36 protein-coding genes are annotated in these 46,612 nt (G+C 47.3%); 17 read left to right on the top strand and 19 right to left on the bottom strand.

Going from position 1 to position 46,612, the window contains the following annotated elements; genetic code table 11:
• The 7 genes from VIM72_RS29925 to VIM72_RS29895 form a co-directional block, all read left to right on the top strand.
• A partial coding sequence (locus tag VIM72_RS29925; RefSeq protein WP_332006471.1) for an IMP dehydrogenase occupies nucleotides 1-545 on the top strand: 545 nt, incomplete at its 5' end.
• A gap of 99 nt (nucleotides 546-644) precedes the next feature.
• Nucleotides 645-2,258: an apolipoprotein N-acyltransferase gene (lnt, locus tag VIM72_RS29920; RefSeq protein ID WP_332006470.1), complete on the top strand. Its 1,614-nt coding sequence runs from the start codon at nucleotides 645-647 to the stop codon at nucleotides 2,256-2,258.
• Nucleotides 2,239-3,030, top strand: coding sequence for an alpha/beta hydrolase (locus VIM72_RS29915; RefSeq protein WP_332006469.1), 792 nt, complete (start codon nucleotides 2,239-2,241; stop codon nucleotides 3,028-3,030). The genes lnt and VIM72_RS29915 overlap by 20 nt, the downstream gene beginning before the upstream one ends.
• 18 nt (nucleotides 3,031-3,048) lie before the next feature.
• A complete protein-coding gene (locus VIM72_RS29910) occupies nucleotides 3,049-5,667 on the top strand; it encodes a PKD domain-containing protein (RefSeq protein WP_332006468.1) in 2,619 nt (872 codons plus the stop codon).
• 166 nt (nucleotides 5,668-5,833) lie between these two features.
• A complete protein-coding gene (locus VIM72_RS29905) occupies nucleotides 5,834-7,660 on the top strand; it encodes a gliding motility-associated C-terminal domain-containing protein (protein WP_332006467.1) in 1,827 nt (608 codons plus the stop codon).
• Between the two features lie 32 nt (nucleotides 7,661-7,692).
• Nucleotides 7,693-8,448 (top strand): SDR family NAD(P)-dependent oxidoreductase, encoded by a 756-nt coding sequence (locus tag VIM72_RS29900; RefSeq protein ID WP_325642962.1) that lies wholly within the window; start codon nucleotides 7,693-7,695, stop codon nucleotides 8,446-8,448.
• Between the two features lie 122 nt (nucleotides 8,449-8,570).
• Nucleotides 8,571-8,735 carry a hypothetical protein gene (locus VIM72_RS29895; protein WP_185937097.1) on the top strand — a complete coding sequence of 55 codons (165 nt, stop codon included), beginning with the start codon at nucleotides 8,571-8,573 and terminating at the stop codon, nucleotides 8,733-8,735.
• Nucleotides 8,736-8,813: 78 nt separating this feature from the next.
• Here VIM72_RS29895 and VIM72_RS29890 read toward each other — a convergent pair whose 3' ends face one another.
• The 5 genes from VIM72_RS29890 to ruvA all read right to left on the bottom strand — a co-directional run bounded on the left by VIM72_RS29890 (nucleotide 8,814) and on the right by ruvA (nucleotide 20,769).
• Nucleotides 8,814-10,031, bottom strand: a complete 1,218-nt coding sequence (locus VIM72_RS29890) for a sialidase family protein (protein ID WP_332006466.1) — start codon at nucleotides 10,029-10,031, stop codon at nucleotides 8,814-8,816.
• Between the two features lie 4 nt (nucleotides 10,032-10,035).
• Entirely contained in the window at nucleotides 10,036-12,318 is a 2,283-nt protein-coding gene (locus VIM72_RS29885; protein ID WP_332006465.1) for a TonB-dependent receptor, read from the bottom strand.
• Between the two features lie 67 nt (nucleotides 12,319-12,385).
• The gene (locus VIM72_RS29880; RefSeq protein WP_332006464.1) at nucleotides 12,386-12,694 is read right to left on the bottom strand and encodes a hypothetical protein; all 309 of its coding nucleotides are present in this window, start codon (nucleotides 12,692-12,694) and stop codon (nucleotides 12,386-12,388) included.
• Between the two features lie 185 nt (nucleotides 12,695-12,879).
• Nucleotides 12,880-20,142, bottom strand: coding sequence for a cell surface protein SprA (sprA, locus tag VIM72_RS29875; protein ID WP_332006463.1), 7,263 nt, complete (start codon nucleotides 20,140-20,142; stop codon nucleotides 12,880-12,882).
• A 39-nt stretch (nucleotides 20,143-20,181) separates the two neighbouring features.
• Entirely contained in the window at nucleotides 20,182-20,769 is a 588-nt protein-coding gene (gene ruvA / locus VIM72_RS29870; protein ID WP_332006462.1) for a Holliday junction branch migration protein RuvA, read from the bottom strand.
• A 193-nt stretch (nucleotides 20,770-20,962) separates the two neighbouring features.
• Between ruvA and VIM72_RS29865 the strand changes: the two genes are divergently transcribed.
• Nucleotides 20,963-21,973 (top strand): beta-ketoacyl-ACP synthase III, encoded by a 1,011-nt coding sequence (locus VIM72_RS29865; RefSeq protein WP_332006461.1) that lies wholly within the window; start codon nucleotides 20,963-20,965, stop codon nucleotides 21,971-21,973.
• A gap of 39 nt (nucleotides 21,974-22,012) precedes the next feature.
• Here VIM72_RS29865 and VIM72_RS29860 read toward each other — a convergent pair whose 3' ends face one another.
• The 4 genes from VIM72_RS29860 to VIM72_RS29845 all read right to left on the bottom strand — a co-directional run bounded on the left by VIM72_RS29860 (nucleotide 22,013) and on the right by VIM72_RS29845 (nucleotide 27,177).
• A complete protein-coding gene (locus tag VIM72_RS29860; protein WP_332006460.1) occupies nucleotides 22,013-23,959 on the bottom strand; it encodes a hypothetical protein in 1,947 nt (648 codons plus the stop codon).
• 12 nt (nucleotides 23,960-23,971) lie between these two features.
• Nucleotides 23,972-25,867 (bottom strand): HAMP domain-containing sensor histidine kinase, encoded by a 1,896-nt coding sequence (locus tag VIM72_RS29855; protein ID WP_332006459.1) that lies wholly within the window; start codon nucleotides 25,865-25,867, stop codon nucleotides 23,972-23,974.
• A gap of 74 nt (nucleotides 25,868-25,941) precedes the next feature.
• Nucleotides 25,942-26,637, bottom strand: a complete 696-nt coding sequence (locus VIM72_RS29850) for an NUDIX hydrolase (RefSeq protein WP_332006458.1) — start codon at nucleotides 26,635-26,637, stop codon at nucleotides 25,942-25,944.
• 48 nt (nucleotides 26,638-26,685) lie between these two features.
• On the bottom strand, nucleotides 26,686-27,177 hold the full coding sequence (locus tag VIM72_RS29845; protein WP_332006457.1) for a DinB family protein: 492 nt from the start codon (nucleotides 27,175-27,177) through the stop codon (nucleotides 26,686-26,688).
• Between the two features lie 151 nt (nucleotides 27,178-27,328).
• Here VIM72_RS29845 and VIM72_RS29840 point away from each other — a divergent pair, with 151 nt between their 5' ends.
• The gene (locus VIM72_RS29840; RefSeq protein WP_332006456.1) at nucleotides 27,329-27,796 is read left to right on the top strand and encodes a GNAT family N-acetyltransferase; all 468 of its coding nucleotides are present in this window, start codon (nucleotides 27,329-27,331) and stop codon (nucleotides 27,794-27,796) included.
• A gap of 73 nt (nucleotides 27,797-27,869) precedes the next feature.
• Nucleotides 27,870-28,724 (top strand): GNAT family N-acetyltransferase, encoded by an 855-nt coding sequence (locus VIM72_RS29835; RefSeq protein ID WP_332006455.1) that lies wholly within the window; start codon nucleotides 27,870-27,872, stop codon nucleotides 28,722-28,724.
• A 50-nt stretch (nucleotides 28,725-28,774) separates the two neighbouring features.
• On the opposite strand, the gene fabD is transcribed toward VIM72_RS29835, so the two are convergent.
• The 3 genes from fabD to VIM72_RS29820 all read right to left on the bottom strand — a co-directional run bounded on the left by fabD (nucleotide 28,775) and on the right by VIM72_RS29820 (nucleotide 30,828).
• Nucleotides 28,775-29,665 (bottom strand): ACP S-malonyltransferase, encoded by an 891-nt coding sequence (gene fabD / locus VIM72_RS29830; RefSeq protein WP_332006454.1) that lies wholly within the window; start codon nucleotides 29,663-29,665, stop codon nucleotides 28,775-28,777.
• A 119-nt stretch (nucleotides 29,666-29,784) separates the two neighbouring features.
• Nucleotides 29,785-30,372: a GTP cyclohydrolase I FolE gene (gene folE / locus VIM72_RS29825; protein WP_142683728.1), complete on the bottom strand. Its 588-nt coding sequence runs from the start codon at nucleotides 30,370-30,372 to the stop codon at nucleotides 29,785-29,787.
• Nucleotides 30,373-30,414: 42 nt separating this feature from the next.
• Nucleotides 30,415-30,828: a 6-pyruvoyl trahydropterin synthase family protein gene (locus VIM72_RS29820; RefSeq protein WP_079469374.1), complete on the bottom strand. Its 414-nt coding sequence runs from the start codon at nucleotides 30,826-30,828 to the stop codon at nucleotides 30,415-30,417.
• Between the two features lie 114 nt (nucleotides 30,829-30,942).
• Here VIM72_RS29820 and mqnB point away from each other — a divergent pair, with 114 nt between their 5' ends.
• The 7 genes from mqnB (at nucleotide 30,943) to VIM72_RS29785 (ending at nucleotide 40,385) form a co-directional block, all read left to right on the top strand.
• The gene (gene mqnB, locus VIM72_RS29815) at nucleotides 30,943-31,611 is read left to right on the top strand and encodes a futalosine hydrolase (protein WP_332006453.1); all 669 of its coding nucleotides are present in this window, start codon (nucleotides 30,943-30,945) and stop codon (nucleotides 31,609-31,611) included.
• A gap of 25 nt (nucleotides 31,612-31,636) precedes the next feature.
• Nucleotides 31,637-32,434, top strand: coding sequence for a 1,4-dihydroxy-6-naphthoate synthase (locus VIM72_RS29810; protein WP_332006452.1), 798 nt, complete (start codon nucleotides 31,637-31,639; stop codon nucleotides 32,432-32,434).
• 31 nt (nucleotides 32,435-32,465) lie between these two features.
• Nucleotides 32,466-33,071, top strand: coding sequence for a sigma-70 family RNA polymerase sigma factor (locus VIM72_RS29805; protein WP_332006451.1), 606 nt, complete (start codon nucleotides 32,466-32,468; stop codon nucleotides 33,069-33,071).
• 126 nt (nucleotides 33,072-33,197) lie between these two features.
• On the top strand, nucleotides 33,198-34,208 hold the full coding sequence (locus VIM72_RS29800; RefSeq protein WP_332006450.1) for a FecR family protein: 1,011 nt from the start codon (nucleotides 33,198-33,200) through the stop codon (nucleotides 34,206-34,208).
• Nucleotides 34,209-34,310: 102 nt separating this feature from the next.
• Nucleotides 34,311-37,757 carry a SusC/RagA family TonB-linked outer membrane protein gene (locus VIM72_RS29795; RefSeq protein WP_332006449.1) on the top strand — a complete coding sequence of 1,149 codons (3,447 nt, stop codon included), beginning with the start codon at nucleotides 34,311-34,313 and terminating at the stop codon, nucleotides 37,755-37,757.
• Between the two features lie 12 nt (nucleotides 37,758-37,769).
• Nucleotides 37,770-39,230: a RagB/SusD family nutrient uptake outer membrane protein gene (locus VIM72_RS29790; protein ID WP_332006448.1), complete on the top strand. Its 1,461-nt coding sequence runs from the start codon at nucleotides 37,770-37,772 to the stop codon at nucleotides 39,228-39,230.
• Nucleotides 39,231-39,233: 3 nt separating this feature from the next.
• A complete protein-coding gene (locus tag VIM72_RS29785) occupies nucleotides 39,234-40,385 on the top strand; it encodes a TlpA disulfide reductase family protein (RefSeq protein WP_332006447.1) in 1,152 nt (383 codons plus the stop codon).
• A gap of 47 nt (nucleotides 40,386-40,432) precedes the next feature.
• Here the strand turns inward: VIM72_RS29785 and VIM72_RS29780 are convergent, their stop codons facing one another.
• The 7 genes from VIM72_RS29780 to coaBC form a co-directional block, all read right to left on the bottom strand.
• Nucleotides 40,433-41,737, bottom strand: a complete 1,305-nt coding sequence (locus tag VIM72_RS29780; protein ID WP_332006446.1) for a deoxyribodipyrimidine photo-lyase — start codon at nucleotides 41,735-41,737, stop codon at nucleotides 40,433-40,435.
• Nucleotides 41,738-41,751: 14 nt separating this feature from the next.
• Nucleotides 41,752-42,591: an aminotransferase class IV gene (locus VIM72_RS29775; RefSeq protein ID WP_332006445.1), complete on the bottom strand. Its 840-nt coding sequence runs from the start codon at nucleotides 42,589-42,591 to the stop codon at nucleotides 41,752-41,754.
• Nucleotides 42,592-42,946: 355 nt separating this feature from the next.
• The gene (locus tag VIM72_RS29770) at nucleotides 42,947-43,603 is read right to left on the bottom strand and encodes a 3-oxoacid CoA-transferase subunit B (RefSeq protein WP_332006444.1); all 657 of its coding nucleotides are present in this window, start codon (nucleotides 43,601-43,603) and stop codon (nucleotides 42,947-42,949) included.
• 35 nt (nucleotides 43,604-43,638) lie between these two features.
• Nucleotides 43,639-44,331: a CoA transferase subunit A gene (locus VIM72_RS29765; RefSeq protein ID WP_332006443.1), complete on the bottom strand. Its 693-nt coding sequence runs from the start codon at nucleotides 44,329-44,331 to the stop codon at nucleotides 43,639-43,641.
• An 18-nt stretch (nucleotides 44,332-44,349) separates the two neighbouring features.
• Nucleotides 44,350-44,832: a DUF4296 domain-containing protein gene (locus VIM72_RS29760; RefSeq protein ID WP_332006442.1), complete on the bottom strand. Its 483-nt coding sequence runs from the start codon at nucleotides 44,830-44,832 to the stop codon at nucleotides 44,350-44,352.
• A gap of 14 nt (nucleotides 44,833-44,846) precedes the next feature.
• Nucleotides 44,847-45,776: a DUF4835 family protein gene (locus VIM72_RS29755; protein WP_142683741.1), complete on the bottom strand. Its 930-nt coding sequence runs from the start codon at nucleotides 45,774-45,776 to the stop codon at nucleotides 44,847-44,849.
• A partial coding sequence (gene coaBC / locus VIM72_RS29750) for a bifunctional phosphopantothenoylcysteine decarboxylase/phosphopantothenate--cysteine ligase CoaBC (protein ID WP_332006441.1) occupies nucleotides 45,769-46,612 on the bottom strand: 844 nt, incomplete at its 5' end. The genes coaBC and VIM72_RS29755, both read right to left, overlap by 8 nt.

Below are 46,612 nucleotides of genomic sequence, written 5' to 3'. Positions count from 1 at the left end.
GTACCACCCGTATCGTTACAGGTGCAGGGTTCCCGCAACTTTCCGCTGTAATGGAAGCCGCTGATGCGTTGAAGAAACTGGGCATCCCGGTAATTGCAGATGGTGGTATCCGTTATACCGGCGATATGGTGAAAGCCCTTGCAGCAGGCGCTTCTACCATCATGGCAGGATCTATTTTTGCAGGTGTGGAAGAAAGCCCCGGGGAAACCATCATTTACGAAGGACGTAAATTCAAATCCTACCGTGGCATGGGTTCTATTGAGGCCATGCAGGAAGGCAGTAAAGACCGTTACTTCCAGGATGAAGATGATATCAAGAAACTGGTACCGGAAGGCATCGTAGGCCGTGTTCCTTACAAAGGCATGCTGTCTGAAATAGTGCAGCAGTTTGTAGGTGGTTTACGGGCTGGTATGGGTCTTACCGGCTCCAAAGATATCAAGGCTTTACAAGGTGCGCAGTTTGTAAAAATTACTGCAGCTACCGTAAAGGAAAATCACCCGCACGATGTGGTGATCACGAAGGAAGCACCCAACTACAGCAGATAAGCAACATGTCAGATACAAACGCCTGGTACCAAGTACCGGGCGTTTTTGTTTTCAGTGATTCCGCGCTTATCTTCGTCATTCATAATCCGCAATTCCTACATGAAGAAGCCTTACCTGTTGTTAAGTATACTGAGTGGTTTGATCTGCTGGCTCGCCTGGCCTACCATGCCGTTTACCCCGCTCATTTTCATTGCTTTTACGCCCTTGTTGTATATCAGCGATAAAGTGCAGCACCGCTGGAAATATTTTGGTCTTCTTTTCCTGGCTTTCCTGGTTTGGAATGTGGCGTCTACCTGGTGGGTGGGCAATACCACCCTTCCGCTGAGCGGCGTGTTTGCCAATTGCTTCAACGCATTGCTGATGAGCATTCCCTGGCTGGGATACAAAAACACCAAGCGGAAACTACCGGAAGCGGTGGCTTATTTTGCGCTGATCGTATATTGGTTAACGTTTGAATATATTCATCAAACCTGGGAATTCAGCTGGCCATGGCTGGTGCTGGGCCATGCTTTTGCATTGAGGCCGGGATGGATCCAGTGGTATGAATACACCGGTACCAGCGGCGGCACCTTTTGGGTATTGCTGGCAAATATTGTGATTTACAATGTATGGAAACGGGCGCGCCTATACGATTTTACGTGGAAGCAGCTCCTGCTGGGGGAAAGCTGGAAACCGCTGCTGGTAATAGGCTTTCCCTTGCTCATATCAGCTTTTACAGCTGCCCCGGCAGATAATGCTGCAAAGAAAACGGAGGTGGTAATTGTGCAGCCGAACATAGATCCCTATGATGAAAAGTTCAGCGCAGGATCGGCGATGGAACAGCTTGGAAAACTTTTACATCTCACAAAAGAAAAAGCAGACAGCAATACCCGTTATATCATATGGCCGGAAACAGCCCTATTTCCAACAGGCGCCTGGGAACATGAGCTGAATTACCAGCCGGAGATCATCGCCATCCGCGAAATGCTGCAAAAATACCCGAAGGCAAAACTCATCAGCGGGGCAGCTACCACGAAACGATACAACGCCACCGATGAAATACCCGCTACTGCCAGGACCATGAACGACGGCACCCGCTGGGACGCCTATAACAGCGCGATCCAGGTAGATACTTCCCGCAACATCCAGGTATATCATAAGTATGAGCTGGTGCCAGGCGCCGAGCTGGTACCCTATGTAGGCTATTTGTCGTTTATGCAAAGCGTGGCGCTGGACTTTGGCGGTATTACCGGCAGTTACGGCAGGATGCCTGGTGTAGAAATGTTTACCAATCCGCAAGACAGCATCAACGTGTTTCCCGTGATCTGCTACGAATCTGTATTCAGCAACTATATGGCCACCCATATTAAACCGGGCGCTAATTTATTAGTCATTATAACCAACGACGGATGGTGGGGAAATACCGAAGGGCACCGGCAGCATTTACAATATGCGCGTATACGGGCCATCGAAACCCGCCGCTGGATAGCCCGGTGCGCCAATACCGGTATTTCTGCCGTAATAGACCCGGCAGGGAATGTGCATCAGCCGCAACCCTATTGGAAAGAAGCTGTTTTTAAAGCAACTGTAACACCAGAGGCAGGTATTACGTTCTATGTAAAAAATGGTGATCTGGTTTCGAAAGCAGCACTAATATTTTGTATCTTGTTAGTGGTACATGCTTTTATTTCACGATTTATTCCCGGCTTAAAACATGCGGAAATCAATCAATAACGGAAACATCACCTGGCTCGACGAAGGCAAGGGTGCAACAATAGTGCTTATACACGGTTTTTCAGAAAATGCAACGCTTTGGGACCACCAGGCTAAACAGCTAAAAGAGCATTACCGGATTATTATCCCTGATTTACCCGGCACCGCGTTATCACCCCTTACCACTCCGCTTACCATTGAATCCATGGCGGAGTACGTATATGCCATCCTGTTAGCAGAAAATATCAGTGAAGCAGTTGTTATTGGTCACTCTATGGGCGGCTACATTGCACTGGCACTGGCAGAGAAATACCCAACACTGCTGAAAGGACTGGGCCTCTTTCATTCTACCGCCAAAGCAGACAGTGAAGAGAAAAAGGAAGGCAGGCGCAAATCCATCCGTATGATGGAGCAATACGGGGCAGAAACATTTTTACGGCAAACATTGCCCAATATGTTCAGTCCTGCTACGAAAAGCAAACACAATGAATTGGTAGATGCCTATGTAAAACTGGGCATGGAATGCCAGCTTCCAGCCCTGGTAGCATATTATGAAGCCATGGCGCAAAGGCCTGACAGAACCGGGGTATTGAAAACCCTCCAGGTGCCGGTATTATTTATGATCGGTAAAGATGATAATGCAGTGCCGCTGGATAACGTGCTGCCACAGATAACTTTACCGGCAACAGGCAGTATACATATTTTTGAAAATGTAGGCCACATGGGTATGTGGGAAATAGCGGAAGAGAGCAATGTGATATTGGAACAGTTTATAGCGTTTTGTCAACTATAATCTAAAAAAACACATGTTTTGAAAAAACTTCTTGTCATCCTGCTATGCATGGTGTGCGCCCTGGTGGCGCAGGCCAGCCATATCATAGGCGGACAGGTTTACTATAAGTATCTCGGGCAGAGCGGGAATATGCTTCAATATTCCATCACACTGAAATTATACCGCATTTGCGGCGATGGGGAACGTATTGCCAAAATGCCCAGCGCTGTTATCCTTTCCTCTTTCGACAGGGGCGATTACCGGACAATAGGCAGGTACCAGATTACACGTACCGATTTTGAAGTAAAAACCCTTGCCAAAATTGATCCGTGTATCGTTAACCCACCAGTCATCTGTTACCAGATAGGCACTTACACTACTACTATTTCCATCCCGGTGAATACCTCCGGTTATACCATTGCTTTCCAGAGCTGCTGCCGCGATCCCTATATGGAGAACATAGTAGCAGAACCTATACCCGGCGGGCGCCCCGGCGACCTTGGCACCGGCGCCACCTATTATGCAGATATACCCGGCAGCAACTCCGGCGCTACCAATAATTCAAGCCCGGTTTTTAATAAAGAAGAAGCGACGCTTGTTTGCGCCGATAAGAAATTCACCTATGATTTTTCTGCTACAGACCCTGATGCAGATTCGCTCAGTTATGAGTTCTGCGATGCGTATAAAGGCGGGAAAACCAGTGAAGGAGATATTCCTCCTGCAGCAGAAGCGCCACCTTACAGTTTCGCCAGTTATGTATCGCCTTTCAGCGGCAGCAGCCCGCTGGGATCTACCGTTACTATAGATCCAAAAACCGGTATTATTTCCGGCATAGCCCCCGCAGCCGGCAAATACGTGGTAACGGTCTGCGTAAACGAATACCGCAAAGGGCAAAAGATAGGTACATTGCGGAAAGACTTTCACATCAACATCACCTCCTGCGTGAAACTGGCCACTGCTTCCATGCCTGAAAAATATGCGGATTGCAGCAGCTTAACCATCACCTTCACCAACAACAGTACGCTTGGGAAGCCCTACCACTGGGACTTTGGAGATGGCACCTTCCTTGATACAAACAGTGCAGATCCTATTCAGCATACTTATGCAAGGCAAGGCACCTATACTGTAAAGCTGTATGTGGATAAGGCCAGCAATTGCGGCGACAGCGCCCTGGCCACCGTATATGCGTACCCGGTATTCAAGCCTGCATTTACCAGCACCGGCGCCTGTATAAATAAAGAAACCCGGTTCAACTCCACCGCCACCCAATCTGATGCCGGCGCCATTGAATATTACAAATGGGATTTTGGTAACGGCGATACGTCGAACCTGGCCAATCCTCAATATACCTACAAAACGCCAGGCACTTATAATGTGAAGCTGCTGGCAAGAAATGTAAAAGGCTGTGAGCAAACCATCACAAAGCCACTGGTGATCTACGATAAACCGCCGTTCACCGCTACCAACGATACATTGCTTTGTGCGAAAGACAGCCTGCAGATGTGGGCTACCAGCACACTTCCCGGCACCTATGCATGGACGCCGGATAATTATTTCATCCTGAATCCCACTACCCCCAATGCCATTGTATTCCCTCCCAGATCATCGGAATATAAGGTAACATTTACAGATGCACAGGGTTGTACCAATTTTAAGGATATAAAGGTTGATGTAAGAGATACTATCCGTGTAAAAACTATTTCCGATAGTACCGTATGTACCAGTGATGAAGTACATTTACCGGCTGTTACTGACGGGACATATACCTTCCGGTGGACAGATCTGGATCGCAACCAGGTGATATCAACACTGGCAGATGCCTATGTAACGCCCACTCCGCCCAAACAAAGTTATGAAGTGCAGGTAACACTGGGAAAATGCCGTTCTGCCGATACCGTTACACTTAAAGTAGTGGATCCGCCCAGGGCCACTGCCGCTCCGGATACCACCGTTTGCTTTGGCGTTCCGCTTACGCTGCGCGCTACCGGTGGCGCTTACTACAAATGGTCGCCTGCCTTTTATGTAGATAAAGCCTCATCGGCCGTTACGCTGGCGCATCCGCCGGACACCACGCTATTCACAGTAACTGTAACGGATACACTGGGATGCCCCAAACCGGTTACTGCCACTGCGCTGGTAAAAGTAGTGCCCAAAGTAAATGCGTTTGCCGGCAACGATACCATTATTATGCTGAACACGCCGTTCCAGTTGAACGCTACCGGTGGCGTACGGTATACCTGGAGCCCGCCGGATGGATTAAACAGCCGCAATATTTATAACCCGGTAACTACGTATAACCGTGATATTACATATACCGTTACCGCCTATACGCAGGAGGGCTGCTCCGGAACAGATAATATTTTTGTTCGCTTTATAAAAGGGCCTGATATATATATCCCTAATGCTTTCTCTCCCAATGGAGATGGTTTAAATGATATATTCCGCCCGTTGCCGGTAGGTATTGTGCAGATGGAATTCTTCCGTGTGTATGACCGCTGGGGTAAGCTGATGTTTTCAAGTACGGCTTATCTGAAGGGATGGGATGGTACCGTTAACGGCAGTATTGCTGCAGTGGGTACCTACGTTTGGGTAGTTCAGGGAAAAGATATTAACAATAATACCGTTCAACGTAAAGGGACCGTCACACTTGTAAGATAAAGTTGGCGCAATTGAACCGGATATGCTCTTTTTTTGTTAAATTCAGAGAGTAGTATCCCCCATCATGAAGAGAGCAGTTTTAATGATATTGAGCTGCTGTTTGTTCCCTGTTTTTGCGGCTGGATATCATATCATTGGTGGCGAAATTTTTTATAAAACATTAGGAATGACTGAAGATAACTCCCGCTACCGTTATCTCATCACTCTCAAGTTGTACCGCGACGCAGATTTTACCTGTGGCGAACGCCAGGGTTGTATTGACAGATTTGAGAACCCGGTTACTGCCAACGTGTTTAGTTCCAACGGCGCCAAAGTTTTATCATCTGTTTATCTCTACATTTCCTTTACCCGTCCACTGATAGATACCCTGAAAAATCCTTGCCTTGCTCCGCAGGCACAACACCTTGAAGTAGCTTTTTATACCGCCACTATTGAGTTGCCGCCAATTGCCGGTGGCTATTATGTTTCCTCCCAGCGTTGCTGCCGGGGCGAAAAGCTAAGTAACATTTATGATTCCGAGCACGAAGGCTCCACGTATTACACCGTGATTCCCGGTATAGAATCAAGGCCTGATAATAACAGCGCATACTTCGACCGGGATACGGCCATTGTGATCTGCAATGCCATGCCGTTTCAACTGGATTATGCAGCTTATGATGAAGATGGCGACAGTCTGACCTACCAGCTTTGCAGCGCATTAACCGACGGCTCCAGTGCCAATGAAAGCAATTCCACTACACCGCCTCCTTATAACACTACAGTGAGTTATATACCTCCTTATTCGGGCAGCAACCCCATGGGGGGCAGCCCCGGTATTTCCATTTCCTCCAAAGGACTGATCACCTGTACACCGGACCGGCCGGGAAAGTATGTGGTAACCGTATGCGTAAATGAATACGACCCGGTTACCAAACAATTCCTGGGCACCCACAGCAAGGATATACTGCTCACTGTATTCAACTGCCAGACAAAAATCACCGCCATTTTTCCATCTGTGCTGAATAACTGTACAGAAGACCCTTCTTTACATGTTCCTATTACCAATTCCAGTGTTGCCGGTTATACATCTACCTATTACTGGACCTTTGGTGATGGCACCGATACCCTCACCGATGCAAAAACAATGTTTTATCATCAATACCCCGACACCGGTGTTTACAAAGTAAAAATGGTGGTAAACCCCGGGCTGGCCTGTACCGATAGCAGTGAAGGCAAAGTATTTAATTACCCGGGCTTAACAGCAGGTTTTACCAGCAGCGGTTATTGCAGGGGCGATCCCATCCTGTTCAATGATACCTCCTCTTATGTGTATGGAAATATTACCAGTCATATCTGGGACCTGGGTATGCTTGACAGCATAGTGACACCAGGCGCAGAACGCGCCATGAGATACGTATTCCCTAAAGGAGACGTATATACGATTTCGCTGACCCTGTTAACAGATAAGCAATGTGTAAAAACCGTCAGCAAAAATATACGGATCTATGAAGTGAATCCCTATGCCGGCAACGACACTATTCTTGCCAGGGGGCAGCAGATGGTGATGCAGGGCAGCGGTGGTGATTTTTATTCGTGGTCGCCTTCAGACGGACTTAGCAACCCCAACATTGCGCAGCCGGTGCTGAACTATAACAGGGATATCTCTTTTGCATTGCGCGTATCCAACCAGCAGGGCTGTTTCGGGTTCGACTCCGTGCACATAAAATATTACACAGGGCCTGAAATGTATGTCCCTAATGCGTTTTCTCCCAACGGGGATGGACTGAACGATCACTTCCGGTTTATCCCCGTTGGTATCACCACCTACAAATTTTTCCGGATCTTCAACCGGTGGGGAACGGAAATTTATTCTTCCACCGACTTCCGCACCGGGTGGGACGGCACTTTCAAAGGAGCGCCCGCCCCGGTAGACACTTACATCTGGATATTGCAGGGCACCGACTTCAACGGGAAAGAGATCATGAAAAAAGGAACCGTTACCCTGGTCCGCTGATACTTTAGTAAATTGCACAAAAATAACCGCTCATGGGAATTGTTCTTATCACCGGCGCTACTGCCGGTTTTGGCCAGGCTTGCGCTACCACTTATGCCGGTAAGGGTTATGATGTGATTATCACCGGTCGCCGGAAAGAAAGGCTCGAAGCATTACAAACCCAGCTAACGCAGGAATTTGGTATCAATGTGCTGGCATTGAATTTTGATGTGAGAAAAGAAGAAGAAGTAAAAGCTGTTTTAGGCACTATTCCGGAAGATTGGCGCAAAATTGACATCCTTGTGAATAATGCGGGTCTTGCTGCCGGTTTAAACACCATTGATGAAGGCAATACAGATGACTGGGATGCCATGATAGACACCAACGTAAAAGGATTGCTGTATGTGTCGCGCACCGTTATTCCATGGATGCGTTCCCGGACTACCGGACATATTATCAATATCGGTTCCACTGCCGCCAAACTGGTATATGCCAAAGGCAATGTGTACTGTGCCACCAAAGCGGCGGTAGACGCTATTTCCCAGGGCATGCGCATTGATCTGCTCCCCTACCGGATAAAAGTAACCGCTATTCATCCCGGTGCGGCGGAAACTGAATTTTCGCTGGTAAGATTTAAAGGAGATGAAGATAAAGCCAAAGAGGTGTATAAAGGGTTCATTCCCCTTAGCGCCCAGGATGTGGCAGACGTAGTATACTACTGCACCTCACTCCCGCCGCATGTTTGTATCAACGACCTGGTATTGACGCCTTTACAACAGGCCAACGCTTATTACATAGATAAAAAATAACACATAGGTGTGATTTCATCGCCGGGAGATAGTTTTTATATTTGGAAACATTTATATATTTTCTGTGGATATTAACACAGAAGATCTATGCCGGACTATCCTGATCATGAAAACCTATCCCTATGCTTACATTTATGACTATGTATTTGCTGCGTCTGTACTATCCCCGGTGGAAAGAAGGATGGCGCTTTTATTTCGGTAATTCCCGGAAAGGCAATTATGGCCGCTGGGCATCATCGCGTAAAGACTGGGCCGGACAAAAAGGCTTTTCATTGGGTTACAGCTGAAACAAGGTTTTGAATTTTGGGATTTAGTTATTTGATTCCTTTCATACCGGGAACAAATGGCTAAATCCCAAAATTATGTTACGGCATGCTTAACAGGTTTATCACCACCTCACTTTTATCTCCCGCTCTTCTCTTATAAGCCACCAATGCCTTATCGGGCTTTACTGCACTGATCACCGGGAAATTAGCATAAGTGCTGTCAGAAGTAAGGACTCCTGCCTCTTTTGTTTTACCATCTGCTGCTTTATACTGAAAACCAACCCTGCTGTTAAAATCATTTTTCCACTTTACCGGTTCGTCCCATACTACCAGGATCTGGTCTGCTATGGTAGTCATTTGCGGGTGCTTTGCCATGGGCGATTTGCTCAATGATTCCTTTTGCGTATAGGTGTTACCGTTATCTTCCGACCGGCAATAAAAAGCGCCTTGTCCGCCGCCCATTGTAAACCATGCAAAGTGCAATCCTTTACTGTTGGCAGTCAGTGTTGGCCCTGTATGCGGACAGCCGTTCACTACCCAGTTATCGGCACTGATACGCACCGGTTTGGAAAAAGTACGGCCTCCATCGGCAGATACCTGGTGTACCATATCGCGGATAGAATCGTTGATGATATCACGGTAAGCCAAATGGATATCCCCGTTTCCTGCTACATACATTTTAGTGCGGCAGCACTGGCAGATAGTGGACGCCACGGGAACCGCGTTTTGAAAACCGCTGCGGTCATGCGTGGTGGCAAAGTAAAGGGTGGAACCTTCTGCACTGGTATCCTTCCTGTTATCCAGCCAGATGGCGGCGGCTTCCCCTCCCGGCAGCAGCGCCATATCAAAATACCGTTGGTCGTACCCGGCAGTATCCGTAACCATAGGCACAGCGGCCTGCCATGTTTTGCCGTTATCAAACGACTGTGTATACATCACTTTACCTGCGTACTTATTCCGCGGGTCATTGGCTTCTATTCCAAAGAGCGCAATCACAGTGCCACCGGGTTTAAACAACAGCTTCGGTAAATTTTCATCATGCGGGTATACACCTGAAGAAGAAGGAATGGCCAGTGGTTCAGAAAACGTATAACCATCATCGTTAGATACTGCATAATACATCAACCCGGTATCTCCACCTTTGTTTGTTTCCACCCAGCTCACTACAGGGCGACCTTCTGTATCTTTTGTGATATACGGACAGGAGGCATCCTTTCCGGCATGCGATATAACCAGCGCTTTACCTGGTTGCAACGTGCGTGGCCTGCATGCCACAAATACCATCATCATTATTATCCATACTGCTGCCTGTTTCATCTGTTTATTTTTTCCCGGTAAATGTATACGCCACGCCTAAGTTGAAAGTCTGACGCGGGCCTACCCTGTATGTTTTGCCATAGGCAGATTTTTCTGCTGTGGTGGCATACAACTGATCGCCTATATTCATGCAGTTGAGCCAGCATTCAAATCCTTTGTAAGTGTATCCTACCCTGGCGTTAAACAAATCGTACCCGTTATATAAGGAAGTGTTGGCAGGATCCATATAGTATTTGCTGATATGCTGCCATTCTGCACCTATCCTGAAACCGGTCAGGAATAAAGGCTTCCAGGTGATCTCTGTATTGGCGATCCACTTAGGGGCGCCGCTCATCTGGTTATCGTTATACACCTTACTTCCATCTGAATAAGCTTTAAAAAGATGTTCTGCGTAGGTGCCACTGGTGCGCACAAAAACACTTCGCAGCGGCGTATACTTAATATTCCACTCTACGCCGCTGTGGGTAGTAGCGCCGGTATTCCGGTTTTCATACACGCCATCGGCATTTCTCACACTGATAATTTCGTTACTGCCATTCATACGGTAAATGCTCAGATCGGCATATCCTTTTTCCTTTGCAAATGCAAACCAGCCGCCTGCTTCATAGTTCTGGTAGGTAGCAGATTTCAGTACCGGCACTTTTACACCGGAATACAATTCTGAAATATTAGGCGGCGCAAATCCAACACTATAATTTGCATACAGCCCGCGATTGTTACCGAGGTTGTAGGTGAGCCCCAGCTTAGGTGTAACGGCGTTAAAATTATTCCGTTCACTGGGCGCACCGGTATATGCAGAAGGCGTGAGATGGTTTTCAAAATTATAATCCATACGGTCGTAACGTACAGCCGCTACTACTCTCATTTCCGGTAACGGGGAAAATTCAAACTGTGTGTACACGGCACTGTTCAGCAATCCCACGCGGTAATCTGTGAGCAGGGAATCCGTATTACGATAACCGGCGTAGTAACCGGCAGCATCTTTCGTAATATCTATATAATTAGCTACATAGGTAGCGGGGCTGTAATCAGCACTAATACCGGCAATGAGCGCTGCCTGTTTCCAGTTGAACTGTTTTTTATGCTGCGCAATAATGCCATAACTGTTGAAGCCATCACTGTTGATTTGCCCGTTTGCTTTCAGTGTTCCTCTTATGTCTTTAATAGCATAGAAGGGATTTTGCCCGATGGTATTATTACGGAAGAAGGCAGTAAAGGTAGTATGGTTACTGTGATCCCATTCATGTTCCAGCGTGCTGCGCACCCGCAACGCCTTTACTTCACGATAGGTAAATGTTTGAAAATTGCGGTAATCTTTTGCAAAGAAATGGGCGCTGTCGAGCCCACCGGTCTGATCTGTTTTATAATTGATCAGTGTAGCGGCGTTGGTCCATTTGTTCTTTTCATTTACCTGGTATTCCACTTTTGCGGTGAGCGCCAGCTTATGAAAATCGCTATGATCCATATAACCATTGGTCTGGTTGGCGTAGTAACCGCTTACGGCAAAGCCTACTTTTTTCACGGTGTTGGATACACTGAAATCTGTTCTTTTGTATCCCCAGTTACTGCCTTCCAGCTGGATCCTGGCGGTAGGCACCAGTGTTGGGGAGGCCGTAATAAAATTAACGGCGCCGCCTACCGCTTCACTGCCATACAAGGAGGAAGCAGGCCCGCGGATCACCTCCACGGATTTTAGTGCGGCCATATTAATTTCAATCAGGGCATTGTGATTAAAGTCGCCGATGGTTCTGATGGGAATACCATCTTCCAGGTAAAGGAAAAGGCTTTTATACCCTATAGGCTGGCGGATGGCCATGGTATGCTGTTCGTTGCCCAGGTCCACCATGTATACGCCGCTTACTTTATTCAGTACCCTGTCCAGTGTAGTGGCTTTGGTTTCACTCAGCGTTTGGGCGGAGATAGTACTGATGGCTACCGGCGCTTCAGAGCGCTGCTGCTTGTCGCGCGAAGAAGAAACGATGATCTCATTCAGGCTGGTAGTGCTTTGCCGCAGGTAAATCACCGGTGTTTTTGCCGCTGCATCAACAGGCAATTGTATAGGAACATATCCTACGTATGATATTTCTATGGAGTCTGCTTCAGCAGCTGTTAATTCATATTTCCCCTGTGCATTGGTATTACACCCGGCGGCCGCGTGCAATAGCCTTACATTCACGCCAGGCAGTGCTTCTTTGGTTTGAGCATCTGCCACACGCCCATGTATCTGCTGCGCATAACTGTTTGCCACGGCTATGCATGCAATGAGGAGTAAACAACATTGTTTCATGTATGTACGTCATTATACCGTTCGCTGCTAGCGGACGGGGTTGGTCAGGTAGTATAAGTTTCAAAAATCAGGCTACTACCAGCTGGGGTGGGTGAAAAACGGAGAGGGCCAGTGAATGAAGGCGGGGAGCCTTATAATTAGCGTTAAAAACGGATTGATCAATGGGGGGCGTAGTGTGGAAAGAGGGTAAGGTTTCTACAAACATCACCTCATATTTATCTTTCCCGGTGCTGTTGTTTTTGTCCTGCTGCGCATCCCTGTCGAGCTCCTTTTTAAGATGACAGCGACCATTACAGTGCATTTCAGGTTTGTTCTTATTTTCACAAAGCACACTGGCGATGTAGGACTGGTTCACTTTAAACTGCACGAAAATCACGCTCCTGCTGAAGTTTTGCAACAGCAGACCCAGAAATATGCATATGATCCCAAACCCTTTCACGCCGCAAACCTAGTAAATAATTATCAATCCCCTGTTATGAAAAAACGGATTTATAGTTAGACAAACGGGACAGTTTATGCCGTTGTTCATCTAACTATAAATCCGTTATATATATTTATTCGCTATTGCGACAATACAAACCGGAAGGTAATACCTCCACTGGTGCTGGTAATCGGGTATGCGGTGGAAATTACCGGGATGGTTTGCCTGCGGTCGTAGAAGAATCTAAGATTCAACCTGTTATTTACTACGTAATCGATAGATGGCGAGATGCCCACTACCTTCTGGCCGCTGGTAGGAATAGCCAGGTCGGCATCCAGGCGGTTATTGGCTGTTTTATCGTCCCGGAAACTGAGGTCCAGCCGGAAGTTCATATCGTTCTGCAGTTTTTTGCCGCCATTCCTGCTGAAAGAGAATGGTAACTGAACGCCTCTTACGCGATAACCCGCGCCGATAATGATTTCGCTGGAACGCACTTCTGTGAGCTGGTAATCGATAAGGCTCAAACTGAGGGAGCGGCTCTTCCTGAATTCCACTCTTGCATTCAGACTGTTCACAAAAGTAAGGTCTACACCCAGTAACGGGGAGAAGGACTCTGTGAGCGTAAGGTTAGGCACCATAAAGTATGGATAGTAATTCCCGGAGATGGTATCCCTGAACGCCGGGTAGCCCGTGAGGCGCGGATCTTCAAAATACATGGATGTATTGTAAGAGCTCATGCTCAGCGTTCCCGTATAGGCGTGCCTGATAGTAAAATTAGTCAGGAAGGAGCGGAATGGCTCCAGCTTGGTTAACCCGTTATAAGTGAGGCTCCAGTTAGGTTTTGGAATATAATTGCTGAAAGGATTGCTCTTCACATTATCATTGCCCTGTTTCAGCAGCGATATCTTATCCGGGCTGGAACCTGTGTAGGCCGCCAGGAAGGCTGGTATCAGCACATCCTGCGCGTACCGGGTATAACCGTATGCATAAGTTGGATCTTTAGGATCGCCGGATGGAACGCCCGGATCCTTATTATAGGGATTCGCTGCGCCCAGCCGTTTTGAAATCGCGTTACGGTACGATTCAAAGTTGCGGAAGGTCTGTGAAATACCATCCGAGGTATTGATCTTACCAAACATGGTTTTGATAGCGATATAGGTAATTTCAAAACCACCGGCATCATATGGGCTCAGGTGCTGGAAGTTGGCCGGATCTGTAAGATTTTTGAACAGTTCCGTATGTGTTTTGGTAAACGACTTGGTCATGGTCAGATCAATGCGCAGATCATTGATCGGTTCCAGCTGGGCCTGTAAATCCCAACGTTGTGTAAATTGTTGTTGCGCCTGGACGTTAAATAGCGTATCCGGCGTAATAAGCCCTTTCTGTGCAAACTTGTCAAACCATTTCCGGTCCGGCTGATAACCGAATACGAAGTTCAGGCCCGGCGCCATGGTGGCCCAGTTCATACCAATGATCTTGGTACTGTCTATATAACCAGGTAAACGGGTACCAGCGTTTTCATTGAAGTTAAACCCGATCCTTTTCAGCATCATCAGTGGCTTCAGCAATCCTTTCACCCAGGGTGAAATTTCATCGGAAGAAGCGGTCTGGTTCTGGTTCGACTGGTTACCGTTGTTATTTTTGTTATTACTATTCTGGTTGTTGTTTTGCGGCTTCCTGGCATTTACATCGCGGAGGAATTTCGATTTATTATAAAGCTCCACGAATTTGAATTCTGCCGTCAGCGTTTTCTGCTGGGAGTTTTCGATAGCATTACCAAGATACAAAGCCAGCTGGGAGGCGCCAGTCCAGCGGTATTCTGTACTGTAGCCAAACGCGATGTTGGTCCAGCTCAGTGCCGGGAACTTCGCCGTAGGCAATGTGTACGTGAAGTTGGCGTTGTGCATGTAGTTGGTATTACGCCCGCCTTTGAAGAAGTTGCGGCGCACGGTATCTTTCTTCGCCGAGTTATCAATACGCCCGTTGGGCTCATCGATACGGGCATTATTCACCGCATTGAATTCAAAGTTGATGCTTCGTGTCAGATCCCATTTAACGGTATAGTAGCGGTCGAACGTAAAGTATTTGTTATAGGTTTCCGGGAGCTGGTATTTCACATCACCGCCTACGTTACGCACGCGGGTGGCGCCAAACTGCCGGGAAACATCTGCCCTGAAACTCAGGATAGAAGGCACATAGTTAACATTGAAATCACGTATGAGATCAAGCCAGTGCGTTTTACTTTTGATCAGTTTTTTAAACGGCTCCAGGTAATGCGGCTGACCGGCGAAATTGTACCCCAGGCCTCCCCTGTGCTTGGTGAGCACATCGCTTTGAATAATGGGGTTATGGCGCAGGATCTGTGAGAAGGAATAGCTGATGTCAAAGTTTTCTATATCCCACAGGTGCCGTTTGCCACCGCCGCCCAGGTTGAGTTTACGGACGTTAGTAAAGTTCAGGCTTTTGATGGAGGTGAAATCCTGTGCATCGCGACGGATAGAATCTTTCTCCCGCCTGCTCCTGGCGAGGGCAATTTTATCTTTCAGTTTTATATCCAGGTCATAAGGATCGTATTCCGGATTACTGGCCGATTGTGAGTAACCGGCATATACCGGAATGGAGATCCCTGCTTTCTTTGGCAGCAGTTTACCCAGGTCGAGATTGGCGGCGGCATCGTATTGCAGGAAATTATCCCTGAACCGTTCGTTTACGCGCTGGTCGATATTTCCAAAACCTGCCGTATGCATGTTACCTGAAATGGAAATAGATCCCAGGTCCGACAGCTGAACGTCTACCCTTGCCAAAGCAGCGTATCCGCCTTTTTCATCAAAATCGGTGAGGCGCAGTTCATCCAGCCATACTTCCGCGCAGCGGGGCTGTCCATCGTCTTTGGGATTCTGGATACCTATCATCATGGTGCGGGCATCCCCCAGGCTTGGGTTACCTACTACCGTCATAAAGTTTCCGTACTGATCGGCCACGGGGTTAGCGGGGTAAGGCAACAGCGGGGAACAGGAATCGCACATATTGCGTTGCTGTTTCAGGGTGCTGAGCTGCGACATCAGGAGGTCGAGGTTATTACGTTCCGGCCAGATATCGAGCGCTGTTTTAGGACCATTCCAGTCTGTAACTTTCAGCGGGATGCGATATTCGTAGTAGTTGCTTACAAAGTCGCTACCAATACGGATCACTGCCTGTATCTGCCCGTCTTTCAGCGAGGTGGCGGTACCTACTGCCTCCGCGTGGATAAACATCTGCAGTTTTTTATACTGGCGCAGATCCATATTCAACGTTTTGTACATGGCGCGCATTTCGCCATCCTTCAGGTTACAGAGCTGAACAGACAATGACTGTTCATTCAGCTGCAGGGTAGTATTGTTGGTGCTGATGGTATTTTGCCGTACTACTCCAGGTGGCAACACATATGGAATAGGTGTACGGGAAGAATTTTCCTCAATATTTACAGCAGAAGAATTAAAGGTAGTGGTATTATCCAATGGAATAGGATCGCCGGGACGCAGCTCATACAGGTAACGGCGCCACTGGTTGCGCACCAGCTCCAGTTTACCAAAACGCACCACGATGGAATCGCTGAAATTGGTAAGGAACATACGCATGAAGCGGATGGATTTGAAATCCGGTATGTTACCAATTTTGGCGTTGAACTGGTTCAGCGGTACTTTGAACTGGTACCAGGTTTCAGTTGTTTTCTGATTATTGGGCAATGTTACATCCGCTTCTATTTTATCCACAATGAAGTTGGAGCCTACCGCCATGTTGGGTTTCAGATCTACCCTGTACTGGAAATATTCTTCTGTTTCATTCATGGTGTTATCCCTGTTCAGGTCTTCTGATTCAGGAATATTGGTAGCTGCGGAAGAGAACTGTGATTTCGGATCAGACACGGGGGAGTTGCCTTCCGGGTTGCTGTAGTTCTTATAGCGTTGCAGGATGCTCAGACCATTATATACCGGGTCGCGGTAGTGTTTATAATCATCATTCGCCGGATCCTGGAGCGCGCGGTTATACACCGGGCTTCCGCCAAAGTTCTGACGCAGCGTATCCATATAACCTTTGAAGAAGGCGGCTTCATCCTGCGACTTCAAGCCATCGTATCCCACATCCTGGTAGTTGCGGATATTAGGATCATTGTCAAAGGCCTGGGTGATCTGCTGCTGGAATTTAGGTACACGGCCCCATTTGGATGAATCGATCTTATTCGGGTCCTGGCGGGGATCGGGCATACCGTTTTCAAAGAATTTTTTAGAATCTTTGAGGATATCTTCCGATACGTTACCCAGGTTGAAATACAGGGAACCGCCGGTGCTGTTAGGCTGTTTGATAAAAGGATCCTGTATCCAGAATTCGATGTATTCTATATTGGCTGTTTCAAAGTCGCTGTTATCAATGGCCCTCATAATACCACCCCACTTAGCCTGCGGACGGCTCAGGTGGCCGTTGTTGTCCATGGCCATTGGGGTATTGGTAAAGTTATATGGCCCTCTTTCTGTTGGATAGTAAGCCAGGTCGAGGGTGCTCAGCTGGCTTTGGCCGAAGTCGGTAGACCTGTTTTTAAATACTTCTTTCTGGTATACCAGCCTTACGCGGGGGTCCGACTGGTCATCTACAGAAATACCCGGAGGCAGGTTGGGTGACTTGGGTAACTGGAGGGTAGGTTCTATAATATACCAGGCCAGTTTTGCCCTGTTTTTTCCGTAATCCAGTATATTATTCAATTCTGCTTCCGGGAACATCACCCTGCCACTGGCGTCTGTAGCGCCTTTTGGCGTGGAGGCGAGCGCCCAGCTGGTAGCCGGGAACTTCAGGTCATAGCCACTTTTCACGCCTTCAAAGTCGTCGATATAAGCGGTACCGCTCCTGCTGCCGGGTTCATTCACCAGTTTACTATGGCCCGGGAACAGGCGGGCTACCTCACCGGTGAACAGGATATTGGAAGGAGATGAACTGGTGTAGTTGGGTAATTTATCCAGGAAGCGGTTGAGGCCTTTCCATTCGGAGGCATAGTTTGCATCCAGGCCCACCATGGTATTTTTGATGGGATCTTCCCCATAGTTCACTTTCTGGTAATAGGGTCTTTCGCTCATGCGCACTACCGTACCACCGAGGCTCAGCTTATCATTCACGAGGTAATCCAGGCGGGTACCAAAATAGTTCCGGACCTGTTGCCCGAAGAGGGAGTTATTTTCAAACTGTACATTGATAGGTACGCCGGAATTGAGCACACCTCCATTGATAATTTTCAGCCTGCCAAGGTTATAGTCGATGATATAATCCACATTTTCGCGGAGCTGCTGACCGCCGGCGGTTACCACTACTGATCCCGGCGGAATGGTGGTACCGGAACCGAGGTTGATCTCGGAGCTGCTGGCCGATTTATAGGATCCCCTGATCACATAGCGGTTCAGTTGGGGGAACTGCTGCGCCACTACTTTAATGGAGTCGTATAATACGTTATAGAGATATTGTTTTTCCAGGGCGGCATCGCCGTTAAAGGCTTTTTTCAATCCATCCGCGAATGGTTCCAGCACGGGGAACATGATCTTACCGGTAAGGGAGTTGATCGTATAGCCTTCCACGTAATCGAACACCCCATCGGGCTGAGGATCCAGCTGGTTGTTGAGGCGGTCGAGGTTGAGAATAGTAATGATCGGTGCACCGGCGTAATCGCCTTTGGCATCGGGGATATACCGTTTATCGCTGGGAGGGCGCCCTTCCGCGCCCGGATCTTTATAGTATACATCCATGCGGAAGTCTTCCTTATTTACCTGGAAGGCGCCCGTGGCATATATATTCTTCATCATGAGGTCCCATACCGGAAGGGTAGGACGGGCGGAAGTGGCTTTCAGCAATTTGAGGAACAAAACCGGCTGGTTGGCGCTGTTGTTCTGATCCGGGGGCACATCCTGGGAAAACTCACCCACCTGGTACACCCTTCCGTTGTAGGTGTACTGGTAAGCTACAGCCAGTACTTCATCTGGTTGTAACTGTTGGTTAAGGGAGATGAAACCCAGCTGGCGGTTGTAGATGTATTCAGTGGAATCGAGCTTACGGGCAAATGTTTTCTCGAACTCCGATACCGGCTGCAGGCCTATATTCAGGAGGCGGCTCACTACTGTTCCCGTATTACGGCTGGCCGGGTCGCTGATCAGTTTTGAATAGAGGTCGTTGGTTCCCCTGTCGGGCAGTTTGGAGCTGGTGAGTACATTGATATCCCTTTTATTGTAGGGGTCCTGTTCTGCCAGGTCCATCAAACCAACGATATCACGGGTTTGTGTGGTGGCCCCGGTTTTATTGGTGACCCATACTTCCAGCCTGGTGATATTGACCAGCGATTTAATTACCGGCAGGTTAGACATAGCGGTATTAAAGTTGTCGCGGAAGTATTGCGCCAGGAGGAAGTGCCGGTTATCTTCATATTCATCGGCCCTGAGGTTGTAGTCCTGCACCTGTGTACCACCTTTGAGCATGAGGTTCTGCTTCTGCGATTTCTGGTTGGAGAGCACACTGGTAACGGTTAAGCGGCCGAACTGCAGCTGGGTTTTCACCCCGAAGAGCGACTGGATACCAGAAATAAGGGTACTGCGCAGGGGGAAGCTCACGTTACCTGCTTCAATTTTCTTGATAATTTCATCGTTGTAGCCGGTGTACTCCAGCTTCACCTGGTTTTCAAAGTCGAACTGCGACGCGGTATTATAATTAGTGATCAGTTTCAGTTTATCCCCGATTTTACCAACCACGTTCATATTGATCCCCATATCGAAATTGAAACCGCCGTTTTTCCTGGCCTGTTCTACCAGTACGGGGTTCTTGATATTCTGGCCCTGGTATCCAAAGGTAAGATCCAGGCTACCCTGGGGGCGGATATCTACTTTGCTGCCGCCGAAAATACGGTCGAACAGGTTGTTGCCGTTATACAGGGCAGGTCCGTTGGCGCGCTGGTTCAGGTTACCGAGGGCGCTGGCTCTTTTCTGCCAGTAGTCCTGTTCACTTTGTTTGGATTGCAGCTTATAGAACTCGTCGAAGTTCATATAGGTAGGATTCCGGTAGTACTGGTTCCCTATTTTTTCTGTGACGGTATATTGTTTCGTAACCGGGTCGTATTCTACTGACTTATTGATGTTGGAAGGATCTTTAAGGTCAATAGCGTTCCCTGACCCCTGATCCGTTATTTTGGGGCCGCGTCTGTCTTGAAGGGGGTATTTCAAGGTATCTTTTTTCCCGGTAGTATCGATTTTGGTTTGAGGAGTAATGGTGGTATCCGGATGCCATCTACTTCTCGATAATTTCAGATTCCCAGAACGATCCCTAGCGGCAGTGTCAACAATGATAAAGGATACAATTGCTATCACCACAAAAGCACCATAGTATGTCTTTCTTGCCAAGAAAAATAGGTTTTATAGAGGATTTTTATTTACTTCTTCTTATAACGTTTTCAGAGCCTTCTTTATCAGTTCTTCCAAATTTTGCAATAGCGGCTCACTTTTCAGGACTTTCTGGATAGACGATTCTGCCATACTCCGGGCTATCCCCAGAGTTATCAGAGCATTTAACGCATCTTCGTGGATTGTATTGTTCACAGTTGCAGATAAATGTATACCGGTATCCTTGTGTTTCTTCAGTTTATCTTTAAGCTCCAGAATTATTCTTTTGGCTGTTTTCGCACCGATTCCCTTTACGCTTTCCAGCATTTTCTCGTTTTCCATCATGATAGCGCGTTGTATATCTTCCGGCTGAAGGGAAGACAACATCATGCGCGCAGTGCTGGCCCCCACCCCTGAAACACTGATCAGCAGCAGGAAAAGGCTTCTTTCCGCTTCTTCAAAGAAGCCATATAAGGTGTGCGCATCTTCTTTAATCTGGAGGAAGGTTAACAGTTTACAACTCTCCATACCCTGTATCCGGGAATATGTGTTAAGGCTGATCTGTACTTCATAACCGATTCCATTCACATCCATATGAACAAGAGCGGGCGACTTATATGCTAATTTTCCATTCAGATAAGCAATCATACGACGAGGTAAAGGTTCAGTAAATTTATTAAACTTTTGGAAATTGATTAATAATGTATTCGGGAAAACCGGGGCAAAGATGCTAACTTTTAACGGATTGGCAATCCCTAATATTTGTCATATGCGACTTTTTTAGGAAATATACGTTTATATCGTATTTTTACGCCTCGTTTTAAACACATATTTAGTTTATATGAATAAAATAACGGCCGCTATTACAGCGGTGGGTGGATATGTTCCCGATTACGTGCTAACCAACCAGGAATTAGAGAAATTAGTAGATACAACGAACGACTGGATAATAACCCGGACGGGCATTTCAGAGAGAAGGATATTGAAGGGAGAAGGGAAAGGCACCTCTGATCTGTGTGTTCCTGTAGCACTGGAAATCTGCAAAAAAAGAGGAATTTCCCCGGAAGAAATTGACCTGCTGATTGTGGCCACCGTAACCCCGGACATGACTTTTCCGGCTACCGCCAACGTGGTAACCGACAAAATCGGTGCAAAAAACGCCTTTGGTTTTGATATCAGCGCTGCCTGCTCCGGTTTTTTATATGCCCTGGAAACCGGTGCGCGGTTCATTGAAAGTGGCCGTTACTCCAAAGTAATGATCATTGGGGCCGATAAAATGAGCTCTATCATTGATTATACCGACAGAACCACCTGTATTATTTTTGGAGATGGCGCCGGCGGCGTACTGCTGGAACCCAATACAGAGGGCTATGGCTTAATAGACAGCATCCTGAAAAGCGATGGTCATGGCCGCGAATACCTGCACATGAAAGCCGGTGGATCTGTAAAACCGGCCACCATTGAAACAGTGAATAACCGTGAGCACTATGTATACCAGGAAGGTAAAATGGTGTTTAAATATGCTGTTTCCAACATGGCGGAGGCAGCGAAAGATGTAATGGAACGTAATAACCTTACTGCAGACGATATTGCGTGGCTGGTTCCTCACCAGGCAAATAAACGTATCATTGCTGCTACCTCCCAATACATCAATGTGCCGGATGAAAAAGTAATGATGAATATTCACCGTTATGGCAATACTACCGCAGGTACCATTCCTTTATGCCTGTGGGATTACGAGAAGCTGCTGAAAAAAGGAGATAATGTGATGATGGCTGCTTTCGGCGGCGGATTTACCTGGGGCGCCAACTACATTAAATGGGCGTACGACGGCGATAAATCCGGTAAATAAGTATACCTGGAACAATATTAGAACGGATAACAGCAACGATCATTCGCGGCTGTTATCCGTTCCTGTTTTAACCTCTTCCAGCATACCGGTAAACGCCAGGTACCTCTCTTCACTGGCGGCAACCTGCAGGCCGCCTTTCATTTTATCCATAAAGTCGCGCGTGATGGCAAAGCTAAGGGCATTCATATCCTGCCAGCCGGAAAGGCGCTCCAGAATATCACCAGCGCCAGCGCCGGCATCTGCAATGATGCGCACATACACTGTCCCTTCTTTATTCCAGGCCGACAATACCAGCAGGCTGCCTGGTTGCGCATACTGTACGGAAAGCCGCAACAGGTGGAGCTGGGCCCCTTTGAGCATCTCCTGGTCGGCCATCACCCAACACCCGGCGGGCAGCAGGTTAACCACCACCAGTCCTTTTTCCTTTATGACGGGCCTCATCTGTTTCAACGCCTGATCAACAGTATCATTCAGTAAACTGGGCTTTCCCTGGTAGGTAAACCCCGATAACTGCATACGGATCCATTTTAAGATGTTGTCAAATATGCTTAACGTATTAGCCGACACCCTGGCAATTTCCCTGACCGAAGCCGTCATTTCCGCCTGGCTTGCGCCCTGGTTCCGCAGTTGCAGCGCTGCAGCCGAAATATATTGTAATGGCTCGCGGAAGTCGTTGGTAATAATACTGATCAGCTTATTCTTGAATTCGTCATTTGCCCGCAGGGCTATATTCTTTAGGGCCACACCGGTGTAACTGTCGGATAATGCCTGCTCCTGTCTTTTCCAGGCCAGGTATTGCCGATGCCGGCTGTAAAGCAGGATGAATAAAAGGATCACAATAATAAACAGCCCTCCTATAATAAACTGGCTTTGCTTTCTGCGCAGCTGCACATGTTCCAGCTCCTGCTGCTGCCGCTGGTTGTTACGGGCCAGCTGTTGCAGCGACTGTTCCTTTAAAAAGAAAGCGATATAATTAACAGGGTCCTTTTCCTGCTGATAGCGGTGCTGCGCCGCCAGCCGCATTATTTCCCTGCTGTAGTAGCCTGTTTTTGCTGTATTCCGCTGTTGCCGGTAGTAGTCGTATAACCCTGCAAGCGTAGACAGGTTCAGCTCAATGCAACCGGCTTTTTTAGCCAGCTCATAAGACAGCTCCCGGTAGCGGGTGGAGTCTGTACGATAACCCAGTCGCTTATAATCTTCCAGGCGGTTATAAATATCCATTGCCACATAGGGCAATCCCTTCTGCAGGGCAGCCTCCGCCAGTTGATTGATCCTGGCTTCCGCCTCTTTCCCCCTTCCCTGTATTACCAATGTATCAGCAGCATAGGCGTCAATATAAAGCGGCAGCCTGCTGTAAGGATATTTCCGGCTGATACCTGCCGCAGTTTTCAGCGCCCATAGTACGGAGTCCTTACGGGTGCTGTCCCGGTAAAAACGCATGGCGTAATTTACCAGCAGGATACTGTACACGGAGTCTTGCGACGCCGGCAACCTGGCTGCCATATGGAAGGCTTCATAAAAATAATTATTGGCATCTTCCGGGCGTCCCATATTCCGGTAGTAGAGATAGAGGTTGCTGAGCGTTTTGGCGATGCGGGCGCTGTCGCCCACAGCCTTGTGAAGCTGCAACGCCCTATAGCCGTAAATACCGGCAATATTAAAATCTGTTCTCAGGGCATAACAGAAGCTCATTATGTCAAAAGCATCTGCCAGTCCTTTTTTATACTGGTATCTTTCCGCCATTTCCTGTTCCCTGATGGCATAGGTAAAGCTGCTGTCGAGGTTGATCATCATATACAACGCACCGAGCTTACCCAGGATATCAATACGGGCAATACTGTCGCGCTGAACAGACAACTCCCGCAACAACTCCGGCAGCTGGGGCTTCTGGGCAGCGGCACGCTGTGTTGTACATAGCAATACCACCGCCAGTATGCCGGCGGTGCGTATATATTTATCATACAGATATCGGATGCGGTGCGTCATATTTTTTCCTGGTCACCCCGGCAACTGGTAGTAAAAGGTGCTGCCTTCATCGGCATTATTCTCTGCATTTATTCTTCCGTTCATTTTATCAATAAAATCTTTACAGATGATAAGCGCAAGCCCTGCGCCTTTACCGGCGCGTTCTCCTTCAATAGCGTTGCGGTTCCAGGTAAAAAGATACGGGAGCATGGCGGCATCTATTCCCGAACCTTCGTCTGTGAAGGCAACGGTGATCCAGCCATTGTTGCGTGTAGCCTTCACCGTTATTAACCCATTATCCGGGGAAAATTTAATAGCGTTATGTAAAAAATTCCGGTGGATAAACTGTAACATTTCATAGTCGGCCGCAACGGTGGTGTTTGCCGGGATATCCATTATTATCCGGAGCTCTTTCCCGGTGATCAGGTGTTGCAGGGTTTTTACCGTATTGCTGATCATTTCTTCCAGCGGGAATATTTCCGGGCGGTATACAAACCCTGACAACTGGGTACGGATCCACCGCAGTATTTCCTCAAAAATAACCAGGGTGCCTGCGGCAGTATGTTCCACTTCGGAGATCATATTGGCAGCTTCACTGACAGTGAGCGATTTTTCATCTATAAACCCGGTAATATTAACGATGTTATGTAGCGGTGTTCTGAAATCATGCGCTATCATGGAAATCAGTTTATTTTTAAAATCGTCGCTATCCCGGAGGGCATTATTACCCAGCCGGATCTCCTCCTGCAGGGCGGCCATACTGGCGGTATTTTTCCGGGAGAGGCGGTAGGCGCGCACAAAATATATTACGAGGATAACCAGCAAAACAGCGATGGCGGCGATGATCAGCAGCTGGTAATACCAGAAATGATTGGCCGCTTTATTCATTGCCAGCTGTTGTTTCTGTGATTGGTTTTGCTGTTGCAGGGAGTCCAGCCATTCATCGCCAAAAGCATAGGACAAATAATCTGCTTCCCCGGCCTGCATATCCTCCTGTTGCTGCATCATTACGCTGAGGGCCAGGCGGCTGTAGCCGGAGTCGCCCGATTGCCGGTACCTGTTATACAGGCTTGTGATCACGGGCAGTATTAAGCCGGTATAACCACCGGCCACCGCATAATTCACCGATTGGCGCTGGTATTGAAAGGAATCCGCCTGTTGCTGCCAGATGCGGTAGCCTGTTAACTGGAGACAGGCATACATGGCTATATAATTAAGACCGGCGCTATCGGCCGCAGCTATTACACTTTTCAGGTTTTCTTCTGCTTTTTTTACTTCTCCTGCGCGCAGCTGTTCATTAGCGGTGAATAATCGGGTGTACAGGATCCCCAGTTCATCGTGATACCTGTAAGCGAGGGAGATGGCCTGCTGCAGTCCCTTCTGAGCCGTGGGCAGTGCCAGGGAGTCTGATTCATTAATAACATAATAACTGGCGAGCACCCACGCCCGCAGGGAATCCAGGCCCATATCCCAGGTCACTTTCAGCGCCCGGTTAATATAACGCTGTGCTTCCGCGTGCTGCTGCTGGTACTGGTAAAAGGTGCCGATATTCATCAGTGAAACCGCAACCCCTGCGGAGTCGCCCGCAGCGCGGCAGGCAGCCAGGGCGTTGTCATAGAAAAGAAAGGAGAGATACCGGTGCGGGCGCAGGGCATAATACCGGCCCATACCGCGCAGGGCGTCGCATTGCCCTTTGTTGTAGCCGATACGCTCCGACAGCTCCTTGGCGCGTTTGGCGTATACGCCACTGCTATCGAGCTGCCGGGGCAGATAGAGCGTTGATAGCCTGTTCAATGCGTCTGCATAGTTCGCACTGTCCGTTATCCGTGGTAACGCATTCTTAATAGCTATAATATCATTATGCTGGGCGAACAAAGCCTGCGGAATAAAAAGCAGGACATACAGGCCCATACGGCGTAAACATGACATAATGGGGAATCAACGGTCTGTAAAATAATTTTATTTACAGTCCCTGCTTTCATCCATTTTGTTCATTTTCCCGGTTAGATTTCGAAGACCAGTCCCTTGCGTTTCAGGGCTTCATATTTTTCCGGATCAAACCGGTAGAGGTGAGCTCCTTTTTTAGAAGAGGTTTTGTCTTTTTCCTCCAGTTTTTCCATTACATCCAGCGACAGGATCTTCTTACGGAAGTTACGTTTATCAAGGGTTTTGCGGTATATTTCCTCATAGAGGCTTCTCAGTTGGGAGAGAGTGAATTTCTCCGGCAGCAGTTCAAAACCTATGGGGTGGAACTGTGCGTTGTTCCGGAGTGCCGCCAGCGCGTCTTCAATCATTTTACCATGATCGAAGATCAGTTCAGGGATTTCGTGCAGTTCCAGCCAGTGGGCTCCATGTTCGCGGGCCAGTGGCTTATCATGATTTTTAATACGGATCAGGGCATAGTAGGCAACGGATATCACCCTGGCGCCGGTATCGCGGCCTACATTGCCATAGCAATGCAGCTGGTTCATGTAAATATTGTCCAGCCCGGTGGTATATGCCAGTACACGGGCTGCCGCTTCATCAGTGCTTTCCTCTTCCTGCACAAAGCCGCCTACCAGCGACCATTCACCGGCCATAGGCGCTACCTTCCGTTGCATGATCAATAATTTCAGGCGGCCTTCATCAAATCCAAAGATGATACAATCCACTGCCACCAGGTGTTTCGGGGCCTTCGCATAAAAAGAAGCAGCATTCATATAGGAATTTTAAACGGCGGAAAATCTATCAAAAATAATAAAACCGGATTATTTTTTTGGCTTAAAACGACTGTATTCCGTGGCCGGTATTTTACCCACTCCTAATATCCCTAACATATATACCAGTTGTCCACGGTAAAAGGTACTATTACTACATACCTCTATTACCGCATCCTGTACAGCTATTTTATAATGTTCGCTTTTTTTGAGGGTATATGCAATCGTATGGTTCAGCCTTACCTGGCTGGCTTTTTCCACCCATTGTTCCAGCAAGGCCGACTGTGAAAGCCAGGCAGCGCAGGCATCCGCAAAACTGCCGCTGAAACCTGCAGTGGGATCTGTTGTCTTTTCGGTGAGCTGCAAACGCTGATACCAGAGACTTTCCATATGCCAGATGTGATAAACGGTATTACGCAGGGTCGAAAAACCGCCCCCCAGCTCCCTGTCCAGCTGTTCATCTGTTAATTTAATCAATCCCTTTGCCAGCTGTTGATTCGCCCAGCTGTTGTAAGCGGTATAATGCGCGAGCATATTTTTCATGTAAGGAGCAATTAATGCCATTTTCGCCTAAACAACCTACAAATTACAATATTGTTCGTCATTTTAACCATAGATATTTGCATCCACTTTTATCCTAACAGGCCGGCAGGGAACTTAAAATTTTGATTATTTTTGGTTAATATACTGAGATATGGAAGATATAACGTTAAGGGTTGCACGAAAAGAAGACAGTGCACGGCTGATGGAGCTGATCCGCGAGCTGGCAGCATATGAAAAAGCGCCGGAGCAGGTAACGGTAAGCCAGGAACATTTTGAAGAAGCCGGTTTTGGCCCGAACCCGGTATGGAAGGCATTTGTGGCCAGCACTGTAGTCAACGGCCAGGAAATAATTCATGGGTTTGCCCTTTACTATATACGCTACTCTACCTGGAAAGGCTGCCGGATGTACCTGGAAGATATCATTGTTACCGAAAAATGGCGGGGCAAAGGCATCGGGAAATTATTGTTCGACCAGCTGATGATCGAAGCAAAAGAAAAACAGTTCAGCGGTATTGTATTCCAGGTGCTGGAATGGAACAAACCTGCCATTAATTTCTACCAAAAATATACCGATAAATTTGATCCCGAATGGATCAATGTCAGCATAGAATTACAGTAATTTTTCCGCTCATAAAATTCCGGGATGGTATGTCGTCAATCCTTGTTAATATTGGCGACATACCCATTCTGTTATGATCTATATCCATGATTTCCGTACACTTCAGAACGTATCCACGCCCGGCCTCTGCGACACCTTCAATGCTGCTTTCAGCGACTATATAGTACCGTTGCATCTTACGCCTTCCATACTGGAACAAAAGATGCAGGGTGAAAATATCCTGCGGGATTATTCTATCGGCGCCTTTGCCGGCAATACACTTGGCGGTTTCATTTTACATGCTGTAAACAATAAAGTGCACCCCACCGCACTATACAATGGCGGAACCGGTATTATCCCGGAGTACCGCGGGCAGCACCTGGTGCAAAAAATGTACGACCAGTTTATACCGGTATACCAGGCGCAGGGCATCCATAAAATTACCCTGGAGGTGATCAGCACGAATCTTCCCGCCATCAAGGCATATACGAATACCGGGTTTCATAAAACCCGTACCATCCATTCTTTCAAGGGAAATATACATACGCATAAAAACCCGGCAGGCATCTCCATAAAAGAAAACAGAACGCCCGACTGGCCCCTGCTGGCCACTTTTATGGATATGGTCCCCACCTGGTCTAATACGGTCAGCAGCATACAGCGGGAAGCGCCGTTTACCACTACCTGGGAAGCGGTGGTGGACGGGCATACAGCCGGATTTATCAGTGTGCATAAAGATACCCGGAGGATCAGGAATATAGCCGTGCACCCGGAGTTTCGCAGAAGAGGTGTAGGAAGCGCTTTGCTGCAGTATGCCTCCGATCAGTTCATGGGCGCCGCAGTGAGCATCATAAATATCGATGAGCATTTCCCTGAAATAAACAGGTTCCTGCAGCAGGCAGGGTTAACGGATTACCTGTCGCAGTACGAGATGGAAATAGTGCTATAAATAAAAAAGCAGCGGATAGTCCGCTGCTTTTTTTTATAGCGATGATTTAATTAGTTGATACCGTTCACCACTGTTTCCTTGTTAATTTTCTGGATCAGGCCCTGCAACACTTTACCTGGCCCTACTTCCGTAAATTCCTTGCCACCGTCGGCCACCATGGCCTGTACGGATTGTGTCCATTTCACTGCGCCCGTTAACTGATCTATCAGGTTCTGTTTGATCCGGGCCGGGTCGGTTACCGCTACGGCCACCACGTTCTGGTAAACCGGGCAGGAAGGTGAATTGAAGGTAGTGGTATTGATAGCCGCCTGCAGCTCTTCCTTGGCAGAAGCCATTAAAGGGGAGTGGAAAGCGCCGCCCACAGGGAGGATCAGGGCTCTTTTAGCACCGGCAGCCTTCATTTTTTCGCAGGCAATTTCCACGCCTTTAAGCGTACCGGAAATCACCAGCTGACCGGGGCAATTATAATTAGCCGGCACTACTACTTCGCCGGTTTCGGCAGTAACAGCAGCGCAGATCTCTTCTACTTTGGCATCGTCCAGGGCCAGTACGGCAGCCATGGTAGATGGTTGCAGCTCGCAGGCTTTCTGCATGGCATTAGCACGGATGGCTACCAGTTTCAGGGCTGCTTCAAACGACAATACGCCATTGGCTACAAGGGCAGAAAACTCTCCCAGGGAATGGCCCGCCACCATTTCCGGCTGTGCATGTTCTGTGCAGAGAAAAGCAATTACTGCATGCAGGAAAACAGCAGGCTGGGTAACGTTGGTTTGTTTCAGGTCTTCTTCGGTGCCGTTGAACATAATGTCAGAAATACGGAAACCCAGGATGTTATTTGCCTGTTCAAAAAGTTCTTTTGCTTTTACGTTGGTGTCGTACAGATTTTTGCCCATACCCGGAAACTGGGAACCCTGTCCGGGAAATACGAAAGCATGCTTCATGTGGATATAAATTAATATTTTTTCAAATATAAATAAGAATTACGGATTTACAGGTAGCTGATAAATATAAATTACGCTTATCATCTACCCATAAATCCGTAATACGTAATATAGATTTTTTATTTGGAGATCAGTTTCATGAATTCCGCCCTGGTGGTGCCATGTTCAAACTGGCCACTGAACGCGGAAGTGGTGGTAAGGGAATTTTGTTTTTGCACTCCTCTCATCATCATGCACAGGTGCTGCGCTTCAATGACCACAGCAACGCCCTGTGGCTGCAGGGTTTCCTGGATAGCATCCAGAATCTGGTGCGTAAGGCGTTCCTGGACCTGCAGGCGGCGGGCATATACATCCACCACCCTGGCTATTTTGCTCAGGCCGGTGATATACCCGTTTGGAATATAGGCTACATGGGCTTTTCCGAAGAAGGGCAGCATATGATGTTCGCACATAGAATATAATTCTATGTCTTTTACTATCACCATTTCACTATATGCTTCTGTAAACTTTGCGCCCTCCAGTATTTCGCGTGCATCCTGCTGATACCCCTGTGTGAGGAACTGCATAGCTTTGGCCACCCGTTCAGGCGTTTTCTGCAGCCCTTCCCTTTCAGGGTCTTCTCCCAGCAGGTGCAGACATTCTTTATAATTTTCTACAAGACCGGACGTGATCTTTTCATCGTAACTTTCGTTCTTATTATACGCCATTCTTATATGATTTAATAAATTTCAAAGGCAGGGAAGTATGTATTATTTCCCACCGTAATACTCTACGTATATGCGTGGAGTTTCGTACAGTTTGATACAGTGCAGCTGCACTTCTGCCGGCAGGTGTTTGGCCAGCTGGTCCCAGATAGCGATCGATAAATTTTCGGCGGAAGTGAATTTATCCTTCATGAAATCAACATCCATATTAAGATTCCGGTGATCTATCTTTTCTATCACCGCATCCCGGATAATTACGCCTAAAGTTTTGGCATTAAACACAAAACCCGTTTCCGGATCAGGATTACCTTTTATAGTGACGTGCAGTTCGTAATTATGACCATGCCAGTTCTCGTTGGCACATTTACCAAAAACTTCCTCGTTCTTCTCTTTGCTCCAGCCCGGGTTAGATAACTTATGCGCTGCATTGAAGTTCTCTACTCGCGTTAAATAAATCATTATTGCAAAAAATTTTTGCAAAAATACCACTATTAAACGAGTAGTGCCAATTTATCCTAATTCCTGTCAATTGTTTTACACGGCAAGCAATCATTTTTGCCGTATTTTTACGGTATGAAAATATTGGTGACCGCGGCTACCACACTGGAAATACAGCCTTTTTTACAGTACCTCGACACACATATCCCGGCCCTTAAAGCCGCAAACTGCAATATAGACGTGCTGATTGCCGGTATTGGCATGATGCACACCGCCTTCAGCCTGGGAAAGCACCTGGTAGTAAACCGGCCCGATATAGCCATACAAGCAGGTATTGGCGGCTGTTTCCGCCATCAGCGAGAGCTTGGAGAAGTGGTGCTTATTAAAAAGGAATACCTGGCGGACCTCGGTGCGGAAGATAACGATCAGTTTAAAGATTTATTTGATATACAGCTCTGGCAGCCATCACAGCCGCCATTTACCGGTAACAGCCTGGTGAATACCTTTGCAGGACTGCCTGAAGTGCCTCCCCTGCCCATTGCTACCGGCGTGAGCGTAAACCTTGTAAGCGGCAGCCTGCCTACTATACAAAGGCTGGTGGCCAAATATGATCCCGACATAGAAAGCATGGAAGGCGCTGCCTTTCATTATGCCTGCCTGCTGGAAAAAATACCATTCCTTCAACTCAGGAGCATTTCTAACTATGTGGAAATCAGGGATAAAAGTAAATGGAAGATTCCCCTGGCCGTAAAAACACTCAATGAAGAATTAATAAAAACCGTGGAAACACTGGCCGGCATTTAACGACAGACATAAAATTTTGACAGCTATGCATTTATCTTTAGGTTTTTCACCCTGCCCGAATGATACTTTCATTTTTGATGCACTGGTAAACAACAAAATAGACACAAAGGAATTTACCTTTGATACCCATCTTGAGGATGTGGAAACATTGAACAACTGGGCGCTGCAAGGCAAACTGGCTGTTACAAAACTGAGCTTTGCCGTATATGTCAGGGTAAAAGACCAGTATGAGCTGCTCAACAGCGGCAGCGCACTGGGACGGGGCTGCGGGCCATTGCTCATTGCGAAAAAAGATATTCCCCTGGAAGAGATAAAAAATATGACCATCGCTATTCCGGGAGAAAACACTACTGCCAACCTCCTGTTCTCCATTGCTTTCCCGGAAGCCACCAACAGGAAAGTGATGCTGTTTTCCGAAATAGAAAACGCCGTGCTGAACGGCGAGGTGGATGCAGGCGTTATCATTCATGAAAACCGCTTCACCTACCAGCTTAAGGGCCTGGTAAAACTGATGGACATGGGTGAATATTGGGAACAGACCACCGGCAATCCCATCCCGCTGGGTGGCATCTTTATCCGCAAAGATATACCGGAGGCTACCCGTGCACAACTCGACACACTTATCCATAAAAGCCTGCAGAACAGTTATACTACTTATCCTCAACTGTCTGATTATGTAAAATCACATGCGCAGGAAATGGATGAATCTGTGATGCGCCAGCATATTGATCTGTATGTGAATGATTTTAGTTTAGATTTGGGTAAAGAAGGAAAAGCCGCTGTGGAAGCGCTGATGGAAGCGGCAGAAAAAATCCGTCCGTAAGCAGCCGATTTTTTCGTTCTTTTGTTGCGGTATGATCGATAATAAGGATACAGACCTGTGGAACAGGTTTCGGCAAGGAGAGGAACAGGCGCTATATACCTTGTATGAAAAGTATTATCACCTGCTCCTTTTCCTGGGCCTTAAAATATGCGCCAGGAGCGAACCGGTGAAAGACTGTATCCAACAGGTGTTTCTTTATTTCTGGGAAAAAAGGGAAGGCCTGGATACCGTAAATAATGTACGCAGTTACATTATCACGGCTTTCAAACGCAAACTGTTATTACATCTCCAACAGGAGAAAAAAGACAATGGCCTGCTATCGCTCTGGATGGAAGCTGAAACCGGCGATACACCTTCTGCTGAACAACTGCTGATGCAGCAACAACAAAGCAAAGCAGCCATCGGGCGTATACAGGAAGCCATTGCTTTGCTCAGCCCGAGGCAAAAAGAATTAATTAATCTCCGCTTTTATGAAGGCAGGAGCTACGACGAAATAACAGACATCACCGGGCTTACGCACCGCACTGTCTATAATCACTTGTACGAGGCACTTAAATCGCTGAAACAATCACTTGAACAGGATCTCAAATCCGGCAACCTGCATTTGAGAACATTACTGCTGTTACTTCCCTTATAAAATTCCCTGTTAGATTATTTTCAATAAAGCTTCTTTAAAATAAAAATTATCAAAATCTGAAAATTTACCGGTACATACCTGGTAAAAGAGAGCTGATTGTCGCTCTACTTTAAAAATGGATGTAGAATGCTGCCAAAGGACCTGAATGAATTAGATCTGCTGCTCGACGATACCTTTCTGCAATATATCCGGAGGAACAATGACGAGGCTATTGCTAAATGGGAAAGCTATATCCGCCAGCATCCTGAAATAAAAGATAAGGTGGCTGCCGCAGTAACCCTGTATTATAATATTAACACCACCGAAGCAGAAAAAGACAGGACCGAACAGTTGAACAGGCTGCAGCAGGCGGTAAAAACCACCCGCCCTGTACGCCGTATTAGTTACCGGCAAATAGCATGGCGCGCAGCAGCAGTGCTGTTACTGCTGGGAGGCATCGCCCTGTTCTGGCCGCGACTGAAACCGCGTACGCCGGCTGCAATCCCCGATACCTTCCTGGTATATTCCAGCGACTGGGGACAACGCAAACTGCTCACTTTGCCGGATGGATCTTCAGTGATCCTCAACGCCAATACTACGGTAAGGATTCCTTCCGATTACAGTAACAGGCACCGGCATGTGGAACTGGTAAAAGGGGCAGCCCTGTTTGATGTACAAACCAACCCGGAAGATCCGTTCATGGTAACCAGCAAACAAATTCAGACAACGGTGCTGGGCACCTCCTTCCTGGTAAAATCATACCCCTATGAGCCACAGTCGACCGTATCACTGCTCAGCGGGAAAGTAAAGGTGAGTGAAAAATCAGGCGCAACGACGCCACTCACCCTGGCGCCTGGTGAACAGGCAAAATGGAATGAAGCAAAACAGGAAATGAGCAAAGCATCCTTTGATACCATAGCTTTGCGCACCTGGAAAACAGGCAAATTAGTATTTGACAACGCCAGCGTATCAGAAGTAATACGGCAACTGGAAAACTGGTATGGAATACCATTCCGCGTAAAGGGGAATCCGTTATATGCCAAACGGTTCTCCGGCGCGTTCGACAACGATAAATTAGAAAAAGTTTTGAACATCTTTTGTTTTACAGCCGGATGTAGTTTTCAAATACAACCGGACAAAGTACTGATTCAATTTTAATAACAGGCGTTTCCACCAAAATCGCTGAAATCGGGATCACATGCTGGCTGCCGGCGCCTGCATGCTGTACCACACATCAACCATCATTAAAAAATCTGATGCATGACTTTTAATTATGCGCGCCTCCGTGCGCCGTTAAGCACTGCGGTAAAATGGCAGTTCCTTCTTTTGGTGTTATTAATGCTAACGACCTGTATGCTATCATACGGACAGCAAAGAAAATCAATAGCGTTCCGGGAGGTTGATATTACCACTGCCTTCAAAAAAATTGAAAGTACCTACCAGGTAAAATTCTTTTATGCCGATGGTACATTGCCCATCCGGCGTATCAGCCTGCCTTCTAAACAACGGAGCCTCCGGGAAATACTCGCAGAGCTGGAAGATGCGTCCGGGCTTCAATTCAGGCTAAGTGGCAATATGATCGGCGTAGTAATGCCGTATAATCCCATCGGTGTTACCAGAGCGCATCCCCTGATCAAAGGAAGGGTAACTGACCGTAAGGGACAACCGCTACCCGGCACTACTGTCCGGGATATTATCAGTGGCAAAGGTTCAGTTACTGATGCCAATGGCATGTTTGCCATTGCCTCCGAAGAAGGCCGGCCATTAATGGTTAGCAGCATCGGCTACCGGCAGAAAACACAGGTCATCACCGGTACTGAGAACCATATTACGATGGAAGAAGATGCTACCAGTCTTGGTGGCGTAGTGGTAATGGGTTATACAAGCAAACAGGCCAGCGAACTAACCGGCGCTGTACAAAAAGTTTCGGGCGATCAGCTACGCAGCTCCGTTTCTTCTTCCAATATTCTCTCCATGCTGAAAGCCAAAACCACCGGCATGTATATCGTGGAGCCTTCCGCCGACGCCGGTGCAAAGGGACAGGTATTGCTGCGGGGCCAATCGTCGCTCCCCTCCGGCACCAGCGCTTACTTTGGACCGCTGATCGTTATTGACGGGGTAATTTCCAACTCGCAGAATTTACAGGACGTAGTAAATCCCGCTGATGTGGAAAGTATTACCATCCTGAAAGATGCCGCATCTACCGCCATCTACGGATCGCGCGCGGCACAGGGCGTAATTGTGGTGACCACCAAAAGAGCTGCTGTGAACAGCGGTGTGCATGTAACACTGGATACCCGTTATGGCGCTATTAAACAGAACCGCGCCATCCACATGATGAATACCACAGAGAGCATTGCACTCATGGATAAAGTGATGCAACGCAGATGGGAAGAAACGCCTTCCCTTCAGCAACAGTTTCCTACTGCGGCAGATTTCATCCGGCAAAGGAGGATTTATACCGACGAGGATAAAACAAAAAACTTTGACTGGGAAAAAGCAATGTTTGATGATGGAAATTTTTCTGATATCAGCCTGGGGCTGAACAGTGGAAATGATAAAACAACACTGTATGCCGGCGTAGACTGGTACAAGGAAAAAGCTATTAATAGCGGGAACACTTTTGACCGTCGTAACCTGCGTCTGAATATTATGCAGCAATTCTCTAAAAAGGTTTCCGGTGGAATAAATACCAGCGCTATCATTGATAAAACTATTTCCCGTAACGGTGTGCCTGCACTCTATATGACCCAACCCTTTGTAACACCATATAATGCAGATGGCTCACTGGCCGACAGTATCCCGGTAAAGCAATCCAATAATTTTGGTGTGCCATATACCACCTGGTCACAGAACTTTATAAGCGAAAAGAAATTCGATAATACGGCTGTTATAAATACCCAACACTTCACCGGTACCGGATGGCTGAGTTACCAGGTATTACCCTGGTTAAGCATTAAAACCGCCAATACTATCGATTATATCAACACTCACCGGAACTCTTACCTGGATCCACGTAGCTTCTCCGGGAAATACGGCGGCTATCCTTACCTGTTTAGGCCAGGCGCCACGCTTCCCAACGGAACGCTTACCATTGCAGACACCAGGTTTTTCAATTTCACATCTACCAATACACTGAACGCTACCAAACGGTTTGGCGATCATCACCTGAATCTCCTTGCTGGTACGGAATGGGCAAGGCGTACCAGTGAAACCAGCAGTACGGATATGTACAACCTTCTGCCGGGTGAAAGGAATATGGGCGCCGCAAAGAACTTTGGCAGTGCCATCAACGTTGCTTATAACCTTCCCTACCGGCCTTCCGGCTCCTATACAGAAAGAGCAAGCTTTTCCGCCTTCAGCGAATTAAACTATAATTACCAGGCGAAATATTATGCAGCCGCTTCCCTTCGCACCGATGCCTTCACCAACTTTGGCCGTAACAAAAGATATGGTACCTTCTATGCCATAAGCGGCGGGTGGCTGATCAATAAAGAAATTTTCCTGGCAGATGTGAAAGCAATAGACCTGCTGAAGCTGAGAATAGTGCACGGAACTTCCGGAAGGGATGTAGGCGATGGATACCTGAATCAAACCCTCTATGCTGCAAGCGGCAATTATACCTATGATAACATTAACAACGTAGGCTCCGCCATCACACAACTGGAAAACCCGGATATCAGCTGGGAAACCACTGTTAACAATACCGCAGGAATAGACCTTAGCCTGTGGAAACGCATAGAGCTTTCCGCTGATCTCTATTCAAAACTTAGTAAAAACCTGCTGCAACAGGTATTTGTTGGTTCTGCACAAGGCTCCTTCCAGCAATACCAGAATGTAGGAGAAGTATTGAACAAAGGGCTGGAACTAATGCTGAATACCCGTAATATAGACACAAGAGACTTCAGCTGGACTACCAACCTGAATGTAAGCTTTAATAAAAACACCATAAAAAAACTGTACGGCGATTCTCTTCTCGACAATTACAACCGCGCGTATTACCGCTATACAGGAGAAGATCTTAATGTGATTAAGGCCGTCCGTTATGTAGGTGTAAATCCAGATAACGGCGCACCGCTGTTTGAAAATTATGATGCTTCCGGGAAGAAACAGGTAGTAGAGGGTATTGGCGGGATAGCAGATATCCGCAATTACCAGACAGTAGGATCTGCAACGCCAAAATTCTTTGGAGGCTTTACCAATACCTTTACGTACAAACAATTTTCACTGAGCGCAGAAATGTGGTTCCAGGTTGGCAATTATACCGCCATGAGCCTTATCAATAACTTCCAGGATCCAACCGCTCCCTTCCTGGGCAGGAACAATGTGAACTGGCAATCCAGCCAGAAAGTATGGCAGCAACCCGGTGATAAAAATGCTAACTACCCCGATGTGTACAGCAGTAAAATGAATACCTGGCGCGTATTCGACAGCCGTTCCTCGCTTATTTACGGCAACGCCAGCCATATCCGTATGCGGAACATCAGGATCGGGTACGACCTTGCACAGAGAACACTCAATAAAATTCATGCACAGCGTGCAGGCGTGTTCGTTAGTATGGACAATGTTTTTGTTATTAAACATAAAGACTATGTTGGGGCTGATCCTGAAGGCGCCAACATCGGCACCTCTACCGCCTATGGAGGCGTAGGCATCGGAAACGCTAATCCACGCCGCATTACTGCCGGTCTTAATGTTACATTCTAAACTACTAAAAAAATGAAGCGTACAATAATAATAGCCACCGCAAGCCTTATTACATTAAGCGCCTGCAACAAACAACTGGATGAGCTGCGCCCGCACAACGTTACCAATGAAGCAACCCAGTTCAGTACCCCGGAAGGATTTACGCAGGCAGCCATGGGGCTTTACCCGATGATCACTACTGGCGTTGCCATGGAAAACAATTACTTTGGATATGGCGATATTACCATGTTCCTGTCTGAAGCACATGGTAACAATATTCATTCACTGGATCTGGGCCCCAATCAATATACCGATGCGTTTAATTATATCAACTCTCCTGATAAGGATCATAGCTGGACCTATTACTTTTGGAGAGGTAGTTATTTTACCATCCTGCACGCGAATAAATTGCTGGATAACGTACAAAAAGATGAACAACGGCCGGCGATATTACAAGCCAAAGCAGAAGCATTGTTCGTAAGGGCATTCGTATATTTTAACCTGGTACGTTTTTATGCAAAACCTTACTACCAGAACGCCGCATCATCATCCGGCGTAATGCTTATTACCACCGCAGCAAACAGTATCGATTATAAACCGGCCCGCGCCAGCGCCAAAGCGGTGTATGAGCAGGTAATTGCAGACCTTGAGGCGGCCATATCCCTGTTCAACCAGGAGAAGTCCAATAGCTTTGCCGGTAAGCAGGCAGCAGCCGCTTTGTTATCACGTGTGTATCTTTATATGGGTGGCACTTTCCAGCAACCTGATGCAACGTTTAATCAAAAAGCTGCGAGCTACGCCGACCAGGTGATTAACAGTAACAAATATACCCTACTGCAGGATGATGCCTACCGTGCTTATTATAACAGCAGCAACGTAGCTAATAAGGAGGATATCTTTGCAGGTAACATGGATTTCGGGAATGCGTCCATCAGCCAGCAATATGCATACCCACCACAGATCAACTATACAGGCGGTTACTATCGTCCCTCTTCCGACCTGTTATCACGCATTGCAAAAACAGACCTGCGCAATTCACATTACAAAGTAAATGTTACGCCTGGATTTCCTGACGACAGCATTGCCACCGTTAAATACATGTACCTGTACAACGCCATTTACAGCAAATCGCCATTCCGCTACATCCGCCTGGCGGAAGTATACCTTAACCGTGCGGAAGCCAATGCAAAGCTTGGTAAAAAAGACGCCGCACTGGCCGACCTGAACATTATCCGTAACCGGGCAGGCCTTGCGCCGGTGGATCTTTCCGGACAGGCGCTGTTTGATGAAATACTATTGCAACGCCGGATAGAGCTGGCCTTTGAAGGGCATTCCGGGTTTGATTATTTCAGGAATGGCTTGCCAATGGTACGGGATTATTCCTCTGCCAGCAGTGGCGCCATGACTATTCCCGCTACCAGCCCTAAGATATTATTGCGTATCCCGCAGGAAGAAATCATCCTCAATCCTAATCTTACACAAAACGAACAATAACATATGAAAAGAATAATTTGCGTACTATCATTAACGTTAGCTGTCGGCCAACTGGCTAATGCTCAGAAGAAATTTAGTATATCCGGCACCGTTAGCGGTAATGCACCGGCCAGGTATTACCTGCAATACAACAATGGAACAAAGTATGTAACAGATAGCGCTGAGGTAAAGAATGGCAGGTTCAGCTTTGCCGGCATGCTGCTGCAACCCGCTCCCGGTGTGGTTTCCGCAACACTGATCAGGAACATGACCGGCAACAAAAAAGAGCAGGCATACCTGTTCCTGGAGCCCGCCGCCATGACTATCAACATAGACAACGGCGATCTCAGCACCATTGTTATGAAAGGCTCTGTAAGTAATGATGAAAACGTGCAACTGGAAAAAGAAAAAGAAGCTGCCACCGCCAGATACCAACCGTTGCTGGAAGCATTGCGTAACGAAAAAGACCACGATAAAGCAGCAGCTATCCGGGAGCAGCTGGCGCCCTACTTTAATACCAACAGCCAGTTGTCAAGAAAATTTATCCGCGAACATCATAACTCTTTCCTGAGCGTTTACCTGATGCGTTTTGAAATTGGCAGTATGACACTGGATTCCGCGAGGTACTATTACAACAGCCTGAGCACTGCTTTACAAAAAAGTAAAGATGGGCTGGATATCGCCAAAGAAATAAAAAGTCTTGAACAAGGCTCTCCGGGCAGCGTTGCGTTTAACTTCAGCAAAAAGGATATCAATGATCAGCCACTCAGCTTATCCGATTTCAAAGGAAAATATGTGCTGGTAGATTTCTGGGCCAGCTGGTGCGTGCCCTGCCGTGCAGGTAACCCTCACCTGCTGGAGTTGTATAAACAATATAAGGATAAAGGGTTTGAAGTGATCAGCGTTTCAGACGACGACCGCAATCATGATGCCTGGAAAAAGGCGGTGGAAAAAGATGGCATTGGGGTATGGAAACATGTGCTGCGGGGCCTGGACATGAATAAACGCATGAAAAACGAGCCCAATCCGGAAGACATCAGTGAGCACTTCGGCATTCATTCCTTACCCACCCAGATATTAATTGACCCCAAAGGCGTAATTATTGCACGCTACGGTGGCGGCGGAGAAGAACACGAAGCATTGGATGCCAAACTGAAAGAGGTTTTCAACAACTGATTCTCTCTTAAATAAAAAAATGCAGTGAACCAATCACTGCATTTTTTTTATTTCCGTAATGCCTTTCCATACACTTCCAGTGCGCGCTTACGCGCTTCCTCATGCAATACTATTGGTTTTGCATAGTTAAACCCTTCAAACTCCGGCACCCATTTACGTATATACTTCAAATCTTTATCAAATTTCTGTGTTTGAAGCGATGGATTAAATACCCTGAAATAAGGCGCCGCATCACAACCCGACCCTGCTGCCCATTGCCAGCCGCCATTGTTTGAGGCCAGGTCATAGTCTAATAGTTTAGCGGCAAAATAAGCTTCGCCCCAACGCCAGTCAATTAACAGGTGTTTGGTTAAAAAGCTGGCAGTGATCATACGTACCCGGTTATGCATAAAGCCGGTAGCATTCAGTTCACGCATACCTGCATCTACGATCGGGTAACCGGTTTCTCCTTTGCACCATTTCTCAAATTCTGCTTCATTGTTCCGCCACCCTATCTTATCATATTCTTTCTTAAAAGAATTTCCCACTACATGTGGAAAATGCCAGAGGATCATCTGGTAAAATTCCCGCCATATCAATTCCTTTGCAAACGTAGCATTCAGCTGCATAGCCTGTTGCATAAGCGAGCGTATGCTCACGGTGCCAAAGCGCAGGTGAATGCCCAACCTGGACGTACCGTTTACCGAAGGAAAATCGCGGGTTTCATCATAATGCTTGATCAACGTTTCTTTCAGATCTTTTGAGGGAAAATGTTTTTCTCCTGGTGTAAATCCCATTTCTTCCAGGGAAGGAATTTTTATTGTCTGTTGTTTAAAAAGATGATGATAATATTTTTTACACGGATATGATTTGAGATGAAAAAAGGTAAGGGTATCATACCACTTCCTGCTGTAAGGCGTAAATATCGTATATGGTTCACCGTTATCTTTCAGTACTTCATTTTTTTCCAGTATCACCTGGTCTTTATAACTGTGAAACGAAATACCTTTCTTGCTGAGTTGCTTTGCTATAGCGGCGTCCCTGTTCTTTGCATAAGGCTCATAGTCATGATTGGTATAAACGCCGGCTACTTTATATTTACTGGTCCAATGTTCGAAAGCAGCTTCGGGTGCACCATAGAAAACATCCATCGATGAACCCTGCTGCTGCAATTGCACCTGCATTTCTTCCAGCGCTTCATGAATGAAGGTAACACGCCGGTCATGCTTATCTTCCAGGTCATTAAGTATGTTGGTATCAAAAACAAACACCGGCACTACCTGGTTGCCCGAACGTAGCGCATAATAGAAAGCTGCCTGGTCGTCCAGCCGCAGATCACGGCGAAACCAGCATAAACTGATTTTTTGTTCCATGTAATGATTGTTTTCTACAGCATGCCTTCATGCAATACTTCATGTAAAATAGCGGCGGTGGCATTGCCGTAACTACTGTCGCGGAAAAGACCTACCCAGCGGATACCATAGATCGCATTGGTTAAAAATATCTCATCCGCATTTTCGAGGTCTTCTATATCGAGAGGCTTCTCTTGTACTTTGAATGGCAGTTCCGTTTTCAGCAGGTATTTGCGCATTACCCCGCATACCCCGCCTTCAGACAATGGCGGTGTATACAGTACCTTATTCCGCACTACAAATACATTGGCAATGGTACTGTCGGCCACCCTGCCATATGGGTTCAGCAAAATAGCTTCGTTTAGCCGGTGCTGTTTGGCATACATGGCTGCCATTACATAGGGCAGGCAATTATTTGATTTAATAGCAGAAAGCTTATCGCAACTTTTTTTCACATCAGGGAAGATGTCTGTTATCAGCCCGTTATTATTTAATTCCAATACGGTCCTGCTCAGTTCCCAGCATTGGATAATATAATTGGGCAAATTATTTACGGGGTCATACAAACCGCCATCAGAGCGGAATATAGCGAGGCGCACACGGGCCAGTTGTGATACATTGTTTTTGCTGCAGAGTTCCAGTATCTGCTTAACGAAATATGCTTTTGTAAAATGAACGGGGATATCAAAGTGCAGCAGGTGTAAACTGGCAAGCAGCCGTTCAAAGTGCAGGTCTGCCAATAATACCTGTCCCTGGTATACTTTCAGGGTTTCAAAAAAGCCGTCCCCGTATCTGAAAGATCGATTATCTGCCGTAAAAATCGGGTCAGCTGCAGGAATATATTTACCGTTATAACAAAGAAATCCAACTTGCACCTCGAACTATTTTAGCAAATTGAAAGGTACCAATTATTTAGGGATTTTTAAGTTTGGAGATTTAGATGTTTGGTTTCAGGTAAGTATGTATTTCAAAAACAAAACATCTAAATCCACTTAAAAATTAAATCTTATTTACTTTTCTATAATCCTCCGGAACGTATGCCAGCAAAGCCATCCGGCTGATGAGAAGAGTCCCGGTAATGTACTGACCACACAGCCGGCACCCAGAAATAGCAGCCCTGCACGAAGCTGGTGCCTGCATCGAGTTTAGATAACCGGGTATAGCTGATTGGCAGGGAACAGTCGAAAATACGGTCGTGGTAACGTGGCGTTATATTGAAGCCGTGTTCAGCTAAATTTTCATTTCCGGGATATCGCCATCGATCACCAGTTTCCCGGCTGTTTTAGCGCGGATTTCCTCCACCGTAACACCGGGTGCACGTTCCAGGAGCTTAAATCCTTCAGGCGTTACATCCAGCACGGCCAGTTCAGTCACAATTTTCTTTACGCAGTTAACACCGGTAAGCGGTAAGGTACAGGCAGGCAGTAATTTACTTTCGCCTTTGGGGTTGGTATGCATCATGGCTACAATGATGTTCCTGGCAGAAGCTACCAGGTCCATTGCACCGCCCATGCCTTTTACCATTTTGCCGGGGATTTTCCAGTTGGCGATATCACCGGTATCGGATACTTCCATTGCACCCAGCACGGTAAGGTCTACCTTACCTGCGCGGATCATACCAAAGCTTTCTGCAGAGTCGAAAAAGCTGCCCCCGGGTAATAAGGTTACTGTTTCCTTCCCGGCATTAATCAGGTCCGCATCAATATCTTCCGCTGCAGGATAGGGCCCCATGCCGAGTATCCCGTTTTCAGACTGTAGCATAATAGAAATGCCGGCAGGTATATAGTTGGATACCAGCGTAGGAATACCAATGCCAAGATTCACGTACATTCCATCCTGCAGTTCCTGTGCAATTCTTTTGGCAATGCCATATTTGTCGAGCGACATAAAATGTAAGATTTGAGAGTGGAAAATTTGATGAGCTAGATCTTAACTGTTCTGCGTTCGATCCTTTTTTCATAGTTACCGCCTTTGAAGATGCGGCGTACATAAATACCCGGCACATGTACCTGGTCGGGCTCCAGCTCTCCGGGCTGCACCAGCTCCTCCACTTCAGCAATGGTAATTTGTCCGGCCCTGGCCATTGAAGTGCTGAAATTCCTGGTGGTTTTACGGAATACCAGGTTACCCAGCGTATCTCCTTTCCAGGCTTTTACAATAGCGAAATCAGCATGCAGTGCGAGCTCCATCAGGTGGGGCTTTCCATCAAACACCCTCACTTCTTTCCCTTCAGCAATTTCGGTTCCGTAACCGGCGGGAGTGAAAAAAGCGGGAATACCCATACCTGCCATCTGGATGCGTGTGGCCAGGGTTCCCTGTGGAATGAGATCTACCTCGAGCTCGCCCGCCAGTAGTTGTCTCTCAAATTCTGCGTTTTCGCCCACATAAGACGACATCATTTTCCTGATCTGCCTGGTTTTCAGCAGCAGGCCAAGACCAAAATCATCTACTCCTGCATTATTGGAAATGCAGGTAAGATCCTTCACTCCTTTTTTCACCAGGGCGGCGATACAATTTTCCGGAATTCCACACAAACCAAATCCTCCCAGCATCAGTACCGCGCCATCCCGGATATCTTGTATGGCTTCATCGGCATTTGCTACTACTTTGTTCATGTTTTGGTGTTTTATAGATTAGGGCTGCCGTTTGATAAAAGGACGGACGGTGTCCACCTTCGGCAGCAATAGCACGCTGTCTGCATACGGGAAAATGCTTTTCAGCCGGAACCGCAGCGGTGCATTTTCATCCACCGGGTTGGGCAGGCGCTGTTTCCTTGCGGCAATATCAGTTTGTACCATTTGAAATACTTCCTTCAGCCTGTTGGGATGACTTTCATAATACCGGTAGCTTTCCATAAACTCTTCCACACTTACCTTGTGAAGATCCAGTATCTGCTTGTAATAGATCTTTACCTTTTCCTGCCTGAGCGAGTCAAAATTTGGGGTGTAGGTAACCTGCATCTGTTGTTCATTGCTGTAGGCGTCTGCAATAGACATATCTACCAGGATACCCGTCATACGCTCCTTTGAAATATACTTACGCGGCACCTTGTCGCCTTCACCGCAGGCGAATAAAAACAACACTAACAAGGTCAGGGTGGCGTATTTCATCATCATATTCATCATAGCTGTTACTTCATCTGTTGATACTTCTGCGCATTGGGCACATCCATCTGGGACAGTAATTCCGCCGCACGGCTTTTCTCCTGTGGCGTAGCACGGGAAAATATTTTCAATAACTCCTGTCCCTTTGAAAGGAAAAAGGTTTGCATCAGCATGGAGTTTGGAATATCCTGGTGGATGGAATAAAGCATGTTCAGGCAGTTCAGGATAGCTGCGCGGCCTTTCATCACATCGTCATACATCAGGTCAAGCCCCTGCCGGTGATACTGGTACATCACATCATGAAACTGGAGGAACTTTGCATTGAGGAGGTTATCCTGCAACCAGTAACGGTTGCGGTTTCCTTCAAAGGCTTTCCATCCGGAAATTTCCTTTCCATCCGGTGCATTGTTTACAATATTCAGTGCTTTCTTAAAATACAGGTCTCCACCACGGGGAGAAAACGAATCATAATCCAGGCCGAGAATGATATTCACGTAGTATGCGAGGATAGCGGTTAAATTAGATGCCAGCGGGTCGTTGCCCACTACCCTGTTGTCGCTGAATTCCAGTTGCTGAAATTCCACGTAACGGAAAACCACATTGGGATCCTGGATGTTCAGCAGGCTGGTAACATAGCTGCTGTTGAACACCGGTCTGGTGGCCTGTATGGTTAGTGTGCCCTTGTAGCTGTCGTTTCCGGAGGTACCGGTAATATTCAGCAGGAAATTACATTCTATCCGTTCAGCCGGTGTAAAGGCATCAGCTGCCCAGTGGCGGTTATTGAGGAAATCCCGGATGGAGTTCTGCAGAGTGGTAAATATTTTCTTGTCCACTCCCTGGATCTGTTGGGCTACTACAGATACATTGGCCCTGATTTCCTGGGCTTTAACGGGAGGGCAGCAGAATAGTAAAAAGGCGCCTGCCAGCAGCAGGATCAGCGGGAAGCGATTATGCATGTTGCAATTCGATTATAGCGGAAACAATATCCTGGGCCACGGCCTGTTTGGATTTGAGCGGGAAACTGCGTTCGTTCCCGTTCCTGTCAAACAGCGTTACTTTATTGGTATCATAATTAAATCCTGCACCTGCATCTGCCAGGGAGTTCATCACAATCAGGTCCAGGTTTTTCTCACGCAGTTTTTTCAGTGCATATTCCTTTTCATTGTTCGTTTCCAGGGAGAATCCTACCAGCAGCTGACGTGGCCCTTTGCGGTCGCCCAATGAGCGGAGTATATCGGGAGTTTTTTCGAGATCGATGTGTAACTGTGCTTCGCCTTTTTTGATTTTCTTATCCGCCACTTTTGCAGGTCGGTAATCTGCCACTGCTGCGGCAGCCACCACTATTCCCGCGCCAGCGTACCGGGATGTTACCGCATCAAACATTTCCTGGGCGGTTTGCACAGGGATAACGGTAATGCCGCGATGGGTTGTTTTTTGGGAAGTGGGACCCAGTACCAGCTGTACATCAGCGCCGGCGTCCGCCAGGGCCTCTGCGATGGCAATGCCCATTTTGCCGCTGGAGTGGTTGGTGATATAGCGAACAGGGTCAATATGTTCTATAGTAGGACCAGCAGTAACGATGACAGCAGTTCCATTCAGTGCTTTTTTTCCGTTTTCCTGCTGAAAATGCTGTTCAAGGAAGGCGAGTATCTGTTCAGGTTCTGCCATGCGGCCTTCTCCAAAGAGCCCGCTGGCCAGTTCTCCGGATTCCACGGGAATTTGCCGGTGACCGTAAGCAATCAGTTTATCCACATTTGCGCGGGTAGCAGGATGATGCCACATATCTTCATCC

Source organism: Chitinophaga sp. (genome assembly GCF_036569185.1).
GTDB lineage: Bacteria > Bacteroidota > Bacteroidia > Chitinophagales > Chitinophagaceae > Chitinophaga.
The sequence above is the reverse complement of the archived record's forward strand: the minus strand, read 5'-3'. Positions and strand labels throughout refer to the sequence as shown.

What these genes read in the sequence shown, in the direction of transcription:
- lnt (WP_332006470.1), top strand. Translation starts at nt 645, where the DNA reads ATGAAGAAGCCTTACCTGTTGTTAAGTATACTGAGTGGTTTGATCTGC.
- VIM72_RS29915 (WP_332006469.1), top strand. Translation starts at nt 2,239, where the DNA reads ATGCGGAAATCAATCAATAACGGAAACATCACCTGGCTCGACGAAGGC.
- VIM72_RS29905 (WP_332006467.1), top strand. Translation starts at nt 5,834, where the DNA reads ATGACTGAAGATAACTCCCGCTACCGTTATCTCATCACTCTCAAGTTG.
- VIM72_RS29900 (WP_325642962.1), top strand. Translation starts at nt 7,693, where the DNA reads ATGGGAATTGTTCTTATCACCGGCGCTACTGCCGGTTTTGGCCAGGCT.
- VIM72_RS29895 (WP_185937097.1), top strand. Translation starts at nt 8,571, where the DNA reads ATGCTTACATTTATGACTATGTATTTGCTGCGTCTGTACTATCCCCGG.
- VIM72_RS29890 (WP_332006466.1), bottom strand. Translation starts at nt 10,031, where the DNA reads ATGAAACAGGCAGCAGTATGGATAATAATGATGATGGTATTTGTGGCA.
- VIM72_RS29885 (WP_332006465.1), bottom strand. Translation starts at nt 12,318, where the DNA reads ATGAAACAATGTTGTTTACTCCTCATTGCATGCATAGCCGTGGCAAAC.
- ruvA (WP_332006462.1), bottom strand. Translation starts at nt 20,769, where the DNA reads ATGATTGCTTATCTGAATGGAAAATTAGCATATAAGTCGCCCGCTCTT.
- VIM72_RS29865 (WP_332006461.1), top strand. Translation starts at nt 20,963, where the DNA reads ATGAATAAAATAACGGCCGCTATTACAGCGGTGGGTGGATATGTTCCC.
- VIM72_RS29860 (WP_332006460.1), bottom strand. Translation starts at nt 23,959, where the DNA reads ATGACGCACCGCATCCGATATCTGTATGATAAATATATACGCACCGCC.
- VIM72_RS29855 (WP_332006459.1), bottom strand. Translation starts at nt 25,867, where the DNA reads ATGTCATGTTTACGCCGTATGGGCCTGTATGTCCTGCTTTTTATTCCG.
- VIM72_RS29850 (WP_332006458.1), bottom strand. Translation starts at nt 26,637, where the DNA reads ATGAATGCTGCTTCTTTTTATGCGAAGGCCCCGAAACACCTGGTGGCA.
- VIM72_RS29845 (WP_332006457.1), bottom strand. Translation starts at nt 27,177, where the DNA reads ATGAAAAATATGCTCGCGCATTATACCGCTTACAACAGCTGGGCGAAT.
- VIM72_RS29840 (WP_332006456.1), top strand. Translation starts at nt 27,329, where the DNA reads ATGGAAGATATAACGTTAAGGGTTGCACGAAAAGAAGACAGTGCACGG.
- VIM72_RS29835 (WP_332006455.1), top strand. Translation starts at nt 27,870, where the DNA reads ATGATCTATATCCATGATTTCCGTACACTTCAGAACGTATCCACGCCC.
- fabD (WP_332006454.1), bottom strand. Translation starts at nt 29,665, where the DNA reads ATGAAGCATGCTTTCGTATTTCCCGGACAGGGTTCCCAGTTTCCGGGT.
- folE (WP_142683728.1), bottom strand. Translation starts at nt 30,372, where the DNA reads ATGGCGTATAATAAGAACGAAAGTTACGATGAAAAGATCACGTCCGGT.
- VIM72_RS29820 (WP_079469374.1), bottom strand. Translation starts at nt 30,828, where the DNA reads ATGATTTATTTAACGCGAGTAGAGAACTTCAATGCAGCGCATAAGTTA.
- mqnB (WP_332006453.1), top strand. Translation starts at nt 30,943, where the DNA reads ATGAAAATATTGGTGACCGCGGCTACCACACTGGAAATACAGCCTTTT.
- VIM72_RS29810 (WP_332006452.1), top strand. Translation starts at nt 31,637, where the DNA reads ATGCATTTATCTTTAGGTTTTTCACCCTGCCCGAATGATACTTTCATT.
- VIM72_RS29805 (WP_332006451.1), top strand. Translation starts at nt 32,466, where the DNA reads ATGATCGATAATAAGGATACAGACCTGTGGAACAGGTTTCGGCAAGGA.
- VIM72_RS29800 (WP_332006450.1), top strand. Translation starts at nt 33,198, where the DNA reads ATGCTGCCAAAGGACCTGAATGAATTAGATCTGCTGCTCGACGATACC.
- VIM72_RS29795 (WP_332006449.1), top strand. Translation starts at nt 34,311, where the DNA reads ATGACTTTTAATTATGCGCGCCTCCGTGCGCCGTTAAGCACTGCGGTA.
- VIM72_RS29790 (WP_332006448.1), top strand. Translation starts at nt 37,770, where the DNA reads ATGAAGCGTACAATAATAATAGCCACCGCAAGCCTTATTACATTAAGC.
- VIM72_RS29785 (WP_332006447.1), top strand. Translation starts at nt 39,234, where the DNA reads ATGAAAAGAATAATTTGCGTACTATCATTAACGTTAGCTGTCGGCCAA.
- VIM72_RS29780 (WP_332006446.1), bottom strand. Translation starts at nt 41,737, where the DNA reads ATGGAACAAAAAATCAGTTTATGCTGGTTTCGCCGTGATCTGCGGCTG.
- VIM72_RS29770 (WP_332006444.1), bottom strand. Translation starts at nt 43,603, where the DNA reads ATGTCGCTCGACAAATATGGCATTGCCAAAAGAATTGCACAGGAACTG.
- VIM72_RS29765 (WP_332006443.1), bottom strand. Translation starts at nt 44,331, where the DNA reads ATGAACAAAGTAGTAGCAAATGCCGATGAAGCCATACAAGATATCCGG.
- VIM72_RS29760 (WP_332006442.1), bottom strand. Translation starts at nt 44,832, where the DNA reads ATGATGATGAAATACGCCACCCTGACCTTGTTAGTGTTGTTTTTATTC.
- VIM72_RS29755 (WP_142683741.1), bottom strand. Translation starts at nt 45,776, where the DNA reads ATGCATAATCGCTTCCCGCTGATCCTGCTGCTGGCAGGCGCCTTTTTA.